This is a genomic window from Bifidobacterium amazonense, assembly GCF_018555435.2.
In the GTDB taxonomy this organism is placed as follows: Bacteria; Actinomycetota; Actinomycetes; order Actinomycetales; family Bifidobacteriaceae; genus Bifidobacterium; species Bifidobacterium amazonense.
The window spans coordinates 1-55892 of sequence record NZ_JAFEJT020000006.1; the positions used below are offsets into that span (position 1 = coordinate 1).

General features: G+C 65.3%; 58 protein-coding genes, 1 tRNA gene and 1 pseudogene (1 of these 60 running past the window's edge). 14 read left to right on the forward strand and 46 right to left on the reverse strand.

From position 1 onward, the window contains the following. Positions 1-506 (forward strand): annotated as a pseudogene (locus JS533_RS02420) (phosphoglucomutase, alpha-D-glucose phosphate-specific); the annotation flags it as partial. A 640-nt stretch (positions 507-1146) separates the two neighbouring features. Here the strand turns inward: JS533_RS02420 and JS533_RS02425 are convergent. Both JS533_RS02425 and JS533_RS02430 read right to left on the reverse strand, forming a co-directional pair. Further along, positions 1147-2100, reverse strand: coding sequence for a type IV toxin-antitoxin system AbiEi family antitoxin domain-containing protein (locus JS533_RS02425; RefSeq protein WP_241512962.1), 954 nt, complete (start codon positions 2098-2100; stop codon positions 1147-1149). 380 nt (positions 2101-2480) lie between these two features. Continuing rightward, entirely contained in the window at positions 2481-2759 is a 279-nt protein-coding gene (locus JS533_RS02430) for a hypothetical protein (protein ID WP_241512963.1), read from the reverse strand. Between the two features lie 215 nt (positions 2760-2974). Between JS533_RS02430 and JS533_RS02435 the strand changes: the two genes are divergently transcribed. Together JS533_RS02435 and rpiA are read left to right on the forward strand one after the other, a co-directional pair. Beyond that, positions 2975-4072: a ribonuclease H family protein gene (locus JS533_RS02435; RefSeq protein WP_241512964.1), complete on the forward strand. Its 1098-nt coding sequence runs from the start codon at positions 2975-2977 to the stop codon at positions 4070-4072. 126 nt (positions 4073-4198) lie between these two features. Continuing rightward, positions 4199-4897 (forward strand): ribose-5-phosphate isomerase RpiA, encoded by a 699-nt coding sequence (gene rpiA / locus JS533_RS02440; RefSeq protein ID WP_241512965.1) that lies wholly within the window; start codon positions 4199-4201, stop codon positions 4895-4897. Between the two features lie 93 nt (positions 4898-4990). On the opposite strand, the gene JS533_RS02445 is transcribed toward rpiA, so the two are convergent. Together JS533_RS02445 and JS533_RS02450 are read right to left on the reverse strand one after the other, a co-directional pair. After that, on the reverse strand, positions 4991-5080 hold the full coding sequence (locus tag JS533_RS02445) for a 30S ribosomal protein bS22 (protein ID WP_004268639.1): 90 nt from the start codon (positions 5078-5080) through the stop codon (positions 4991-4993). Between the two features lie 222 nt (positions 5081-5302). After that, positions 5303-5965: a hypothetical protein gene (locus tag JS533_RS02450; RefSeq protein ID WP_241512966.1), complete on the reverse strand. Its 663-nt coding sequence runs from the start codon at positions 5963-5965 to the stop codon at positions 5303-5305. A gap of 239 nt (positions 5966-6204) precedes the next feature. On the opposite strand from JS533_RS02450, the gene JS533_RS02455 reads away from it, so the two are divergent. The 7 genes from JS533_RS02455 to JS533_RS02485 all read left to right on the forward strand — a co-directional run bounded on the left by JS533_RS02455 (position 6205) and on the right by JS533_RS02485 (position 14937). Beyond that, on the forward strand, positions 6205-7731 hold the full coding sequence (locus JS533_RS02455; RefSeq protein ID WP_241512967.1) for a DNA repair protein RadA: 1527 nt from the start codon (positions 6205-6207) through the stop codon (positions 7729-7731). A 258-nt stretch (positions 7732-7989) separates the two neighbouring features. Further along, a complete protein-coding gene (locus JS533_RS02460; protein ID WP_241512968.1) occupies positions 7990-9585 on the forward strand; it encodes an adenosylhomocysteinase in 1596 nt (531 codons plus the stop codon). Between the two features lie 151 nt (positions 9586-9736). Next, complete coding sequence (locus JS533_RS02465) at positions 9737-11134, forward strand: amidohydrolase family protein (RefSeq protein ID WP_241512969.1); 1398 nt, start codon at positions 9737-9739, stop codon at positions 11132-11134. A 310-nt stretch (positions 11135-11444) separates the two neighbouring features. Then, entirely contained in the window at positions 11445-11993 is a 549-nt protein-coding gene (locus JS533_RS02470) for a cupin domain-containing protein (RefSeq protein WP_241512970.1), read from the forward strand. A 209-nt stretch (positions 11994-12202) separates the two neighbouring features. After that, entirely contained in the window at positions 12203-13075 is an 873-nt protein-coding gene (locus tag JS533_RS02475) for an ABC transporter substrate-binding protein (protein WP_241512971.1), read from the forward strand. A 138-nt stretch (positions 13076-13213) separates the two neighbouring features. Further along, positions 13214-14104, forward strand: a complete 891-nt coding sequence (locus tag JS533_RS02480; protein WP_241512972.1) for an amino acid ABC transporter permease — start codon at positions 13214-13216, stop codon at positions 14102-14104. After that, positions 14101-14937 carry an amino acid ABC transporter ATP-binding protein gene (locus JS533_RS02485; protein ID WP_241512973.1) on the forward strand — a complete coding sequence of 279 codons (837 nt, stop codon included), beginning with the start codon at positions 14101-14103 and terminating at the stop codon, positions 14935-14937. Before JS533_RS02480 ends, JS533_RS02485 begins: the two co-directional genes overlap by 4 nt. A 283-nt stretch (positions 14938-15220) precedes the next feature. Here JS533_RS02485 and ribF read toward each other — a convergent pair whose 3' ends face one another. From ribF to nusA, 5 genes are all read right to left on the reverse strand, one after another. Next, entirely contained in the window at positions 15221-16501 is a 1281-nt protein-coding gene (ribF, locus tag JS533_RS02490) for a bifunctional riboflavin kinase/FMN adenylyltransferase (RefSeq protein ID WP_241512974.1), read from the reverse strand. Between the two features lie 418 nt (positions 16502-16919). Next, positions 16920-18041 carry a tRNA pseudouridine(55) synthase TruB gene (truB, locus tag JS533_RS02495; RefSeq protein ID WP_241512975.1) on the reverse strand — a complete coding sequence of 374 codons (1122 nt, stop codon included), beginning with the start codon at positions 18039-18041 and terminating at the stop codon, positions 16920-16922. 83 nt (positions 18042-18124) lie between these two features. Then, positions 18125-18676 (reverse strand): 30S ribosome-binding factor RbfA, encoded by a 552-nt coding sequence (rbfA, locus tag JS533_RS02500; RefSeq protein WP_241512976.1) that lies wholly within the window; start codon positions 18674-18676, stop codon positions 18125-18127. Between the two features lie 121 nt (positions 18677-18797). Then, positions 18798-21818, reverse strand: a complete 3021-nt coding sequence (gene infB, locus JS533_RS02505) for a translation initiation factor IF-2 (RefSeq protein WP_241512977.1) — start codon at positions 21816-21818, stop codon at positions 18798-18800. Positions 21819-22082: 264 nt separating this feature from the next. Next, entirely contained in the window at positions 22083-23108 is a 1026-nt protein-coding gene (nusA, locus tag JS533_RS02510) for a transcription termination factor NusA (protein ID WP_241512978.1), read from the reverse strand. Between the two features lie 77 nt (positions 23109-23185). Here nusA and JS533_RS02515 point away from each other — a divergent pair, with 77 nt between their 5' ends. Continuing rightward, positions 23186-24226 (forward strand): hypothetical protein, encoded by a 1041-nt coding sequence (locus JS533_RS02515; protein ID WP_241512979.1) that lies wholly within the window; start codon positions 23186-23188, stop codon positions 24224-24226. Between the two features lie 7 nt (positions 24227-24233). On the opposite strand, the gene arfA is transcribed toward JS533_RS02515, so the two are convergent. The 36 genes from arfA to JS533_RS02695 form a co-directional block, all read right to left on the reverse strand. Continuing rightward, the gene (gene arfA, locus JS533_RS02520) at positions 24234-25784 is read right to left on the reverse strand and encodes an arabinosylfuranosidase ArfA (RefSeq protein WP_241512980.1); all 1551 of its coding nucleotides are present in this window, start codon (positions 25782-25784) and stop codon (positions 24234-24236) included. A 295-nt stretch (positions 25785-26079) separates the two neighbouring features. Further along, a tRNA-Ser gene (locus tag JS533_RS02525) sits at positions 26080-26164 on the reverse strand. 230 nt (positions 26165-26394) lie between these two features. Then, positions 26395-27195 carry a transglutaminase family protein gene (locus JS533_RS02530; protein WP_241512981.1) on the reverse strand — a complete coding sequence of 267 codons (801 nt, stop codon included), beginning with the start codon at positions 27193-27195 and terminating at the stop codon, positions 26395-26397. Between the two features lie 107 nt (positions 27196-27302). Next, positions 27303-29495 carry a circularly permuted type 2 ATP-grasp protein gene (locus JS533_RS02535; RefSeq protein ID WP_241512982.1) on the reverse strand — a complete coding sequence of 731 codons (2193 nt, stop codon included), beginning with the start codon at positions 29493-29495 and terminating at the stop codon, positions 27303-27305. Positions 29496-29685: 190 nt separating this feature from the next. Further along, positions 29686-30609 carry a tRNA pseudouridine(38-40) synthase TruA gene (gene truA / locus JS533_RS02540; RefSeq protein WP_241512983.1) on the reverse strand — a complete coding sequence of 308 codons (924 nt, stop codon included), beginning with the start codon at positions 30607-30609 and terminating at the stop codon, positions 29686-29688. A 179-nt stretch (positions 30610-30788) separates the two neighbouring features. Next, positions 30789-31265 (reverse strand): 50S ribosomal protein L17, encoded by a 477-nt coding sequence (gene rplQ, locus JS533_RS02545; protein WP_241512984.1) that lies wholly within the window; start codon positions 31263-31265, stop codon positions 30789-30791. Positions 31266-31352: 87 nt separating this feature from the next. After that, positions 31353-32348 carry a DNA-directed RNA polymerase subunit alpha gene (locus tag JS533_RS02550; RefSeq protein ID WP_219059227.1) on the reverse strand — a complete coding sequence of 332 codons (996 nt, stop codon included), beginning with the start codon at positions 32346-32348 and terminating at the stop codon, positions 31353-31355. An 84-nt stretch (positions 32349-32432) separates the two neighbouring features. Beyond that, positions 32433-32834 (reverse strand): 30S ribosomal protein S11, encoded by a 402-nt coding sequence (gene rpsK, locus JS533_RS02555; protein WP_033493949.1) that lies wholly within the window; start codon positions 32832-32834, stop codon positions 32433-32435. An 88-nt stretch (positions 32835-32922) separates the two neighbouring features. After that, positions 32923-33300, reverse strand: coding sequence for a 30S ribosomal protein S13 (gene rpsM / locus JS533_RS02560; RefSeq protein ID WP_094730286.1), 378 nt, complete (start codon positions 33298-33300; stop codon positions 32923-32925). Between the two features lie 149 nt (positions 33301-33449). Then, the gene (gene rpmJ, locus JS533_RS02565; protein WP_003814578.1) at positions 33450-33563 is read right to left on the reverse strand and encodes a 50S ribosomal protein L36; all 114 of its coding nucleotides are present in this window, start codon (positions 33561-33563) and stop codon (positions 33450-33452) included. Positions 33564-33584: 21 nt separating this feature from the next. Continuing rightward, the gene (infA, locus tag JS533_RS02570) at positions 33585-33803 is read right to left on the reverse strand and encodes a translation initiation factor IF-1 (protein ID WP_006295254.1); all 219 of its coding nucleotides are present in this window, start codon (positions 33801-33803) and stop codon (positions 33585-33587) included. Positions 33804-33959: 156 nt separating this feature from the next. Beyond that, the gene (locus tag JS533_RS02575; protein ID WP_241512985.1) at positions 33960-34523 is read right to left on the reverse strand and encodes an adenylate kinase; all 564 of its coding nucleotides are present in this window, start codon (positions 34521-34523) and stop codon (positions 33960-33962) included. Positions 34524-34713: 190 nt separating this feature from the next. Further along, on the reverse strand, positions 34714-36051 hold the full coding sequence (gene secY / locus JS533_RS02580) for a preprotein translocase subunit SecY (protein WP_241512986.1): 1338 nt from the start codon (positions 36049-36051) through the stop codon (positions 34714-34716). Between the two features lie 278 nt (positions 36052-36329). Further along, on the reverse strand, positions 36330-36788 hold the full coding sequence (gene rplO / locus JS533_RS02585; RefSeq protein WP_241512987.1) for a 50S ribosomal protein L15: 459 nt from the start codon (positions 36786-36788) through the stop codon (positions 36330-36332). A gap of 2 nt (positions 36789-36790) precedes the next feature. Then, complete coding sequence (gene rpmD, locus JS533_RS02590) at positions 36791-36973, reverse strand: 50S ribosomal protein L30 (protein WP_033493939.1); 183 nt, start codon at positions 36971-36973, stop codon at positions 36791-36793. Positions 36974-36976: 3 nt separating this feature from the next. After that, positions 36977-37711: a 30S ribosomal protein S5 gene (gene rpsE, locus JS533_RS02595; protein ID WP_241512988.1), complete on the reverse strand. Its 735-nt coding sequence runs from the start codon at positions 37709-37711 to the stop codon at positions 36977-36979. Continuing rightward, positions 37708-38079, reverse strand: coding sequence for a 50S ribosomal protein L18 (gene rplR, locus JS533_RS02600; RefSeq protein WP_241512989.1), 372 nt, complete (start codon positions 38077-38079; stop codon positions 37708-37710). Before rplR ends, rpsE begins: the two co-directional genes overlap by 4 nt. A gap of 1 nt (position 38080) precedes the next feature. Then, complete coding sequence (gene rplF / locus JS533_RS02605) at positions 38081-38620, reverse strand: 50S ribosomal protein L6 (protein ID WP_033493932.1); 540 nt, start codon at positions 38618-38620, stop codon at positions 38081-38083. Positions 38621-38637: 17 nt separating this feature from the next. After that, complete coding sequence (rpsH, locus tag JS533_RS02610; protein ID WP_241512990.1) at positions 38638-39036, reverse strand: 30S ribosomal protein S8; 399 nt, start codon at positions 39034-39036, stop codon at positions 38638-38640. Between the two features lie 90 nt (positions 39037-39126). Continuing rightward, positions 39127-39312 carry a type Z 30S ribosomal protein S14 gene (locus JS533_RS02615; protein WP_004114370.1) on the reverse strand — a complete coding sequence of 62 codons (186 nt, stop codon included), beginning with the start codon at positions 39310-39312 and terminating at the stop codon, positions 39127-39129. Between the two features lies 1 nt (position 39313). Beyond that, entirely contained in the window at positions 39314-39886 is a 573-nt protein-coding gene (rplE, locus tag JS533_RS02620) for a 50S ribosomal protein L5 (RefSeq protein ID WP_033493927.1), read from the reverse strand. Then, on the reverse strand, positions 39883-40218 hold the full coding sequence (gene rplX / locus JS533_RS02625; RefSeq protein ID WP_219059234.1) for a 50S ribosomal protein L24: 336 nt from the start codon (positions 40216-40218) through the stop codon (positions 39883-39885). The genes rplE and rplX overlap by 4 nt, the downstream gene beginning before the upstream one ends. A 1-nt stretch (position 40219) precedes the next feature. Next, positions 40220-40588, reverse strand: coding sequence for a 50S ribosomal protein L14 (rplN, locus tag JS533_RS02630; RefSeq protein WP_219059235.1), 369 nt, complete (start codon positions 40586-40588; stop codon positions 40220-40222). Positions 40589-40679: 91 nt separating this feature from the next. Then, complete coding sequence (gene rpsQ, locus JS533_RS02635; protein WP_033493921.1) at positions 40680-40940, reverse strand: 30S ribosomal protein S17; 261 nt, start codon at positions 40938-40940, stop codon at positions 40680-40682. Further along, on the reverse strand, positions 40940-41197 hold the full coding sequence (gene rpmC / locus JS533_RS02640) for a 50S ribosomal protein L29 (RefSeq protein WP_033493919.1): 258 nt from the start codon (positions 41195-41197) through the stop codon (positions 40940-40942). Before rpmC ends, rpsQ begins: the two co-directional genes overlap by 1 nt. Next, on the reverse strand, positions 41197-41616 hold the full coding sequence (gene rplP / locus JS533_RS02645) for a 50S ribosomal protein L16 (protein WP_033493917.1): 420 nt from the start codon (positions 41614-41616) through the stop codon (positions 41197-41199). Before rplP ends, rpmC begins: the two co-directional genes overlap by 1 nt. A gap of 4 nt (positions 41617-41620) precedes the next feature. Then, positions 41621-42430, reverse strand: coding sequence for a 30S ribosomal protein S3 (rpsC, locus tag JS533_RS02650; protein ID WP_241512991.1), 810 nt, complete (start codon positions 42428-42430; stop codon positions 41621-41623). A 2-nt stretch (positions 42431-42432) separates the two neighbouring features. Continuing rightward, a complete protein-coding gene (gene rplV, locus JS533_RS02655) occupies positions 42433-42792 on the reverse strand; it encodes a 50S ribosomal protein L22 (protein WP_033493913.1) in 360 nt (119 codons plus the stop codon). 17 nt (positions 42793-42809) lie between these two features. Then, a complete protein-coding gene (gene rpsS, locus JS533_RS02660) occupies positions 42810-43088 on the reverse strand; it encodes a 30S ribosomal protein S19 (RefSeq protein WP_003814508.1) in 279 nt (92 codons plus the stop codon). 15 nt (positions 43089-43103) lie between these two features. Beyond that, positions 43104-43934, reverse strand: a complete 831-nt coding sequence (gene rplB / locus JS533_RS02665) for a 50S ribosomal protein L2 (protein ID WP_241512992.1) — start codon at positions 43932-43934, stop codon at positions 43104-43106. A 36-nt stretch (positions 43935-43970) separates the two neighbouring features. Further along, positions 43971-44267 (reverse strand): 50S ribosomal protein L23, encoded by a 297-nt coding sequence (gene rplW, locus JS533_RS02670; protein WP_241512993.1) that lies wholly within the window; start codon positions 44265-44267, stop codon positions 43971-43973. Positions 44268-44272: 5 nt separating this feature from the next. After that, positions 44273-44938, reverse strand: coding sequence for a 50S ribosomal protein L4 (gene rplD / locus JS533_RS02675; RefSeq protein WP_241512994.1), 666 nt, complete (start codon positions 44936-44938; stop codon positions 44273-44275). A 14-nt stretch (positions 44939-44952) separates the two neighbouring features. Further along, the gene (gene rplC / locus JS533_RS02680; RefSeq protein WP_241512995.1) at positions 44953-45600 is read right to left on the reverse strand and encodes a 50S ribosomal protein L3; all 648 of its coding nucleotides are present in this window, start codon (positions 45598-45600) and stop codon (positions 44953-44955) included. Between the two features lie 17 nt (positions 45601-45617). Beyond that, positions 45618-45926 (reverse strand): 30S ribosomal protein S10, encoded by a 309-nt coding sequence (rpsJ, locus tag JS533_RS02685; protein WP_003808013.1) that lies wholly within the window; start codon positions 45924-45926, stop codon positions 45618-45620. 406 nt (positions 45927-46332) lie between these two features. Continuing rightward, positions 46333-47100, reverse strand: a complete 768-nt coding sequence (gene budA / locus JS533_RS02690; protein ID WP_241512996.1) for an acetolactate decarboxylase — start codon at positions 47098-47100, stop codon at positions 46333-46335. Between the two features lie 261 nt (positions 47101-47361). Beyond that, entirely contained in the window at positions 47362-48381 is a 1020-nt protein-coding gene (locus JS533_RS02695) for a YwiC-like family protein (RefSeq protein WP_241512997.1), read from the reverse strand. 256 nt (positions 48382-48637) lie between these two features. Here JS533_RS02695 and JS533_RS02700 point away from each other — a divergent pair, with 256 nt between their 5' ends. Next, entirely contained in the window at positions 48638-49621 is a 984-nt protein-coding gene (locus tag JS533_RS02700; RefSeq protein WP_241512998.1) for a type IV toxin-antitoxin system AbiEi family antitoxin domain-containing protein, read from the forward strand. Positions 49622-50512: 891 nt separating this feature from the next. Here the strand turns inward: JS533_RS02700 and adhE are convergent. Then, positions 50513-53245 carry a bifunctional acetaldehyde-CoA/alcohol dehydrogenase gene (gene adhE, locus JS533_RS02705; RefSeq protein ID WP_241512999.1) on the reverse strand — a complete coding sequence of 911 codons (2733 nt, stop codon included), beginning with the start codon at positions 53243-53245 and terminating at the stop codon, positions 50513-50515. Positions 53246-53658: 413 nt separating this feature from the next. Here adhE and JS533_RS02710 point away from each other — a divergent pair, with 413 nt between their 5' ends. After that, positions 53659-54966, forward strand: a complete 1308-nt coding sequence (locus JS533_RS02710; RefSeq protein ID WP_241513000.1) for an ROK family transcriptional regulator — start codon at positions 53659-53661, stop codon at positions 54964-54966. Positions 54967-55114: 148 nt separating this feature from the next. After that, positions 55115-55892, forward strand: the 5' end (the start) of a protein-coding gene (gene glgX, locus JS533_RS02715) for a glycogen debranching protein GlgX (RefSeq protein WP_241513001.1). The gene runs 1871 nt beyond the window's last position; the window shows 778 of its 2649 coding nt (coding positions 1-778); the start codon lies at positions 55115-55117; its stop codon lies off the right edge, out of view.

Below are 55892 nucleotides of genomic sequence, written 5' to 3' on the forward strand. Positions count from 1 at the left end.
ACCCGCTGTTCAGCGGCGAGGTCGCGTTCGGCGGCGAGGAGAGCTCCGGCATGAGCTTCCTGCGCCGCGACGGCCGCGTGTGGACCACCGACAAGGACGGCCTGATCCCCGACCTGCTGGCCGCCGAGATCACCGCCAAGACCGGCAAGAACCCGGCCCAGCTGCATCAGGAGCAGGTCGAGCGCTTCGGCGAAAGCTGGTACAAGCGCGTCGACACGCCGACCACGCTCGAGCAGAAGCAGAAGTTCGCCAAGCTGTCCGGCGACGACGTGACCGCCACCCAGCTCGCCGGCGAGGACATCACCGCCAAGCTGACCGAGGCGCCGGGCAACCACGCCAAGATCGGCGGCCTGAAGGTCACCACCAAGGACAACTGGTTCGCGGCCCGCCCGTCCGGCACCGAGAACATCTACAAGGTGTACGCCGAGTCCTTCGAGTCCCCCGAGGCGCTCGACAAGGTGCTCGCCGAGGCCACCGAGGTCGTCGACAAGGCCCTGTCCGAGTGATATGGCGTGTCATCGGCCCAAGTGACGAAGTCAGGCCGATGACACGTCTCGGGTGACGCGGCCGTGTCCCGGAACATAGATCATGTCTCGGAACACGGCCTTATCATCACCTCATCACCGGCGCATATCCGTACACATAACGACACGATCCCCGTCACCGCATCCCACGGTGGCGGGGATCATCGTATTCTCCGGGTGTCCAACATTCATAAGGCCTCGACCGACACCCGACCGCCCATCCAAAGCCCCAATCCGGTTGTGGGCATAGACCTACCATGAACGGACCTTCCGGAGGCTCTACATGACCGGTCTATGCCCACAACGTCCGTAATCACCCACGATCCAACGAACGTTATATACCGTTCATACCCACAATCCGGTGAATTATCCGGATTCTTCGGACTCTACACCGCCAGCAGCATCCGCAAAGGTCCCGTCTATACCCACAACGTCAAATCCCGTCCCCCTTCCGCCGTTCCTCTCCACACCTATCGTGGGCATAACCCGTACATTTCAGGTATTTCGGCAGATTCCAGGACATCCCACAAAGACATTCCACAAGACACTTCACGGCACAACCCGTATCCGGCCTGTCACAGGCATCGGCCTGTCACAGGCATCCGTCACCAGCAACCAATCATCAACAACCCCGCGGAACCCGGGCCTTGTCCATCTTCCTCAGCAGCGGATCACGACGCAGCGCATCACCGAACGAAAACCGGAACATGTCATCGGCAACCAGCCGAATCCTCTCCTCACGCTGCTTCTCCGCAATGACCGTATCAGGAAGGCTGCCGTTACGATACATCGCGGGATCACGGTATTTCACCTGTCCGTCAAGCTCGCCGACGATAAGACGTCCGTCCTCGGTACGCCAAGCAAAATCCACCCGGTATACGCGAGACAGGTCGCACTGATCGATGATCTCCTCCTGCAGAAGAGGCACCATATACCGTTCCTCAATCATCACGCCCAGCGAATACGCCTCGCCACCGTTCTCCGTCCTTCCGGATGCGTATCGAAGCACCTTCCGAGCCGCGGCACGACGATATCCGAGCATTGAAGCGAACGACTCCTCCAGATCGGGTTTTCCGCGCAGGCCAAGACGCAATACGGCTTCAATCACGGCGAGACCATCCGGGAACGGCAGCCTACGCGCACAGTCGAACGCACTGCGCTCCAGTGGCGTGACGCGCACACCATCGGCCAACTCGTACGCATCGTCCTTGACATAGTGATGCCGTACTTGACCATAGTCGTGAACATGCCGCTCCCGGCTCGTAACGATATGCACCGTGTCCAGGTGCCTTGTCGAATCACTGATGCCCTGCATCACCGCGGCCGTCATATCGCAAAAGACCCAATTCGGATGCATGACGGCCAACGAACGGACGATGCGCCGATACCGTTCCACACGGTCAAGGGCATTCCATTGATCGGCCCGAGCGAAGCAACGGCCGAACACCCGAACCAGCTCCCCGGCCTCCGACCGCCGACGAAGCATACGCCGATCGGCGTCGTTCGCGGCCCATATGCAAAGCCGTTGGCGTTCCGCGGCCTTGCAACGATCATTCAGCGCAATGCTCCGTTTCATAGCGATGATCATAATGAATATCCCGTCGCCGATGGGCATTATTCGACCCCTGTGGTCGAACACTCCGCGACGGTGCCTCGCACGCCTTGATTTTCTTGGGAAACGCGGCGTTCGGCGATGTCACCGTCCATGACACGATTGTGGATAACTCGGCCATCATCGGGGCCATGTCGATCAGACCATGTTGATCCGGCCATGTCGATCCGGCCACGCCAATCAGGCCACGCCATCCACATCGATCAAACCACGCCGCCCACGCCGCCCACGCCGATCAGTAACCACCCCATCACGGTCCATCATCGTCGGCCCGCCGCCGATACGGCACCACCGGCCTGCCCGTTGTTGTGCGACCTCGGCGACCATCGACCATCGACCATCCGTCAACCGAGACGGCGCTCGAGCAGCTCCTGCTGGCGGCCTTCGGCGATCAGACGCTGGCAGGCCGGGCAGATCGCGCCGTAGTCGGCGGTGCGGGACAATGCGGCGAACCGGTGGCAGATCCGGCATTCACGCAGCGAACACAGGCCGACGACGATCGCGACGGCCGTCATCATCGCCGCCGCGGCGAAATGGGCGAACACGCACAGTACGGCCGCCGACGCAAGCAGTACGGTCCCGGCGATCACGCAACGGGAGCGGGATTGCAGTCTATTGCCCATGTTTCCACCCCTTTTCGCCCTCGAGCGTAGCGCGCCAGTCCTACACGGCCCCGCTCCCCGTGTCGTGAGCGCGCACATGCGGGCCTCAACCGTCGGCGGAGCCCCGTTCCGAACGTGCGCGGCAGCACGCACGGCGGCGCGCGCAACGGCACGCACGGCAACGTGACCGGCAGCATGACCGACCGGCATCCGGCAAGCCGGCTAAGGTGGGGCGCATGACCATCACAGTTTCCACGGACGGATCCGCACTCGGCAACCCGAACGGCCCGATGGGCTGGGCCTGGGCCGACCACGTGCCGCACGCGGGCGGACGCCCCGGCCACGAGCACGGCAGCGACTGCGACGCGGGCGGCGCCACGAACGGCACGAACCAGATCGGCGAGCTGTGCGCGGTGCTCGAGGCGCTGCGCGCGCACCCCGGCTCCGAGCCGCTGGTGATCGAGACCGATTCGCAGTACGCGATCAACTGCTCGACCAAGTGGGTGCACGGCTGGAAGAAGAACGGCTGGAAGAACTCGCAGAAGAAGCCGGTGAAGAACGCGGCGCTCATCAAGGCGATCGACGCGGAGCTGTCCGCCCGCGCCGGTTCGGTGCGGTTCGTGTGGGTCAAGGGCCATGCGGGCAACGCCGGCAACGAGAAGGTCGACGAGCTGGCGCGCACGTATGCGGGCGACTGCCGTTCGCATGTGCGCGACGGCTACCTGCCGAAGGAGGGCTGGGAGTCGCTGCTCGCGTCCGAGTACGCGAAGGGCACGGACGTGCCGGCCGATGCGCGGATGCTGATGGACGGGCTGATCTCCGCGAAGGACTATCACCTGGCCCGCGGCGAGGAGTCCGGATACGACGACGCGGACGAACCGCGCACGTCGCTGGCCGATCGCCTGTCCGAACCGGAGGGCGTGCCGGACGATCTGGCCGACTTCGACGCGGCGACGACCGAGTTCTCCCGTACGGACGACGCGTCGGACGGCACGACGTCGTCCTCCGCCGAACGGCACGACGATCCCGAACGCGACGCGTCGACGGTACCGGATGACGGATCGGCGCAAGACGTAACACGCGGATCGTCCCGTCCGATCCGGCCGACGCAGCCGGGCCGGACGGCCCAGTCGCCGGCCGTCACGCAGCCCGCGCCACGGCCGTCGGGACTGACCGTGTCGGGCGAGCTGCGGTTCTCTCCCCCGCCGTCGTCGAGCCCGACGTTCGACGGGCGTCCACGGCTCATCCGCGGCAGCATCGTCGTCGAGGGCTGGGTGGACGGCGACGGCAATCTCACGCTCACGGACGCGCCGTTCGTCATCCGGCAATCATGAACACCGTGAAACTCTCCATGAAACATCGCATGGACACACCCGGGCAGCCGGCCGCATCTCGGATAGTATAGGAGTCGAGCTTGGCGCGACGAGCGCGAAGCGACGTTTCCGTGGAAGGAGAGCCATATGGATAAGGCACAGCAGGATGCACTGAAGAAGGCGGCCGGCATCGAGGCCGCCAAGCTGGTCACCGACGGCATGATCGCGGGTCTGGGCACCGGTTCGACCGTGCGGTTCCTGGTCGACGAGCTCGGCCGCCGCGTCAAGGAGGAGGGCCTGCAGTTCACCGGCGTGACCACCTCCCGCCGCACGCAGGAGCAGGCCGAGGGCTACGGCATCAAGATCGTCGACATCGACGACGTGGACCACATCGACGTGACCATCGACGGCGCGGACGAGGTCGACAAGAACTTCAACGGCATCAAGGGCGGCGGCGCGGCCCTCCTGTGGGAGAAGATCGTGGCCACCAACTCCAACCAGATCGTGTGGATCGTCGACGAGTCCAAGGTCGTCGACACCATCGGCAAGTTCCCGCTGCCGGTCGAGGTCATCCCGTTCGGCGCCGGCCATGTCATCAAGAAGTTCGAGGACAAGGGCTACAAGCCGGTGCTGCGTCTCGACGCCGAAGGCAAGCCGGTGCGCACCGACGAGAACAACTACGTCGTCGACCTGCACCTCGAGCGCATCGACCACCCGCAGGATCTGGCCGAGGACCTCATCACCACGGTCGGCGTGGTGGAGCACGGCCTGTTCCTCAACATGGTCGACAAGGTCATCGTCGGCGACCCGAACGGCCCGCGCGTCATGACCAACGGCAACAAGTGATCTGATTCCCGGACGCATTCCGGAACACGTAAAAGCCCCTTGCGGAACGATCCGTAAGGGGCTTTCGTGTTGCTCACCGAGTGAGCGAGAAGACTACTTGCGCTGGTGGCGAGTCTTACGCAGCAGTTTGCGGTGCTTCTTCTTGCTCATCCGCTTGCGGCGCTTCTTGATGACCGAACCCATCTCAGCCTCCGTTCCTAAAGTATCGAAAAGATGTCAACTTGCCCAATAGTACACGCATTCGCAGACGAATGGTACCGGCGTTCCTCACACGGGCCGTCAGCGGGCTCCCGTGCGGGTCCCGACGGGGTGCGGGGAGGGGCGTCGCACGACCCCATGCACGTGTCGCCGCACAGGTCGCGGCACTCGGCACGCCGGCCGTCGCCGCCGCGCCGCACCGCCGGATCACAGCGGGAACTTCGGGTAGAACCGCTCCACGCCGGCCTTCACGCCGGTCGCCTGGAAGACCACCGTATCGTTGCGCCACACCGCGACGGCCTTGGTGTCGTCGTTCGCATCGGTCTTGGCCACGTAGTTGCCGGTCGCCTGACCGGACACCTTCACGGTGCCGCTACCCAGTTCGGTGCCGGTGAGCGCGCCGGAGAGCGCATCGTACTGCTTCTTGGCGCTGTCGGCGGTGGACCACTGCGCGACGATCAGCGTCACGTCCTTGGCCTCGTCGCCGGTCGAATACGTGAGCGTGTACTCCTCAAGCGGCGACGCGGCGGTCCACGTGGTGCTCGCGGCGGCCGCGGTGCGCGCGTAGTTGAGCACGCTGTCGGGCATCGCCTTGAGCAGCTCGCTCGCGTTGTCCGGCAGGGCCGTGGCCTTGATGCTCGGCGTGGTCGGCTCTTCCTCTTCCTTCTTCGAGTCCGTGCCCGACGACGAGGACTGCGAATTCGTGCCCGACGACTGCGCGGTCGACTGGCTTCCGCCCTTGTTCAACGCCCAACCCGGCCACACGAAGGCGGACAGCAGGGCGAGGACGATCACCAATGCGGCGGCCACCACCACGGCGATCAGCTTGCCGTGGGACGGCGAAACGGAAGATGTTTGAGTGTTCGACATGGTTCGCATTCTCTCACAGCCGCATGACTCGTTATCCGACTTGCCGCCTGATTCGACGCGGGACTCGTTACGCGATTCGCCTGATGCCGGTATCGCCGTCCCGCCGCAGTTCCATCGTCTCCAGTCCGCCGCCGGCTCGCCCCGCTCCCGGCTCGCTCTGTCTTATCGCCGGCTCGCCGCCCCCCGTCGCCGCTATCTCGCCACCCGTCTTGTCTCCGAAGCTCGATAGCGTCGAAGCCATGGCAAAGACGACCACGCAATACCTGTGCTCGGAATGCGGCTGGAGCGGCACGAAATGGTACGGCCGCTGCCCCGAATGCGGCCAATGGGGCACGATTGAGGAGTTCCGCGAGTCGAAGCCGGCCGTCTCGGCGCAGTCTCGCACCGCCGCGCCCGGCCACACCGCGCGCACCACGGCCGGCGACATCCCCGAACGCAGTCAGGCGCGGCCGATCACGCAGGTCGACACGGACGCCGTCACGCGCATGCCGACCGGCTTCGGCGAATTCGACCGCGTGCTCGGAGGCGGCATCGTCCCCGGCTCGGTCGTGCTGGTCGCCGGCGAACCGGGCGTCGGCAAGTCGACGCTGTTGCTGGAGACGGCCGGCAACATCGCGCGGCTCGTCGCGCACGGCATCCCAAACGACGGTTCCGTCGCGACCGGAGACCATGCTGCAAACGCGCGTTCGCACCAGAGCCCGGCGCGCATCGGTCTCACGCACGCCAATCCCGTCGTCCTCTACATCTCCGGCGAAGAGTCCTCCGCACAGGTACGTCTGCGCGCCGCGCGCATCAACGCGGTCGAAGACAACCTGCTGCTCGCCTCCACCACCGATCTGGCGACCGTGCTCGGGCTCATCGAACAGGAACGGCCGGCGCTGGCGATCGTCGATTCGGCGCAGACGATCGTCTCGCAGAACGTCGACGGCATCTCCGGCGGTTCCACGCAGGTGCGCGAGGTGGCGAGCGCCCTGATCGACTCGGCGAAGAGCCTCGACGTGCCGATCCTGCTGGTCGGCCATGTCACCAAGGACGGTTCGATCGCCGGCCCGCGCACGCTGGAGCATCTCGTGGACGTGGTCTGCCAGTTCGAGGGCGATCCGGACACGGCGCTGCGTATGCTGCGCGCGGTGAAGAACCGTTTCGGCCCCACCGATGAGGTGGGCTGCTTCGACATGAGCGGCGAGGGCATCGAGGAGGTGACCGACCCGTCGGGCCTGTTCCTGTCCGCGTCCGCGCCGGGCGGCGACACTGCCGACGCGCCGGTGGAGGGCACATGCGTCACGTTCACCGTGGACGGCCATCGCAGCCTGCCGATCGAGATCCAGTCGCTGGTCACCGCTTCGGTGCTGCCGACGCCGCGGCGCGCGGTCAACGGCGTGGATTCCAACCGCATCGCGATGCTGACGGCCGTGCTGTACCGGCACGGCAAGGTGAATCTGCTGGCGAACGACCTGTATGTGTCGACGATCGCGGGCGGGCTCGCCAAGGAGCCGGCGTGCGATCTGGCGATCGTGGCCGCGCTGACGAGCGCCGCGAAGTCGCGGCCGATCCCGCGTACGACGTGCGCGATCGGCGAGATCTCGCTCACCGGTCAGGTGCGGCCGGTGCCGAGGCTGGAATACCGGCTGCGCGAGGCGGCCCGGCTCGGGTTCACGACCGCCGTGTGCCCGTCGCCGCGCAGACCGGTCAACGTGCCCGGTCTGCGCCTGGTCGAGGTGTCCACGCTGGCCGATGCGATGGCCACGCTGGGGCTGGGCCGGTGAAGCATGGTACCGCAGGTTGTTTCGCTCGATGACGCAGCCGGTTTCGGCCTGTTGTCGGGCACATCTTGCAGTTCTAGGTCGTCACGGCGAGTATCGGCACCGCTGTGGAATTCGCAATCATTGGAAAATAGCGGTTTTGGGAATACCGAAAACGGGTTTTTCGACGTCGTATCCACGCAGACGACCTAGAACTGCAAGATACGTCTCGTACCATAAGGGTTTTCGACATGATCAGGACGACCTGAAGGAGGTTTGGGCATGACCGGGCATGATTGTGCGGGATTCGCCGAGTGGGCGGCATGGTATTCGCAGCGGACGAACCGATCGTTGGCCGGCATGACGGTCTCTGTGCCGAGCGTTCAGCCAACCGACGTGGCGGATGCGGCGGACGGTACGGTAGATAATGCTACGGCCGGTGCGGCGCACGGCACGGCCGACAATGCAATGCACGCTTCGGCGCAATCGTTGCGTTTCGCCGATGCGGCCGCGCAGTGGGGCATGATCGTCGCTCACGACGATATGGATGCCATCGGCAACGCGTCCGACGTGTCCGACGCGGACGACGCGGCCGGGACCCGTCCCATCCGCCCCGGCGACGACGTGCCGGACGCGCGCGAACTGAGCGGCGGGGATGCGATCGACTACGCCGAGTCGCATATGGCCGTGCTGCGCGCACTGATGTCGCAGCTGCGGCAAACCGTTGATTTCACTGGGATTCGCATCGCCGTATGCCTGGTGCTGGAGCCGAAGACCGCGGTGCTGCTGCGTACGCTGCGCGCGGCCGGCGCGACGGTCGGAGTGTTCGCGGACCCGTCGGAGACGGATCAGCGCGTCGCCGACCAGCTGCGCCGCGAAGGCATCGCCGTGGAGGCGGACGTCCGTTGGACGCCCGAGGAGACGCAGGCCGGTGCGCTACGGCTGTTGGATACGATCCGCCCGCAGATCATCATCGATGACGGTGCAAGCTTCGCTCGTCTGGCCGCGGATCGCCGCCCCGCACTGCTGGCCGACGATTTCATCGGCGTGGCCGAGGAGACGACGAGCGGCGTGCGCGCATTCCAGGCCATGCAGGACGCGGGGGCGCTCACGTTCCCGGTGATCGCGGTCAATGACAGCGTGCTCAAAACCGGGTTCGACAACGTGCACGGCACCGGCGAGACCTGCGTGACGACGATGCAGGAGCTGCTCGGCGCGCACTGTTTCGACGGTCGGCGCGTGGCCGTGGTCGGCTATGGTCCGGTGGGCCGCGGTTTCGCGATGCGTGTGCGCGCGCTCGGCGCGACGGTGACCGTATGCGACACGGATCCGGTGGCCGCGCTCAGAGCCGTGTTCGACGGATTCGCCGCGCGGGACATCGACGACGCCGTGGCCGCGGCGGACTTCGTCATATCGGCGACCGGCGTACGGCATACGATCGCGTTGGAGCATATGCGTCTGATGCGCGAGGGGACCGTGCTGTCGGTGATCGGCGGCATCGCGAACGAGATCGCGCTCGACGACATCCCCGACTTCCGTCACGACAACGCGCGCAGCATCGGCACGATCGCCGTGCCGGACGGTCCGACGCTCACCCTGCTGGCGGAGGGCGACGGCGTCAACTACACGGCCGGCGGCGGCAATCCGATCGAGATCATGGACTTGAGTTTTGCCGTGCAGGCGAGCGCGGTCGCCTATCTGCTCGCCCATCGCGGCATGGCGGTCGCCCCGCTCTCCCCCGGCCTGCACCGGCTCGATGCGGAATCCGATCGACGCATCGCGCGCATCGCGCTTGCGGTGCGCGGCCAGTCGGCCAGCCACGCCGTCGCGGACAACGGCTACGACTGGCGGCTCACCCGCTTCGCCGACGCCAACTGACACCGGATCCGAACCCAGCGTCTCCGCTCATACCGTGTCCAGCGCGCCCGGCAGGCCCATCAGGCCCGGCCGATCCTCGCCGAGAGCGCCCGCACGACACGGCCACGCCCCGCCATTCGAGACGGCCACCACCAACCGGTATAAAGGAACCATGACCACAACCGACGATTTCGACCCGCTGTATGCGGCCGCGCATCCGGCGCCATTGACCGAGGTGACGCTGTACAGCGCCCCGCTCATCATCCCCGTGACCGGCCCGGTGATCCTGGACGGCGCGATCGCCGTGTCCGGCAGCCGCGTGGTGCATGTCGGCACGCGACGCTGGGTGCTCGACACGCTCAGGCAGGACATGGCCGCGAACGCCCGCATTGAGGAGCATCACTGGCATGGCGTGATCACGCCCGGCCTGATCAATGCGCACACGCACCTGCAGTACACGAACATGTCCGAGGTGGGCCGCGGCACGTACCAGAGCTTCCGCGACTGGGAGCTCGGCTTCAACCCGGTGTACGAGCGGCTGTGCGAGGAGGGCGACTGGAAGGCGTCGGCCGAAGAGGGCGCGCGCATGATGGTCGAGGCGGGCACCACCGCCGCGGCCGACATCGTCACCGACCCGGAGGCGGCCGGCGCGCTCGCCTCGCAGGGCATGCACGGCGTGGCCTACTGGGAGGTGATGGACTGGCGCAACGACGAGTGGCGCAAGGTCGGCGTGCGCGAGCTCGTGCGTCACTTGGGCCGTATGCGCGCGGAGGACCTGCCGAGCGTGGGCATCAGCCCGCACGCGCCGTACACGCTGGAGACCGCGCCGTTCGTGGATCTGCCGGACATCGCGCGCCAGCTCGACATGCGTCTGCACATCCACTTGGCGGAAACGCCGATGGAGGCCGGCGCACACGGCGCGGAAGGCACGTTGTCCACGTATTCGGCGGCGTCGTGGCGCGACGAGAACTGGACCAGCTACCAGCAGCTCAAGGATGCGGGCCAGGGCGCGTCCGCGATCCAGTTCCTCGACCAGTTGGGTTCGCTCGGCCCGGACGTGCATATCGCGCACGGCGTGTGGGCCGACGCGGAGGATCGTCGCATCCTGCGCCAGCGCGGGGTCGGCGTCGCGCTGTGTCCGCGGTCGAATAGGATCACCGTGACCGGCCGCGATGCGCCGATCCGCGAGTATCTGGAGGAAGGCAATCTGCTGGCGGTCGGCACGGATTCGCTGTCGAGCTCGCCGAGCCTGGATGTGCTCGACGATGTGGCGATGCTGTACGATCTGGCCCGCGAGCAAGGGTATGCCGGCGACGATCTGTCGCACCGGCTGATCCGCATGATGACGCTCGGCGGCGCGCAGGAGCTCGGCATGCACGTCGGCGCGGGCCGTATCGGCCAGATCAACGCGGGCGCGATGGCCGACCTCGCGTTCTTCGACGTGCCCGTGTACGTGGCCACGCCGCGCGGCATCGAGGACACGCTCGAGGAGCTCGTCCGCCACGGCGCCGGCACCAACCGCGCCACCGTCATCTCCGGCCGCGTCGTCTACAACGACGGCGCGTTCTAGTGGCCGGTCGCACCATCCTCTGTTGGCCAGGAACCAACGCAAAATGTCACCATGGCGTTGGTTTCTGTCCAGTAACCCCGGCGGCTCTCCATAAACCAACGCTCATACGCCGCTTCGTGTTGGTTTATGGCCAGCAGCCCCGGCAAGCTCCCACGAACCAACGCTTATACGCCGTTTTGCGTTGGTTTCCGACCAGTAATGCCCGTACTCTCCACAGACAAACGCTTATACGCCGTTTCGTGTTGGTTTGTGGAGAGTACGGAGCCGTGGCGGTTTCGGCGGCTTCCATCAATCACAAGGAGTTTTCGATATGAGCATCGCATTGGAGAACATGAGCGAATACGCACGTTCCGTCGTGGAACGGCTCGGACTCGAGGCGCATCCGGAGGGCGGCTGGTACGTGCGCGACTGGCAGTCGCCGATCGGCGCGCCCGAGCCGGCCGCCGACCGTCCGCTCGCCTCGCTGATCTACTTCCTGCTGCCGGAGGGCGACGCAAGCGCCTGGCACAAGGTCGACGCGGACGAACTGTGGCTGTGGCACGGCCCGGCGACCGTCACGCTGGAACTCGGCGGCAGCGGCGACCAGCCGGCCGACGATCCGGCCGGAATCAAGACGATCGTGCTCGGTTCCGGTATCGCGGACGCCGGTGCGACTGATACAGCCGATCAGGCACACGATGATTCGGCTCATGCATCGGCCGACCTCGCTTCCGGCGGTCCGGTGCCGACCGCAACTCCGGTCGGTCACGAGGTCGTCCCCGCCGGCGTGTGGCAGCGCACCGTTCCCGGCCCCGGCGACGCGCTCGTCTCCTGCGTCGTCTCCCCCGGATTCACGTTCGCCGGCTTCACCCTGCAGTGACGCCGATCCGGCGCCGATCCGATAACGCGCCATAGCCAAAGGCGATGGCCTTCGGCGCGCGTCCGTAATGGGCTGGCCGTAGAATTGGCGCGATGCGCCAAACCGCAGGCCGCCGATTCCCATATGCCGTGCAGATCCCGCATAGTCGATCCCGCATGGTCAGGCCGCGAACGCGCAGATCAGATTCAGGAATAGAGAGGAAAACCATCATGTTCACCAAGAAGGGCCTTGTCCGCGCGGCCGTCGCCACGGTCAGCACCGTCGCGCTCGCGTTCTCCGCGGCGTGCGGTTCGTCCAACAACAACAGCGACGCCAACGCAAGCTCCAACGCCGACAGCTCCGATATCACGCAGCAGACCGTCACCCCGGGCAAGCTCACCATCGCCACCGGCGACCCGGCGTACGAGCCGTGGGTCATGAACGACAAGCCGGAGTCCGGCGAGGGCTTCGAGGCCGCGCTCGCGTACGACGTGGCCGAAAAGCTCGGCTTCGACAAGTCCGACGTCGTCTGGACGCGCACCACGTTCGACTCGGCCATCGCCCCGGGCGCCAAGGACTGGGATCTCAACATCCAGCAGTTCGGCATCACCGACGAGCGCAAGCAGGCCGTCGACTTCTCGTCCGGCTACTACAAGGACACGCAGTCGGTCGTCGTCAAGAAGGACGGCAAGTTCGCGTCCGCCACGTCGCTCGCCGATCTTAAGGATGCGGTGATCGGCGTCATGGTCGGCACGCAGGCGTACACGATCGTCAAGGACAAGATCAAGGACGACATCCAGACCTTCAACGACGACGCCTCGCTCGCGCAGGCGCTTGAGGCCGGCCAGATCGACGCGCTGGTGACCAACACGGTCGAGAGCGTGTACATGGTCCAGTCCGAGCAGGTCAAGGACGCCAAGGTGCTCGGCCGCATCGCCGGCTCCGAGGACAAGGACGGCCTGGGCATCGTGCTGCCGAAGGATTCCAAGCTCACGTCGGCCGTCACCAAGGCCGTGGACGATCTGAACGCGGACGGCACGCTCAAGCAGCTGCAGGACAAGTGGCTGGCCGAGTACACGACCGATCTGACCGAACTCAAGTAGTCGGCCGCATCCCGACATCCGATATACAGACGGCCGAACCGGCCCGGGTCGCTTCCGCGACGCACGTTCGCATTGTACGTTCGCATCGCGGAGGCGGCCGGGCGAACCGGTTCGGCCTTCGCAATAGAATCCTTGATTATGGTCGATTCGCAATCCACGCATGATCCCGCCGTCGCGGCCGCGCAGCCGCCGGTGAGCGAGGTCGAACTCTCCCGTCGTGCCTACCGGCGCACGCAACAGCTCAAGTCGGTGGTCACGAGTCTCGTCAGCACGATCGTGCTGGCCGTCATCATCGTCACCGGACTCCAGCTCTCCCCCGGCTGGCCGCGCGTCAAGCAGACGTTCTTCTCCGCCGAATACTTCGCGAAATCGTTCCCGGACGTGCTCGACGGCCTGTGGCTCAACATCAAGGTGCTCGTCATCGCGGTGATCGGCGTCGCGATCTTCGCCACGATCATCGCGCTCGTGCGCACCAGCAAAAGCCCGGTCATGTTCCCGCTGCGAGCGTTGGCGGCGCTGTACACGACCGTCATGCGCGGCATCCCGATGATCGTCATCCTGTATCTGATCGGCTTCGGCATCCCCGGACTCCAGCTCACCAAGCAGCGCATCGACCCGTCGCTGCTCGGCACGATCGCCGTGATCATGGGCTACAGCGCGTACGTGGCCGAGGTGCTGCGCGCCGGTTTCAACGACGTGCACCCGTCGCAGCGCGCGTCCGCGCGTTCGCTGGGACTTACGGCCGGGCAGACGACGTGGCTGGTGGTCGTGCCGCAGGCGCTGCGCAAGGTCGCGCCCGCGCTGATGAACGACTTCATCTCGATGCAGAAGGACGTCGGCCTCATCTCCGTGCTGGGCGCGGTGGATGCGGTGCGCGCGGCGCAGATCGAAGTGGCCAGCTCGTACAACTTCACGCCGTATGTGGTGGCGAGCCTGCTGTTCATTCTGATGAGCGTGCCGTTCATTCTGTTGAACGACTGGTATTCGGAGCGTCTGCGCAGGCGCGAACAGAGCGGAGGCACGGTATGAGCGGCATCGCGAACAACGGAGCGAACGGTACGAACGTCCAGGTGCGGAACGCCCGAAACGCCGCCGTCGAGCTCGGCGAGGGACTGGTCACCTCGGCCGAGCTGCCGGTGTTGCGTCTCGACAACATTCGCAAGTCCTTCGGTTCCACGCAGGTGCTGCGCGGCATCTCGTTCGAGGTCAGGCAGCATGAGGTCGTGGCGCTGCTCGGCCCGTCCGGTTCGGGCAAGTCCACGCTGATGAAGTGCGTGAACCTGCTCGAACAGGTCGACGACGGCCAGATCTGGCTCGGCGACACGGACATCACCGACCCGCGGGCGAATCAGGACAAGATCCGCGCGCGCATCGGCGTCGTGTTCCAGCAGTTCAACCTGTTCCCACACATGTCGGTGCTCAGGAACGTCACGCTCGCCGCGATCAAGGTGCATTACTGGAAGCGCGACCGCGCCGAGGCCCGTGCGCTGGAGCTGCTGGATCGTATCGGCATGCGCGCGAAGGCGAACTCGTATCCCGACCAGCTGTCCGGCGGCCAGCAGCAGCGTGTGGCGATCGCCCGCGCGCTGATGACCGACCCGGAACTGCTGCTGCTCGACGAGATCACGTCCGCGCTCGACCCGATGCTCGTCGGCGAGGTGCTCAACATGGTCGCCGAACTCAAGTCGCAGGGCACGACGATTCTGATGGCCACGCACGAGATGAGCTTCGCGCACGACGCGGCCGATCGCGTGGTGCTGATGCGTCACGGCGTCATCGCCGAGAACGGCACCCCGCAGCAGGTGATGGACGAATCCGAGGATCCGGAGACCCGCGAGTTCTTCGCCCACTTCCGCCACTAAGGAATCGCGCTTCGCGCGATACTGTTTATTGGCGGCGCATCCGCGCCGCGGAGCTCCCCCACCCGGCTCCGCCGGGAGCCCCCCTCAGTGAGGGGCCTGCGAGGCGTATCACGGCTGTCATGGCCTTCGTTAGCTCTAAGCTTAAATTGTTGGCATAGTGAAGCTGGCAGTAGCCTCGGCTCCCTCACTGAGGGAGCTGTCAGCCGCAGGCTGACTGAGGGAGCTCCGCGGCCGAAGGCCGCCAGTAACGCAGCATCGCGCTTCGCGCGATCCCTTTACTCCGTCACTCGGCGGTCAGCCGCTTGGTCTCCTCGACGTTGCGGCCGAGTTCGGCGACGAGGTCGTCGGCCGAATCGAACTTGACCTGCGGGCGCAGGAAGCCAGCGAATTCGACGCGCACGCGGTGGCCGTACAGTTCCAGCCAGTCGTCGGTGATCGCATACGATTCGACCACGCGCTCGTGCAGACCCGTCTTCTCACTGAACGTCGGCTTGGTGCCGATCGAAATCGCCGCCGGCCAACGCCACGGCGAGCCGTCCGCGATGCGCGCGCGATCGTCGGAGGCGACGCGGTCGGTCGCGGCATTGTCCGCACCGTTCGCGTCGGCGGTGCCGTTCGTGCCGCCGGTCCCGGCATCATCCCCGGCGGCAGCGGACGACTCCCCGGCCCCGGCCGGCCCCATGTCGACCAGCCATCCCGCGTACACGCCGTCCACCGGCAGATAGCCGACGATCGATCCTTCGTCCAGATTCGCGGTCGGGAAGCCGATCGTGCGGCCGCGTTCCTCGCCGTGCACCACGACGCCCTCCACCGCATGACGGTGGCCGAGGATCCCGTTCGCGTCCACAATGCGCCCCTGCGACAGCAGGTAGCGCACGTTCGTGGAACTCCAGATGCGGTGCAGCCTGGCCTGATGCTTCTTGCTCCACGCTCGCAGCTCCGCCTTCGTCAGACCGGCGAGCGGGTCGGCCGGCTCGCCCCATTCAACCGGCATGTGCGGCTGGGCGTCGACCGGAATGCGCACGTTGCCGGGACCGGCATCGTCGACGACCTCCAGTTCGAACACGCCTGTCGCGGCGGCGAGGTTGGCGATCGCCTTCACATCGCCGGCGCGGTCCTTGCCCATCGCCGCGTCGGAGCCGAGCACGAGCGCGCGCATGCCGAGCTTGCCGACCATCTGACCGAGGAAGAAACGGTAGGATTTCGCGGCGAACGCCATCGTGTAGCGCACCACCAGCACATGGTCGACGCCCATGTCGCGCATCATGCGGATGCGATCGTTCGCGCCGGTAAGCGCCTGCGTGTCCGGCGTGCCCTCCGGCACATCCATGCCGTCATGTTCGGCGGCGTACCGATGCGCCATGCCGGGGCGCGGGTCGAACAGCACCACCACGGAAAACGCGCCGAAACGCCGTGCGATCTCCACCGTACGCGCGATCACGGCCTGATGACCGCGGTGCATGCCGTCGAAGACGCCGATGGTGACCACGGACTTCTTGCTTGTGCTCAGCGTGGGCCAAGCGACCAGTCCGGTCGGATCGGGGGTAAGTCGAGTGATGTTCATGCCGTTCCTCGTATATCTTGTGTCGTGATTGTTCATGCGCGTATGGCAGCACGCATCCGATGCGATCCAATAACCGCGTCCACTCTAGCAGTTTTCACCGCTGCCGTCAGCGCCGGCTTGCTCCCCTCCTGGCAGGCATGCCCGCCATGCGGTTCCTCGCCGTCTGGCATGGTCATCCCATCGATGACCCACCCGCAACCATCGATCACCAATCAGAACGATTATCTCGCTTACGTGTAGCGGTTTTTCACCGCGCATAATGCTATCTGGCTTACGTGTAGCGGCTCAGCCGCATGAGACATGGTATCAACGCCGGATTTGTAACGTTCATACTCGGCCTTCGCCTCCCTGACCGCTACACGTAAGCCAGATAGATGCAGGCAGGAAGCAAAAACCGCTACACGTAAGCCAGATAGGCTCATGCCGAGGCGAACACGACCACCGGTGTGGCCTCGCCGCGTTTGGCGCGCCTGACGATCGCCGCCACATCGCCGCCACGGGGGTCGGAGCCGGCTCCGAAGCCGCCCGCAGCGGGCACGACGGCCGCGCTCACTTCACGGATGTCGTACGGGATGCGCCTGCCGAACCGCAGGTTCGTGGCATCCTCCTCGGTGATGTCGATCACCGGCATGGTCGCGCGCACCGCAGCTTCCATGCTCAACGTCCGCGCGAGCAGTTCGTCGCCGGTCTGGTCGAGTACGGCCCGGTTGCGCGTCACCGTTTCACCGGTGCGGTTGACGAACGTGCGCATTTCGACGTGCGCGGTCGCGACATGCGCCGCGACGTCCGGAGACGCGAGGTCGAACCGGCCGACGCGCGTGCGCCGCAGCCGGGTCAGGTAGCCGCCGCATCCGAGGATCATGCCGAGATCACGGCCGAGTGCACGGATGTACGTGCCGGCCGAACAGTTCACACGCACGTCGAGGTCGATCACCGGCACCGTTCCCGGTTCGGGCCCGGCAGCCGACAGTCCGCTGATCAGAGGCCCGTCGGTACGACCCGCGTCCGTGTATCCGGCGCGCATGTCGAGCACGTCGAACGAATCGACGGTGACCGGCCGAGCCTCGAGCGCGACCTCCTTGCCGTCGCGCGCGAGATCGTAGGCGCGTTGTCCGTTGATCTTGATCGCCGAATACGCGTTCGGCACCTGTTCGATCGTGCCGGTGAGCCGTTCGGCGATGGTGCGTTCGATGGTGTCGCGGTCCAGCGACGCGACGCGCGACGTGATCGTGTCCGCGGCCGAGGAGTCCGGCTCGATGAACGCGCCGTCCGCGTCGTCGGTTTCGGTGGCGCGGCCGAGCCGGATCGTCGCCTCGTACGTCTTGTCGTGGTCGACGATGTAGCTGAGCAGTTTCGTCGCGTTGCCGAAGCCGATGACGAGCACGCCGGTGGCCATCGGGTCGAGCGTGCCCGCATGGCCGACTTTTTTGGTGTGCAGACCGGCGCGCACGGCGGCGACCAGATCGTGGCTGGTCACGCCGCGCGGCTTGTCGACGACAAGCAGTCCGGACGGTTGGGCTTGCTGCGATTGCGCGGCCATGAATCACCTCGATGCTGGGTTGGGATCGGTTCCGGATTGTTCCGGATCGGGTTGTTGCGCGGGGAGACTTACGGATGGCCCGGTCAGGCTTCGGCGTCGCCGTCCTCGACCGTCACCTCGTCGTCATCCCCGAAATCCTCATCCTCGTCGTACTCGTCGTCGAAATCGTCGTCATCCGCGAAATCGTCCGCATCCTCACGCTCCTCGGGATGCTTGTACGGATCCGCGTCGCCCGCGTACTGCGCGGTTTCGCGCGCGCGGGCCAGCTCCTCGTCGCGCTTGCGCGCCACGGCGAGGATGTCCTCGATTTCGGTGGCCTCGCCGGGCACCTCGTCGAAGACGAACTGCAGCTGCGGGGTCAGGCGCAGGCCGGCCTTGGAGCCGACGAGCGAGCGCAGACGGCCCTTGGCCTGGTCGAGCGCCTGCTTGGCGCGCTTGCGTTCGCCGTCCTCCTTGCCTTCGTGGCCGAGCTGCGTCCAGTAGATCTTGGCGATCTGCAGATCGTTGGTGACGCGCACTTCGGTGATGGTCACGTTCGCGAGCCGCTTGTCGTGCAGCTGGGCCTCCATCGAGGAGGCGATGACGCGCTGGATGAGCGCGGCGATGCGTGCCGCGCGCGGATTCGTTCCTGCCATGGGACAGTCCTTTCCTATGCCGATTCCCTAATGCTGATGCACATACCGGTCCGATGCCGGTGCCAAACGCAAACGGCCCCCTCGGCTGAGGGCTGAGGGGGCCGGATGATATGGGGTTGCGCTACTTGCGCTCGACCTCGCGCATTTCGAAGGTCTCGATGATGTCGCCCACTTCGATGTCGTTGAAGGAGCCGAGGTTGATGCCGGCCTCGTAGCCTTCCGCCACCGAGTTGACGTCGTCCTTGAAGCGACGCAGCGAGGAGATCTCGAGATCGTTGACCGTGGCGACGCCGTTGCGCAGGATACGGCACTTCGTGCCGCGCTTGACCTCGCCGTCCTGCACCATGACGCCGGCGATGTTGCCGAACTTGGAGGAGCGGAAGATCTCGCGGATCTCGGAGTGGGAGGTGACGACCTCCTCGTATTCCGGCTTGAGCATGCCCTTGAGCGCGGCCTCGATGTCCTCGATCGCCTTGTAGATGATCGAGTAGTACTTGATCTCGACGCCCTCGCGGTCGGCCAGATCCTGCACCTGACGGTTCGGGCGCACGTTGAAGCCGATGATGACGGCCTTGTCGACCGTGGCGAGGTTGACGTCGTTCTGCGTGATCGCGCCGACGCCGCGGTGGATGACCTGGATGCCGACCTCGTCGGAGACCTCGATCTTCATCAGGGAGTCCTCCAGCGCCTCGACGGAGCCGGACGAATCGCCCTTGATGACGATGTTGAGCATGTCCACCTCGGACTTGGCGAACTGCTCCTTGAGGGATTCGAGCGAGACGATCTTGCGGCGCTTGGCGAGCTGCGCGGCGCGTTCGGTGGCCTGGCGCTTCTCGGCGATCTGGCGGGCCGTGCGGTCGTCCGGGGCGACGAGGAACAGGTCGCCTGCGGTCGGCACGGAGGTCAGGCCGAGCACCTGCACCGGCGTGGACGGGCCGGCTTCCTTCATGTGGTTGCCGTTCTCGTCGAGCATCGCGCGGACGCGACCGTACGACGTGCCGGCGACGATCGCGTCGCCGATGTGCAGCGTACCCTGCTGGACGAGCACGGTCGCCACCGCACCGCGGCCCTTGTCGAGTCGCGCTTCGATGGTCGCGCCGCGGGCGTCCATGTTCGGGTTCGCACGCAGGTCGAGGTCGGCGTCGGCGGTGAGCAGCACCGCTTCGAGCAGCTTGTCGACGTTCGTGCCCTGCTTGGCCGAGATGTCGACGAACATGGTGTCGCCGCCGTAGTCCTCGGCCACGAGACCGAACTCGGTGAGCTGGCCGCGCACCTTGTCGGGGTTCGCGCCCGGCTTGTCGATCTTGTTGACGGCCACGACGATCGGCACGTTGGCGGCCTTCGCGTGGTTGATGGCCTCGACGGTCTGCGGCATGACGCCGTCGTCCGCGGCCACGACGATGATCGCGACGTCGGTGATCTCCGCACCGCGGGCACGCATGGCGGTGAACGCCTCGTGGCCCGGGGTATCGAGGAACGTGATCTTGCGCTTCTCGCCGTCAAGGTCGACGGTCACCTGGTAGGCGCCGATGCGCTGCGTGATGCCGCCGGCCTCGCGCGCCACGACGTTGGTCTGGCGGATGCGGTCGAGCAGCTTGGTCTTACCGTGATCGACATGGCCCATGACGGTGACGACCGGCGGACGCGGCTGAAGATCCTCGTCCTCCTGCAGCTCTTCCTCGTCGAGGTCGATGTCGAACTGCTGGAGCAGCTCCTTGTCCTCTTCCTCGGCGGAGACGATCTTGATGTTCCAGCCGATCTCCTCGCCGAGGATCTGGAAGGTGGACTCGTCGAGCGACTGCGTGGCCGTGGCCATTTCGCCGAGGTGGAACAGCACGGTGACGAGGGCCGCCGGATTGACGTTGATCTTCTCCGCGAGATCGGCGAGGGACGCGCCCTGACGCAGACGGACGGTCTGTCCGTTGCCGGTCGGGATGCGCACGCCGCCGATGACCGGGGCCTTCATCTCCTGGAATTCCTGACGCTTCGCCAGACGGTTCTTACGCGCCTTCGAGGACTTGCCACCCTGACGGCCGAATGCGCCCGCGGCACCGCCGCGACCGCGGCCGCCGCCGCGGGACGGACCGCTGTTGCTCGGCGAGGAGCCGCCGCCCTGATAGCCGCCCTGGCCGCCGCCGAAACGGCTGCCGCCGGCGTTCTGGCCGGGACGCGGAGCGCCCTGCGCGCCGCCCTGACCCGGACGGTTGTGGCCCCACTGGCCCGGACGCGGAGCGCCCTGCGCGCCGCCCTGACCCGGACGACCGCCACGGAAGCCGCCACGGCCGCCGCCCTGGCCCGGACGGCCGCCGCGACCGCGGCCTTCGTTGTTGTTCGCGGTGGGACGCGCCATCGGATGCGGGCGCGGAATGTCGCCCGGCGTGGGCGTATGCATGCCCTGCTTGCGGCTGAACGGATTGTTGCCCGGACGCGGACCCGGAGTCGGGACGGCGCCGTTGGCCTGCGGCTGGCCGGCCGGACGCGGCGCATGCGGCGTCGGCGCGGCCGGACGTGCGCCGTTCGCGTTGCCGCGCGGCTGATGATTGCCGCCGTTCATACGCTGCTGGCCGTCGCGGCCATGACCGCCCTCGCGGCGGCCGTCACGGCCGTCACGGCGATCATCGCGACGTCCGTCGCGCTCGCGCATCGGACGACCGTCGCGGCCGCCGTCACGACGGGAGTCGCGGCGATCCTCACGGCCTTCGCCGGGACGTCCCGGACGGGCCGCGGACGGACCCGGCTTGTGGGCGCCCATCGCGCCCGGGGTCGGCATGCCCGGCCGGGGCGCGGCCGGGGCCGGCTTGGCGGTCTCGGCGTGCGGGGCCGGCACCGCGGCCGGAGCGGCCGGGGTCGCCGAAGCCGCGTGCGGGGCCGGGGACGGAACATGCGCATTGGAAGTATTGGAGGCCTGCGGCGCCTTGGGCGCGGGCTTGGCCGGGGACGGTGCGGACTTGGCCGCGCTGGCGGCCGGCGCCTTGGCGCCCGACTGCTCCTTGAACGCGGACCTCAGACGACGGACCACCGGCGCCTCGACGGTTGAAGATGCGGACTTGACGAATTCTCCCATGTCCTTGAGCTTTGCCAGGACATCCTTGCTTTCCACGCCAAGTTCCTTGGCCAAATCATACACGCGTGCTTTCGCCACTAAAATTTCTCCTATCCGAACCGCGCGTATGACGGCGCGGTCAATGTTTGGTTCTCGAGAGCCCACCCTGTTTCATCGTGCGACGTCTCATCGTGCGACCATGATCGTGCTACCTCGTTCTTCGCAATCAAGGCATGACCGTGCGGCACGACCATGCTTGGATTCCGTGACAAGCATACTCGCGCCGTTGGATGTGCGCGCATGTCGCGACACACCCGAAAGTTGCGGTGCCGCACCGACCGTCGCGGTGCGGCTCGACCCGTGTTACTCCGCGGACTGCTGCTTCTTGGCGTGCGCCTCGGCGGACTCGATGCCGATCTTCCAGCCGGTGAGCTTGGCGGCCAGACGCGCGTTCTGGCCCTCCTTGCCGATGGCCAGCGACAGCTGGTCGTCGTGGATGAACGCGATCGCCGTCTTGTTCTTCTCGCTGATCACCTGCACGCCGGTCGCCACGGCCGGGGACAGCGCGGAGGCGACGAACTTCGCCGGATCGGCGGACCAGTCGACGATGTCGATCTTCTCGGGGCCGAGGTTCTCCATGACCGCACGCACACGCGCGCCGCCGGGGCCGATCAGCGCGCCCTTCGGGTTGACGCCGTCGGTGTTGGCGCGCACCGCGATCTTGGTGCGGGCGCCGGCCTCGCGGGCGATCGCCATGATCGACACGGCGCCGGAGACCAGTTCCGGCACCTCGCGTTCGAACAGCTGACGCACGAGCTCCGGATGGGAGCGGGAGACGACGATCTCCGGCCCCTTGAGTCCGCGGGCCACGTTCACGACGTACACGCGCAGACGCTCGCCGTGACGGTAGCGCTCGCCCGGCACCTGCTCGCGACGGGGCAGGATCGCCTCGACGTCGCCGATGGCGATGTGCACGTTGGTCGGATCCTTGACGTCCTGCTGGACGATGCCGGTGACCAGCTTGCCCTTCTGGCCGGAGAACGCGCCGAAGACGCGGTCGTCCTCGGCCTTGCGGAACAGCTGGGTGAACACCTGGCGCGCGGTGGCGGCGGCCAGTCGGCCGAAGTCGCGCGGGGTGTCGTCGTATTCCTCGCCGAGCGTCGGGGCGGGATGCGGGTTCTCTTCGGTGGGCTCGCCGGGGATCTCGTCCTGGGCCCAGACGGTGAAGGTGCCGGCGCGGTTGTCGAGTGCCACTCGGGCGTGCTTGGCGGCGTGGGGGGTTTTCATGTATGCGAGGCGCAGCGCCTCGGACAACGCCTCATCCAGCGCTTCGGGATCGATTCCCTGCTCTGCGGCGAGTTGATGCATTCCTGACAGGTCAAGTTCCATGGTTCAAGACCTCCTATATGAAGTTATTCCGAGCGCAGGGGCCCTATGGTCACAGTCAGATATTAGTGTAAGGGCTTATGCAGACACGTCAGGAGGATCGTTTGGCCTGTTCGCCGCTCGTTGCGCGCCTTGTCGCGACGGCCGTCACGCTTGCGGCGACGTTGTCGCTGTCCTCCTGCGCAGCCCCGCGTTTCGTCGGACGCGCCGAATCCGAACAGGCTCCGAGCGCCTGCGAAAGCGCATATTACAGCGCCTCCGACGCGACCGCCGTATCCTCCGCCGGCAGCGGCTGGCCGGCGGTCCGGCGGTATCTGGCCGCGCGTTCGGCCGCCTCCGCATGGATCGAGGTCGCCGCGCAGTGCACGGAACGCTTCTCCGAGGGCGTGATCCGCGCCGCGCAGTCGCAGCATACGGCCGCCGTGCTCGGCGATCGGCTCGGTCTGGACGACGGCGGGACGAGTGAGACGCATACGGACGACGCGCAGGCGGACGATACGGTACAGTCCGACGACGATGCCGGCGTCACGTCGGCCGATCTCGCACCGGCCGACATCACGTCGACCGCCGCGAACGCCGCGCATGACCTGACCGGCGTCGACGATCTGTCCGTCGACGCGTCCGTGCTGTCGTCGATGGCGCTGGCCGAGGACCGCGCCGGTTTCGTCGTCGAGATACTGACGGCCCGCGGCAACGACGACGACGCGACGCTCGCGCTGTCGTCGATGCACAAGTCCGCCGGCGAACGTCTCGTCTCGCTGTCCGGCGTCGCGCCGGCCGACGATCCACGGCAGAAGACGTACGACGTCAGCCAGCTGGTCGCGCATCCCGACGGCATCGCCGATCCGGCGACCGGCCTGGCCGCGCCGACGCTGGCCGTGGCCGAGATCAACTGCGCGCGCGAGGAGCTGGCCGCCCTCTCCCCCGGCGGCGTTGCGGGAACGTCCGCGTCGTCATCGGCCTCATCGAGCGCGTCTGGAGCGTCCGCGTCCTCGTCCCTCAACGGCGAAGCGCGCGAACAGACCGCATCGCTGCGTCTGCTCGCGCGCTTCGTCGCATCCCGCGCCGCCCGCGCCTTCTCGTACGGCTATCCCGCCTTCGATCAGGCCCTGTTCGGCTGAGATCGCGTCACTTGACGCGGATCGCGGTCCAGGAGACCGGCGGCAGGGTCACGCGCACGGTGCCGGCGGCCGCGTCGAACGCGACGGAATCGTTGGCGTGCAGGGTGACGCGGTTCTGATCGTCGAGCGTGTTCTTCGCGTCGATGTCGTCCTCGTGCAGCGTCTGAGCCTCGGCCGCCGCGTACGATGCGCCCTTCGGCAGCGCGATCTCGAACTCGTTGGACTCGTCGAGCGAACGGTTGACGACGAACACGTTGATCGAGCCGTCCGCGCCGCGCACGGCCACGGAGTTGACGGTCGGCACCTCGCCGTACTTGGCGGTCTCGTAGGTGCCGGAGGCGAGCTTCGGCTCGAGCACGGTGCCGCCCTTGGCGAGCTTGGCGGTGAGCGAGAACGGGTAGAACGTGGTCTGGCGCCAGGCCGGGCCGCCCGGTTCGGTCATGATCGGCGCGATCACGTTGACGAGCTGCGCGAGGCTGGCGGCGTGCACGCGGTCGGCGTTCTTGAGCAGCGTGATCATGAGGTCGCCGAAGACGACGGCGTCGGCCGCGGAGTAGATGTCCTCGAGCAGGCGCGGGGCGACCGGCCAGTTGCCGATGCCGGCGGGGTTCCTGCTCTGCTCCTCCTGCTGGTACCACACGTTCCACTCGTCGAAGGAGATGTACACCTCGTGCTTGCTCTTCAGGCGCGCCTTGGTGGCGTCGATCGCGGCGGCGACGTCCTTGATGAAGCCGTCCATGTCGACGCCGGAGGCGAGGAAGCTGGCCATGTCGCGCGTGCCGTCTGCCTTGCGGCCGGGGAAGTAGTAGGCGTGGCAGGAGACGAAGTTGACGTTGTCGTACGTCTTCTGCAGCACGGTCTCCTCCCACGTGCCGAAGGTCGGCATGGAGTGGGCGGAGGAGCCGCACACGACGAGTTCGACGTCCGGGTCCATCTGACGCATGCCGGCGGCGACGGACGCGGCGAGCGTGCCGTAGTCCTCGGCGGTCTTGTGGCCGAGCTGCCACGGGCCGTCCATCTCGTTGCCGAGGCACCACATGCGGATGTCGAACGGCTTGTCGGCGCCGTTCGCGCGGCGCTCCTCGGACAGCTTGGTGCCGCCGGGGATGTTCGCGTATTCGAGCAGGTCGAGGGCCTCCTCGAGGCCGCGCGTGCCGAGGTTCACGGCTTCCATCAGCTCGTTGCCGCCGGTCTTCTCGAGCCACGAGGCCATCTCGTGCAGACCGAACTGGTTGGTTTCGGTGGAGTGCCAGGCCAGGTCGAGGCGACGCGGACGCTCCTCCTTCGGGCCGACGCCGTCCTCCCAGCGGTAGCCGGAGACGAAGTTGCCGCCCGGGTAGCGGATGGTGGTCGCGCCGAGCTCCTTGACCAGGTCGATGACGTCCTGGCGGAAGCCGTCCTGATCGGCCGTGGGATGGCCGGGCTCGTAGATGCCGGTGTAGACGCAACGTCCGAGATGTTCGACGAACGAGCCGAAGATGCGGTCGCTGACGGGGGCGACTTCGAAGTCGTTGTCGACGACGAGGCGGGATTCGCCCGCCGATGCCTGCTGGGTCATGCTGCTCCTTTGCCTGTGCCGCCCACGTGCTGGCACGCCGGCGCGGCTGGTTGTTCCTTATCGGCATATCGCCGCACTGCACCCCGTCGGCAATATGTACCGATACATATTCTATAGCGGCCAACACCACGACACACGGCGTTTTTACAACGATGTACCGGTCATGTCGGCAAGCACTGCAGACGCATCCGACTCACACGAATCGCACTGGCAGAAACCGCCACGAAGGACCCCGGCCGAGCCCATGGCCACGGAGACGAAAAAGGCCCGGAACCGAAGTTCCGGGCCTCAAGGGCGGATAGGGCGAGATTCGAACTCGCGGAGGGGTTAGCCTCACACGCTTTCGAGGCGTGCTCCTTAGACCGCTCGGACACCTATCCATTCGCTGCATAAGCAACTTGTCTATTATAAGGCGATTCGCCATTTACGCAAACGCAACCGGCCGCCGGGCGTGTCGGGCAAATCGCAGCAATCGTACCGCCGGCTTCGCGCCCACCGTCACCGCATCGCACCGCGCGCAATCGCACTGCGGTCATCATCACAGCACGCATCAGGCACCGCGGCCGTCGACGTGTACGTTAACGCGCCCCCGCCGCGAGCCCGTCCATCGTCACAGCCGCTGCTCGTGCACCGAGGCGTTCACCCACTGGCTCTGCTTGACGTTGTATCCGGAGAAGATGCCGATGTCGAGCATGCAGTCGCGGTAGTCGCGACCGTGCGCGATCGTGATGTAGTTGTCGTCGACCATGCGGTTGTGCGTCGGATCAAGGCCGATCCAACGGCTGTCGTGGTAGATCTCGACCCACGCGTGCGTCGCGCCCTCGCCGCCGAGCAGGCCGGCGATGTAGCGCGCGGTGAGTCCCACGTGACGGCACACCGAGAGCATCACATGCGCGTAGTCCTGGCACACGCCCTTGCGCTGGGCGAGCGCCTCCTCGGCCGTGGTGCGGATCGTGGTGGAGGCCGGCGTATACGTGAACGCGTGGAACACCTCGTCCATCACCTCGCGCGCCTGGTCGATCGGCGTCGCGTCGATCGGCAGCGCGGACAGGCGGATCCGGCACATCTCGATCATCTTCTCGATGCACGGGCCGGGGATCGTCAGCGCGGAGTTGAACCGGTACAGCGGCTTGTAGATCTCCGGCTTGATGTGCTCGTTGTCGACGAATGCGATGCCTTTGACGGAATAGCTGAACAGGTCATGCGGTTCGGGGATGAACCCGGTCATCACCACGGAGTCGAAGGAGTCGATGGTGGTCTCCAGTTCGATCTCCGGCTCGATCTTCACCTCCACGTCGACGACCTGCTGGCGCGGGCCGGTGGCGGGGATGCAGCGGAGCTGGAATCGGTGGTCGGTGACCGGCGAGCTGAACGACAGTTTCATCTCGTAGTCGAACACCAGTTTCTTCATGAATACACGACTCCTCACATGGACGCCTCAAACGGACGAGCTTGCCTCTGCTCACAAAGTCCACTCCAGTCTAGCAGAGGCAAGCCGTTTACGCCGGGCGCCCGCCGTCACGGCCGCTTCGCGTCCATGTTCATCGAGCTGAGCGCGTTCGTGTCCTTGAGTTCGCCGGTTGCGGCGCGCTCGTTGAAGTCGTCGAGGAACGCCTGCAGACGCGCGGTGAGTTCCGGGTAGCCGCGGTCGGGCAGCTGGCCGAGCAGCCAGCTGATGCCCGAGCCGAAGCACTGCGGCAGCGGCATCCCGTCGAGCGCCTTGGAATACGTCTCCAGCTTGGCCAGCGGCGCCTCGAGCTCGTCGGAGGACAGGTGGAAGCGCGTGTACAGGTCGATGCGTTCGAGGTACTTGCCGATGAAGATGAACGCCTTGAGCGTGATGTCGACGGTCGAGTTCTCGACGCCGCCCCAGAACGCGAGCATGTCGTCGGCGATGTCGCGCTGCGAGTAGATGTCCTCCGCGCTGTCGAACTGTTCCGACGCCTCGGTGATGTTGGTCACGGCGAGCTCGATGTACTGCAGCAGGCGCGACGTGAGTTCCGGCCGCAGCACCACCGCGTTGTTGAACGCGGCGACGATCGCGCTGCGCACGGAGTCCGGGTTCGTGCCGTCGTACAGGAACGAGTGGATGAAGCCGTCGAAGTCCTCGAAGTCCTCGGGCAGGTCGAGCGCCTTGGCGAACGGACGGAACGCGTCCACATCGGTGTCCATCACGCGGTCGTAGAACGGGAAGAACTGGACGAGCGTGGTGAACGCACGTTCGGTGTAGCGGCCGAGCCAGTACAGGTTGTCGGCCTTCGATGCGGTGACGAGCGAGAGCGTGTGCTTGCGCGAGTGCGGGATCAGGTTCACCGAGGCGACCGACTCGCTGCGCTGCACGGTATGCGCGTGCGATTCGCTGCCGTTCTCGGGCGCGAGCACCCACGTGTCCTTGAAGCCGCCGCCCTGCGACGAGTTGACGATCATCTGGCCGGGCACCGACGAGTAGCGGGTGAGGCCCGAATACCACACGTGCGTGTTCTGGCCGGTCACGACGAACGCGCGCAGGTCGGCCTTGCGCGGGCTCGCCTCGCCGGTCTTCGGGTCGATCACGTCGATGTCGCGGAACTGGATGACCTCCTGCGCGATGAACCGGCGCGGCTCGGCCTTGATCCGGTCGGCCAGCTCCTCGCGGGCGGCGTGGTCGAGCGAGGAGCCGAACACGACGCCGTAGCCGCCGGCCTCGGCCACGTCCTTGATGACCAGTTCGCCGATGCGGTCGAGCACCTCCTTGCGATCCTTCTCGAACATCGGCATGTACGTGGGCGCGTTGTGCAGGATCGGCTCCTCGCCGAGATAGTACTTGATCATCTGCGGCACGAAGTAGTAGATCGCCTTGTCGTCGGCCGCGCCGTTGCCGGGCGCGTTGATGATCGCGACGTTGCCGGAGCGGTACGCGCTCAGCAGTCCGGGCACGCCGATCACCGAGTCCGGATTGAACGCGAACGGGTCGAGATACTCGTCCGACAGCCTGCGGTAGACCGCGCCGACGCGATGCTTGCGGCCGGCGTAGTCGAGGAAGTACAGCTTGTTGTCGACGACCTCGAGATCCTCGGGGAACGCCAGCGCCGCGCCGGTCTTCTCGGCCAGGTACGCATGCTCGAAGAACGCCGAGTTGTAGCGGCCCGGGGTGAGCACCACGGCGATGCCCTCGGTGGAGACGAAATCCATCGCCTTGCGCAGCAGGCGCGGATAGTCGCGGTTGTCGCGCACGTGCACCTCGCGGAACAGCTTCGGGTTGGTGCGGCGTTCGATGTCGCGGGCGAACAGCGGGTAGCTCGCGCCGGACGGGATGCGCAGGTTGTCCTCGAGCACCCACCAGCGGCCGTCCTCGCCCTGCACGAGGTCCTCGCCGGCGATGTGCGCGAAGATGCCGCCGGGAGGGGTCACGCCGTTGACCTGCGGGAAGTAGCCGGCCGACGTGTACACGTATTCCTCGGGGATGACGCCGTCGTGGATGATGCGCTTGTCGGAGTAGATGTCCTTGAGATACGCGTTGAGCGCGTTGACGCGCTGCTTGAGGCCCGCTTCGAGCCGGTCGAATTCGTCGGATTCGATGATGCGCGGAATCGGGTCGTACGGGAACAGGCGGTCGTGGTATTCGCCGTTCTTGTACACGCCGAACCGCACGCCGTTGCGGCTCAGCTCGCGGTTGATCGCCTCGCGCCGGTTGACCAGTTCGCCCGCCAGTTGTAACGCCGATTCGACCATGTCGCACTCCTCGTCTCGTCCGTCCGTTCCCGGGCCGCTCGCCGCGGCACGGGTCGGCGGCAGGCCGTTTCTCGTTGCAAGCGCGCGCTTGCGCCACGGCTGCCGCCATTCATAGGGGTTACGGTAACCCCGCGCGGTTACCGTCCGAAAGCGGGATTGTTACGGCTGTGTTTTATCCAGCGGATGATGCCTACAGCGTGCGTTTGGCGCGGATGGCCTCGGCCCGGGCGGCGAGTTGGTCGTCGGCGGGATATTCGATGTGCTCGAGCGTGAGCCCCTGCGGGGCGATCGGTCCGGTGGAGCCTTCGCGCAACGGCGTCGCCATCTTGCCGGCGAACCAGTCGAGCGAACGTTTGCCGGTGCCGACCTGCACGCAGCCGCCGACCAGCGACCGCACCATGTTGCGGGCGAACGCGTCGGCCACGATCGTGAAGCACAGCAGTCCCGACTCGACGGCCGGCGTGCGGTACCGCTCCCCCATCGCCGCGTCGTCGCCGATGAGCGGACGCGACGGAACGCGACGCCAGTACGCGGTCTTGACCTCGCGGATCGTCGTGCCGCCCGGGTTGGGGGTGGCGAACGAACCGAAGTCGTGCAGACCGATCGTCGTCGCGGCGGCCGCGTTCATCGCGTCGACGTCGAGATCGTCGTCGATGTGCAGCACGAAACCGCGCGTGCGCGGGTCGACTTCGCTCCCGCGGTCGGCGATGCGGTAGACGTACGTGCGTTCCAGCGCGGAGAAGCGCGCGTCGAATCCGTCCGGCGCGGGCGCGATCGAGCGGATCGCGATGTCCGCGGGCAGCAGCCGCTGCAGACGGCGGGTGAGCGCGACGGTCGGCGGCACGTCCATGTGGCCGACCGCGCGTTCCAGGATCTCCGGCGACACGTCGACGTGACAGACCTGATGGCTGGCGTGCACGCCGGTGTCGGTGCGACCGGCGACGACCAGCCGCAGTGGTTCGGCCTGAGCTTCGGGCGCGGACGGGTCGTCGGGCACGCGCAGGATCTTGTGCAGAGCGGCCTCGATCTCCCCCTGCACGGTGCGCAGTGCGGGCTGCTTCGCCCAGCCGTAGAATCCGCCGCCGTCGTATGCCAAGTCAATCCGCAGTCTCATGAGGCACCATCATACATAATGGGCACTTTGCATTTTGGCGTATATGCGGCCGTCGTTGGCGTGTCCGTGCAGTCCCGGAATCGCGCCGCTGCGAGTTTTCCAGGTCCTCATACGACGAGGGGTCGGGAACCCTTGCGGATTCCCGACCCCTCGTATCGTGGTCTAGCGGAACGCTAAGCTCACTCGGCGTTCTCGGCCGGAGCCTCGGTGGCCTCGGCGGCGGCCTCAACCGGCGCGGCGGTCTCCTCGGCAACCTTGGTCGCGGCTTCGGCTTCCTTCACGACGGCCTTCTTGGCGACCGGCTCGGTGACGAGCTCGATGATCGCGGCCGGAGCGGAATCGCCCTTGCGCGGGGCGATCTTCACGATGCGGGTGTAGCCGCCCTCGCGCTGCTCCATCTGCTCGGCGATCTGCGTGAACAGCACGTGCACGACGGACTTGTTGCGGATGACGCGCATCACGCGACGGCGGGAGTGCAGATCACCGCGCTTCGCGAAGGTGATCAGGCGCTCGGCCAGCGGACGGAGGCGCTTGGCCTTCGGCAGCGTGGTGACGATGCGGCCGTTCTGGAACAGGCTGGTGGCCATGTTCGCGAGCATCAGGCGCTCGTGAGCCGGGCTGGACGCCAGACGCGGGCCCTTCTTGGGTGTAGGCATGTTAACTCCTTGATTGCTTTGCCGGACTCAGGTGGGCATCGGCCCGAACGTCCGGGTCCGGCAAGGCGGTTGGTCAAAAAACGGCGATCACTCGTCTTCGGGCGAGTAGAAGGTGCCGCCTTCGAGGTTGGTGGTGTCGAAGCCCAGCGGGGAGGCCTTGAGCGACAGACCCAGGGCCTGCAGCTTCTCCTTGACCTCGTCGATCGACTTCATACCGAAATTGCGGATGTCGAGCAGATCCTGCTCGGTGTGGTTGACCAGTTCGCCGATGGTGTGGATGCCCTCGCGCTTGAGGCAGTTGTAGCTGCGCTGCGTGAGGTTGAGATCCTCGATCGGCACGGCCATCTCGGGGTTGCTCTCCTCGGCGACGGGCGCCGGGCCAACCTCGACGCCTTCGGCCTGCGTGTTGAGCTCGCGGCACAGGCCGAAGAGCTCCACGAGGGTCGAACCGGCGGAAGCCACCGCGTCACGCGGCGAGATGGCGGGCTTGGTCTCCACGTCCAGGATGAGCTTGTCGAAGTCCGTGCGCTGTTCCACACGGGTGGCCTCGACCTTGTAGCTCACCTTGAGCACCGGGGAGTAGATCGAATCAACCGGGATACGGCCGATTTCGCCGTTGTCCTGCTTGTTCATCTGCGCGGTGACGTAGCCGCGGCCGCGTTCGACCGTGAACTCGATCTCGAGTTCGCCGTCCTCGGCCAGGGTCGCGATGTGCAGATCCGGGTTGGCGATGGTCACGCCGGCAGGCGGGGTGATGTCACCCGCGACTGCTTCTCCTTCGCCGCTCTTGCGCAGATACATGACGACCGGCTCATCGTACTCGCTGGTGAGCACGATGCCCTTGATGTTGAGCAGGATCTCGGTGACGTCCTCCACGACGCCCGGCAGAGTGGTGAACTCATGCAGGGCACCGGAGATGCGCACCGAGGTCACGGCTGCGCCCGGGATCGAGCTCAGGAGCGTGCGGCGCAGGGAGTTGCCCAGCGTGTAGCCGAAACCAGGCTCAAGAGGCTCGATCGTGAAACGGGAGCGCTGCGGGTTGATGACTTCCTCAGTCAGTGTCGGACGCTGTGCGATAAGCACTATGTTATCCTTTCAGCTTCTGGTCGGTGGTGCACTCACCGACCGAGCAAGCGACTTTGGATTGGTTGCTTCGCCTGACTGGAATCAGACGCGGCGGCGCTTCGGAGGACGAACGCCGTTGTGAGCCTGCGGGGTGACGTCGGTGATGGAACCGACCTCGAGACCGGCGGACTGCAGGGAGCGGATGGCGGTTTCACGACCGGAACCCGGGCCCTTGACGAACACGTCGACCTTCTTCAGACCGTGCTCCATCGCCTTGCGGGCGGCGGACTCAGCGGCCATGCCAGCGGCGTACGGCGTGGACTTACGGGAGCCCTTGAAGCCGACATCGCCACCGGACGCCCAGGACACGACGGCGCCGGACGGGTCGGTGATCGAGATGATCGTGTTGTTGAAAGTGGACTTGATGTGAGCCTGGCCAACCGGGATCGACTTGCGGTCGCGGCGACGGACAGGCTTACGAGCGGCTTGCTTTGCAGCTGCCATTGATCCTCGTTTCCTAGTACGAACTTGTTTGACAGCCCGGACGATGGGGCCCGCGAGGGGCTCCCGTGGCCCGGGTCAAGCCACCCTATTACTTGGTGGCCTTCTTCTTTCCGGCAACCGTGCGCTTCGGGCCCTTGCGGGTGCGGGCGTTGGTCTTGGTGCGCTGGCCACGCACGGGCAGGCCACGGCGGTGGCGGATGCCCTGGTAGCAGTTGATCTGGATCTTGCGACGGATATCCGCATCGATTTCACGACGCAGATCGCCCTCGATCTTGTAGTTGCCCTCGAGATAGTCACGCAGCGTGATGAGCTGCTCATCCGTCAGATCCTTGACGCGGGTGTCCGGATTGATACCGGTCGCGGCAAGCGTTTCCTTCGCACGGGTGCGACCCACACCGAAGATGTAGGTGAGGGCGATCTCGATGCGCTTCTCATTGGGGATGTCGACTCCGGCAAGACGTGCCATTGCGATTCCTTCTGTGTTCCGCAGGTCGTGCACCGAGTCGTCCGGTCTCCCGGCCCGGGCCTGCGTACCCGGGGTTCAGACGTTGTTCTCGGGAGAACATCGCCTGTGACTCAGCGCCTGTATTCCTTGTGTGCCGCTGGAATCTGCTCTCAGCCCTGACGCTGCTTGTGGCGCGGGTTCGTGCAGATCACCATGACGCGGCCGTGACGACGAATCACGCGGCAGTTTTCGCAGATTCGCTTGACACTAGGGCTGACCTTCATGGTTTTCCTTTGCTTGTACCTTTACTTGTAGCGGTACGTAATACGTCCGCGGTTCAGATCGTACGGGCTCATTTCGAGCACCACGCGATCCTGCGGCAGGATGCGGATGTAGTTCTTACGCATCTTGCCGGAAATCGTGGCGAGCACGATGTGCTTGTTCTCGAGCTGGACGCGAAACATCGCGTTCGGCAGCGCTTCCACTACCTGACCTTCGACTTCAATCACACCGTCTTTTGCCATGAGCCTCGTGATCCGTTCCTTGGGACAATTACCGTTGACGTGCCCGAAGGCACACCAACGATCAACTATACACGAAAACGGGAATCGCAACAATCGGCGTGTCGCAATCCCCGTTTTGGTGAGTCTATGCTATTTCGGCTATTGCGGCTATTCCGCTCAGGCCTCGAGCGCCTTGACGATGTTCGCCTGGATCACATCGATCTCGCCGACGCCGTCGATGGCGACCAGCTGGCCACGCTGCTTGTAGATGTCGAGCAGCGGGGCGGTCTCCTTCGCGTAGGTGGCGAGGCGCTTGGCGATGGCCTCCGGGGTGTCGTCGGAACGGCCCTGCTCCTGGGCGCGCTTGGCGATGCGCTCCATGAGCACGTCGTGGTCGGCGTCGAGGGCGACGACCTTGTCGAGCGGGGTGCCGAGCTCCTCGAGCATGGCGTCCAGCGCCTCGACCTGGGAGGCGTTGCGCGGGTAGCCGTCGAGGATCCAGCCGTTCTTGGCGTCGTCCATGGCCAGACGGTCCTTGACGATCTTGTTGGTCAGCTCGTCCGGGACCAGTTCGCCCTTGTCGGTGTACTTGAGCGCCTCGAGGCCGAGCTCGGTCTTGTTCTTGATGTTGTAGCGGAAGATGTCGCCGGTGGAGATCGCCGGAATGCCGAAGTGCTCGGCGAGCAGCGCGGCCTGGGTGCCCTTGCCGACGCCCTGCGGGCCCATGATGAGAAGACGCATGTCTTTGTTCCTTTCGTGATTGTCGGGTATGGGAACCCCCTCAGTCCGCTGCACGCTGACAGAGGGGGTTCAATGCAGATTGTTGGTAGGAAGTCGAAAACGGATGGCTCCGTCGTCGGACAGTCCAGTGGACTGTCCGACTCCTCGCGCGGCCGCCTGCCAAGCGGGCGGCCGCGAGCCGAAACAATCCTTACTTGCCTTCGACGTGATCCACGTTCTCGAGCAGGAAGCCGGTGTACTGGAACTGCTCGGTCTGGGCCTTGGCCTGACGCAGCGTGTCAAGGCCGACGCCCGCGATGATCAGGATCGTGGTGCCGCCGAACGGCAGCTTGGTGTTCAGCTCGAGCGCCATGATGAGCACGGTCGGGATGAGCGCCACGAACAGCAGGTAGACGGCGCCGACGGTGTTCAGACGGTTCATCACGTAGCTCAGGTAGCGGCTGGTGGCGCTGCCGGCGCGGATGCCCGGGATGAAGCCGCCGTACTGCTTCATGTTGTCGGCGGTCTCGTCCGGGTTGAACGTGATCTCCGTGTAGAAGAAGCAGAAGAACACGATCATCAGCGCGTACAGCGCGATGTACCACACGGACGTCGTGTTGGCGAGGTTGGAGTTGATCCACTTGACCCAGCTCTGGTCCGAGTTGCCGAACTGCGCGATCAGCGTCGGGATGGCGAGGATCGAAGAGGCGAAGATCGGCGGGATGACGCCGGACATGTTGATCTTGAGCGGCAGGTAGGTCGACGATCCGCCGTACATCTTGCGGCCGATCATGCGGCGCGTGTACTGGACCGGGATACGGCGCTGGCACAGCTCGACGAAGTCGACGAAGATCAGGATGACGAGCAGGACGCCGGCGACCACGCCGAACTTCCACCACTCGCCGTCGGTGCCGTTGGTGCCCCAGCCGATCTCCCACAGCTGCGGCAGGAAGCCGGAGCAGATGGACATGAAGATGAGGATGGACATGCCCTGACCGATGCCCTTGTCGGTGATGAGCTCGGCCATCCACATGATCAGGCCGGTGCCGCCGGTCATGATGAGCACCATGACGATGAGGTTCCACACGGAGCCGTCCGGGATGACCTGCGAGCACTGGTAGTTGAACAGCGCGCCGGAACGGGCGGTCACGAGGATCGTGGTGGACTGCAGCACGGCCAGGCCGATGGTCAGATAACGGGTGTACTGGGTCAGCTTGGCCTCGCCGGACTGGCCCTCCTTGTGCAGCGCCTCGAAGCGCGGGATGACGACGCGCAGCAGCTGCACGACGATGGATGCGGTGATGTACGGCATGACGCCCAGCGCGAAGATCGACAGCTGGAGCATGGCGCCGCCGGAGAACAGGTTCACCAGGCCGATGAAGTTTTCGGAAGCGGTCTGCATCTTGCCGACGCATTCCTGGACGACCGAGTACTTGACACCCGGGGTCGGAATGAACGAGCCGATGCGATAAATGATGATCATGCCGAGAACAAACAGGATTTTGTTCCTCAGCTCCTTGGTACGGAAGGCCTGGATTAACGTCCTCACCTGGGTTCCTTTCCTTGTGTGCGCTCCCTGCGCACCCATCCGGACAGACTCTAGTCGTCGAGTCTAGCGTACAGCGTCTACCTCGGCCCCATATCCGAGGGTCCGATGTCCATTATTGATCGTGATCGATCGTGAAATTCGCCGATTGCCGTGACGCTCCCCTGCGCGCCTCCCCGCGCGCGGCGTCGGAGCGTGGATACGAAAACGACCCTCGCCGCACAAGCGGTCGAGGGTCGTTTATCGTATCGCACTGCGGTCGTTTCCCTAGCGGGTAAGGACTACTCCTCGGAAACGGAACCGCCGGCGGCCTCGATCTTGGCCTTGGCGGAAGCCGAGGCCTTGACGCCCTTGATGGTCAGGGCGACGGACAGTTCGCCGTCACCGAGGACCTTGACGGGCTGGTTGGCGCGGACGGCACCCTTGGCGACCAGATCCGCGACGGTGATCTCGCCACCGTTCGGGAACAGCTCGCCGAGCGCGGCCACGTTCACAACCTGGAACTCCTTCTTGAAGGGGCTCTTGAAGCCGCGGAGCTTCGGCAGGCGCATGTACAGCGGCAGCTGGCCACCTTCGAAGCCCGGGCGAACCTGGTAGCGCTTCTTGGTGCCCTTGTCGCCACGGCCCGAGGTCTTACCCTTGGAGCCTTCACCGCGGCCGACGCGGATGCGGTCCTTCTTGGCGCCCGGAGCCGGACGCAGGTCGTGCATCTGCAGGACAGTGGTTTCTTCTTCAGCCATAATCAGTCGACCTCCTCGACGGTGACCAGGTGGCGCACCGTCAGGATCATGCCACGAGTGCTCTTGTTGTCCTCGAGGACAACGCTCTGGCCGATCTTGCGCAGACCGAGGGTCTGGGCGGTGGCGCGCTGCTTGGGCGTGCGGTTAACAAGACCGTGATGCAGGGTGATCTTCAGGTTAGCCATCTATCACTCACCATCCTTCTGCTGGGCCTGAGCGGCTGCGGCGGCTTCCTCGCGGGCCTTGCGGGCCTCGTCGATGCCGGCGGCGCGAGCGCGCAGGAGGGCGTCCGGAGCGACCTCGTTGAGGGACAGACCACGGCGGGCCGCGATCTCCTCCGGATCCTCGAGCTGCTTGAGGGCGGCCACGGTGGCGCGAACCATGTTCACGGCGGTGGCGGAGCCCATCGACTTGGTCAGGATGTCGGTGATGCCGGCGCACTCCATGACGGCGCGGACCGGGCCACCGGCGATAACGCCGGTACCGGGGGCGGCCGGACGCAGGAGCACGGTGCCGGCGGCGTCGTGGCCGATCACCGGGTGGGTGACGGTGCCGCGGACGCGCGGAACGGTGAACATGTGCTTCTTGGCATCCAGCTGGCCCTTGGCGATGGCGGCAGGAACCTCACGGGACTTGCCGTAGCCGACGCCGACGGTGCCGTTGCCGTCACCGACCACCACGAGGGCGGCGAAGCTGAACGTACGACCACCCTTGTGGGTCTTGGAGACACGGTTGATGGTCACCACGCGGTCGAGCAGCTCATCGCCCTGCTTCTCTTCGCGACGGTTGCGACGCTCGCCACGGCGGCCTTCGCCGCGCTGGCCACGACGGGACTTGCGGTCCTCGTTGTTGTTGGTCTCAGCCGCCTCAGTGTTCTGAGTTTCTTCAGCCACTTGGGTTTCCTTCTGAGTTTCGTCGCTCACAGTGCCAGACCTCCCTCGCGGGCGCCCTCAGCGACAGCTGCGACGCGACCAGTGTACTTGTTGCCACCACGATCGAAGACGACGGCCTCGATGCCCGCGGCCTTGGCCTTCTCGGCCACCAGCTCGCCGACCTTCTTGGCGGCTTCGGTCTTGGTGCCCTCGAAACCGGCGAAGTCGGCGGTCAGGGTCGAGGCGGACACGAGGGTGATGCCCTTCGTGTCGTCGACGATCTGCGCGACCATGTGACGGTTGGAGCGGGAGACAACGAGACGCGGCATTTCCGGGGTGCCGGAGATGCGCTTGCGGATGCGAGCGTGACGACGCTTGAGCGAGACCTTCTTGCCCTTACCGAGAATCTGAACGCTCATATCACTTACCAGCCTTTCCAGCCTTGCGCAGGATATGCTCGTCAGCGTACTTGATGCCCTTGCCCTTGTAGGGTTCCGGAGCACGCAGCTTGCGGATGTTAGCCGCAGCCTGGCCGACGGCCTGCTTGTCGGTGCCCTTGACGATCACCGTGTTCGCGTTCGGAACCTCGAACTCGATGCCTTCCGGCGGGTTGACGGTGATGGTGTGGGAGTAGCCGAGCGCGAACTCGATGCTCTTGCCCTTGAGGGTGGCGCGGTAACCGGTGCCGACGATCTGCAGGGTCTTGGCGTAGCCTTCGTGCACGCCCTTGACGATGCTGGCGACGAGAGCGCGGCTCAGGCCGTGCTTCGCGCGGGTCGGACGCAGGTCATCGGCCGGGGTGAGAACAACCTCGTTGTTCTCGACGACGGCGGAGATGCCTTCCGGCATGACGAAGGAGTCGGTGCCCTTCGGGCCCTTGGCGGCCACGGTCTGGCCGTCGATCGTGACTTCCACGCCGGCCGGGATGGCGACGGGGAGCTTACCAATATGCGATGCCATGTGTCAGCTCTCCTTTCTCACCACACGTAGGCGACGATCTCGCCGCCGATGCCACGGTCGAGGCATTCCTTCTGGGTCATCAGTCCCGAGGAAGTCGAGATGATGGCGATGCCGAGGCCGCCGAGCGGCATCGGCAGGGCGTCGGACTTCGCGTAGCGACGCAGGCCCGGCTTGGAAATGCGCTTGATGCCCTGGATGGAACGCTCGCCGTTCGGGCCGTACTTGAGGGTGACCTCAAGAGTCTGGCCGACCTTGGCGTCCTTGGCGGCGAAGTCCTTGATGTAGCCTTCGCGCTTCAGGATCTCGGCGATGTTCTTCTTGAACTTGGAGTACGGCATATCCACGGTTTCGTGCTTAGCCGCGCTCGCGTTACGCAGACGGGTAAGCATGTCTGCGATAGGATCTGTCATTGTCATTTGGGCTTGTTGCCCTTTCTCGCTATGGTTTCCGCCGCCCTCACGCCTGCCGGAGCAGGCGATCGGGCCGCGGACCTTCAGCGTCGATGTTTACCAACTGGACTTCGTGACGCCGGGCAGCTCGCCGCGGTGCGCCTTCTCGCGAAGGCAGACACGGCACAGGCCGAACTTGCGGTAGACGGAGTGGGGACGACCACAAACCTGGCAGCGCGTGTAGGCGCGCACCTTGAACTTCGGCTTGGCGGCCGCCTTGTTCTTCAGAGCGGTTTTTGCCATATCAGTTCTCCTTGAAGGGGAAGCCGAGGTGCTTGAGGAGCACGGAAGCTTCCTTGTCGTCCTTGGTGGAGGTCACCACGGTGATGTCCATGCCGCGCTGGTGATCGATCGAATCCGGATCGATCTCGTGGAACATGGACTGCTCGGTGAGACCAAAGTTGTAGTTGCCCTGGCCGTCGAACTGCTTGCCGTTGATGCCGCGGAAATCGCGGATACGCGGCAGGGCGAGGGTCAGGAGGCGATCCAGGAACTCCCACATGCGGTCGCCACGCAGGGTGACGTACGCACCGATGGCCTGGCCCTCACGCAGGTGGAACTGCGCGACGGACTTCTTGGCCTTCGTGATCTTCGGCTTCTGGCCGGTGATCAGCGTGAGATCCTTGACAGCGCCCTCGATGAGCTTGGAGTCACGCGCAGCGGCGCCGACGCCCATGGAGACGACGACCTTCTCGATGCGGGCCACCTGCATCGGGTTGGAGTAGTTGAACTCCTTCTCGAGCTCGGGGATGATGACGTCCTTGTACTGCTGCTTCAAGCGCGGAGTTGCCGGCGCTTCGACGGTAGCATCGGTCATGCCAGCTCCTTTCCGGACTTCTTGGCGACGCGCACGCGCACGGTCTTCACCTTGCCGTCACGAGCCTCTTCCTTCACCACAATGCCGACGCGGGTCGGCTTCTTGGTCTCCGGGTCGATGACCATCACGTTGGAGCGATGGATCGGAGCCTCGACGGAGACGATGCCGGCCTGCTGGCCCTGCTGCGTGGCGCGAACGTGCTTCTTGACGATCTGCACGCCCTCGACGATCAGGCGATCGTCGGCCAGCACGCGGGTGACCTTGCCTTCCTTGCCCTTGTCCTTGCCGCGGATGACCTTGACCAGGTCGCCGCTCTTAATCTTGGCTGCCATGTCAGATCACCTCCGGGGCGAGGGACACGATGCGCATGAAGCGCTTGTCGCGCAGCTCACGAGCGATCGGTCCGAAGATACGAGTGCCCTTCGGTTCACGGCCGGAGCCGAGAATGACGGCGGCGTTCTCGTCGAACTTGATGTAGGAGCCGTCCACGCGACGGTTCTCCTTGACGGTGCGGACGACGACGGCCTTGACCACGTCACCCTTCTTGACCGACCCGCCAGGGATCGCATCCTTGACGGAGGCGACGATCACGTCGCCGAGGCCGGCATAGCGTCGCTTCGATCCGCCGAGCACTCGGATGCAGAGGAGTTCCTTCGCACCCGTGTTGTCGGCGACATGAAGCCGCGTTTCCTGCTGAATCATTGATTCTCCTTAGCCGAGCTGGTTCTCCCCAAGCACCCCGCCCACCTGTACGAGCATGGGCGGGGTGACTCGCGGAGCCTAGCCGAACTTGTTACTTGGCGCGCTCGATAATGCTCTCGAGACGCCAACGCTTGGTCTTGCTCAGGGGCCGAGTCTCCATAATACTCACGAGGTCGCCAACGTGCGCGTCGTTGTGTTCATCATGGGCCTTGACCTTCTTGGTGGAACGAACGACCTTGCCGTACAGCGGGTGGGTCGAACGCTGCTCGAGCTCGACGGTGATCGTCTTGTCCATAGCCTCGGACACGACGTAACCGCGACGAACCTTGCGGAAGTTACGCTCTTCAGCCATTACTTCTCCTCAGCTTTCGTATCGGATGCCTCGGGCGCCTGGCTGATGCCGAGCTCACGCTCGCGCAGGACGGTGTACATCCTGGCGATGTCGTGCTTGACCGCCTTGAGGCGGGCAGTGTTCTCGAGCTGACCAGTCGCGTGCTGGAAGCGCAGGTTGAACAGCTCTTCCTTGGACTTCTTGAGGAAACCTTCGATCTCCTCGTTGGTCTTCTCGTTCAGATTCTTGATTGCATAATCAGCGGTACCGACTGCCATCAGATATCACCACCTTCACGCGCAATAACGCGGCACTTCATCGGGAGCTTGTCGATGGCGCGGCGCAGGGCCTCGCGAGCGACATCCTCGGAGACGCCACCGATCTCGAACATCACGCGGCCGGGGCGAATGTTGGCGATCCAGAACTCCGGAGTACCCTTACCGGAACCCATTCGGGTGCCCAGCGGCTTCTTGGTCAGCGGGCGATCCGGGAAGATCGTGATCCACACACGGCCACCACGCTTGATGTAACGGGTCATGGCGATACGAGCCGCCTCGATCTGGCGGTTGGTGACGTAGGCCGGAGCCAGCGCCTGAATGCCGTAATCGCCGAAGGCGATCTCGTTGCCGCCCTTGGACATGCCAGAGCGGACCGGACGATGCTGCTTGCGGTACTTAGTCCTCTTCGGGATAAGCATCAGTTCACTCCTTCGTTTCCGTTGCGGCAGGAGCCTCGGCGGCGGCCTCGGCCTTCGGGGCCTCGGTAGCCTGCTGGGCGGCAGCACCACGGTTGCCACGGCGCGGGCGGCGATCGCCACCACGGCGGCCGGGACGGCTGTTGTTCTGCTGAGCCTGCTGCTCTTCGAACTCGCGCTCGGTCATATCGCCCTTGTAGATCCACACCTTGACGCCGATGCGGCCGTAGGTGGTCTTGGCCTCGAAGAAGCCGTAATCGATCAGGGCGCGGAGGGTCTGCAGCGGAACGCGGCCCTCGCGGTAGAACTCGGAACGGCTCATTTCCGCACCGCCGAGGCGGCCGGAGAGCTTGATGCGGATGCCCTTGGCGCCGGCGCGCATCGCGTCCTGCTGAGCCTTGCGCATCGCGCGACGGAAGGTCACGCGGTTGGTCAGCTGTTCGGCGATGCCCTGAGCGACGAGCTGGGCGTCCAGAGCGGCGTTCTTCACCTCGAAGATGTTGAGCTGGACCTGCTTGCCGGTGAGCTTCTCGAGCTTGGCGCGAACCTTCTCGGCTTCGGCGCCACGGCGGCCGATCACGATGCCCGGACGGGCGGTGTGGATGTCCACACGCACGCGGTCGCGGGTGCGCTCGATCACGATGCGGGACACGCCCGCACGCTCGAGGTCCTTGTTCATTTCCTTGCGGATCTTGTCGTCTTCGAGAACGAAGTCGCTGTAGCGTTCGCCGGGCTTGTTGGAATCAGAGAACCACTTGGAGCGGTGGCTCTCGGTGACGCCCAGACGGTAGCCAAAGGGATTGATCTTCTGACCCATCTTTAGCGGGCTCCTTCCTTGGTAGCAACGACGACCGTGATGTGGGAGGTGCGCTTGTTGATACGAGCGGCACGGCCCTGGGCGCGGGCGCGGAAACGCTTGAGCGTCACGCCTTCGTCCACGTAGGTCTCCTTGATGACCAGGTCGTTCTCGCGGAACGGCTCGCCGGCCTTGTCGGCCTTCACGCGAGCGTTCGCGATGGCGCTCTCGAGGACCTTGCGAACCGGCAGGGACGCGTCCTGGGGAGCGAACTTGAGGATGGTGACGGCTTCGGTCGCCTGCTTGCCGCGGATGAGGTCGACCATGCGGCGAGCCTTGCGCGGCGTCACGCGGACGTGACGAGCGATTGCTTTAGCTTCCATGTTCTATTCCTTATCCTTTAGCGGCGGGCCTTCTTGTCGTCCTTCACATGACCCTTGAAGGTCTTGGTCGGGGCGAACTCACCGAGCTTGTGACCGACCATGGCCTCGGTGACGAACACCGGGACATGCTTGCGGCCATCGTGAACAGCGAACGTGTGTCCGATGAAATCAGGGGTGATCATCGAACGGCGGGACCACGTCTTGATGACGTTCTTGGTGCCCTTCTCGTTCTGCTCGTCGACTTTCTTCTGCAGGTGGGCGTCGACGAAGGGGCCCTTCTTGATGCTACGAGTCATCTACTCGACACTCCCTTACTTGCGGTTCTTACCATTCGGACGACGACGAACAATCATCTTGTTCGAAGCCTTCTTCGGACGGCGAGTACGAACTTCGCCCTTGCCCCACGGAGAGACCGGCGGCTTGCCACCGCGGGTACGACCGCCGTGCGGGTGGTCGACCGGGTTCATGGATTCACCACGGGTCCACGGGCGCTTGCCGATCCAACGGGCGCGGCCGGCCTTGCCGAGCTGGATGTTGGCGTGGTCGGAGTTGCCGACCTCACCGACGGTCGCGCGGCAGCGGGCGTCCACGTTGCGGATTTCGCCGGACGGCATACGCAGCTGGGCGTAGGCGCCATCCTTGGCGACGAGCTGGACGGCGGCACCGGCGGAACGCGCGATCTTCGCGCCGCCGAGCGGCTTGAGCTCGATCGCGTGCACGATGGTACCGGTCGGGATGTTCTTGAGCGGCAGGTTGTTGCCCGGCTTGATATCGGCCTTCTCGCCGGTCTCGATGCGGTCGCCCTGCTTGACGCCTTCCGGAGCGATGATGTAGCGCTTCTCGCCGTCGGCGTAGTGCAGCAGCGCGATGCGGGCGGAACGGTTCGGGTCGTACTCGATGTGAGCGACCGTCGCCGGCACGCCGTCCTTGTCCCAACGCTTGAAGTCGATGAGACGGTAGGCGCGCTTGTGGCCGCCGCCGCGATGGCGGGAGGTCATACGGCCGTAGGAGTTACGACCGCCGGTCTTGGTGAGCTTGCGAACCAGCGACTTCTCAGGCGTGGAGCGCGTAAGATCGGAGAAATCCGACACAGACGCGTTGCGGCGGCCAGCAGTCGTCGGCTTATAAACGCGGATAGCCATAATATAGTTCTTCCTTTAACTTTTCTCGGCTAGCCTTCAGTTGCCGAAGATGTCGATCGTCTGGCCCTCGGCGACGGTCACGATCGCGCGCTTCTGGTTGACGCGCTGGCCGAAGCCGAAACGGGTGCGCTTGCGCTTGCCGTCGCGGTTGAGGGTGTTGACGTTCGTCACCTTCACCTTGAAGATCTCTTCGATAGCCTGCTTGATCTGCACCTTGTTCGCGTCCGAGGCCACCACGAAGGTGTACTGGCCGCGGTCGGACAGGGCGTAGCTCTTCTCGGAGACGACGGGCTTCAGGATGACGTCGTGTGCGGGCTTGTGAATAGCGACCATCTAAATCAGGCCTCCTTGGCGGTCGGCTCGGTCTTGCCGGCGAGGAAGGCGTCGAGGCCCTCCTTCGTGAAGACGACGTACTGAGCGGTGACCACATCGTAGGTGTTGAGCTGATCGGCGAAAATCGGGTGCACGGTCGGGATGTTGCGGACCGACAGCCACTCGTTGATGTTTTCGCGGGAGAACACGATCGTGGTGAACTTGTTCTCGGTGACCGGGGTCAGCGCGGCAACGGCGGCCTTGGTGGACGGGGTATCGGTGATGCCGAAGTCCACAACGGCGACGCGACCGGCGTTCGCGCGATCGGAAAGCACGTAGCGCAGGGCGGCGGCCTTCATCTTCTTCGGAGTGCGCTGCGAGTAGTCGCGCGGCTGCGGACCGAACACGGTGCCGCCGTGGTACCACTGCGGGGCGCGGATGGAGCCCTGGCGGGCACGACCGGTGCCCTTCTGCTTCCACGGCTTCTTGCCGCCACCGGACACCATGCCACGGGTCTTGGTGGCGTGGGTGCCGGAACGGGCGGCGGCGAGCTGAGCCACGACGACCTGGTGGATCAGCGGGACGCGGGACTGGACCTCTTCGGCGGTGTGGCCGAAGATCTCGCCCGGAACCTCGACGGTGCCGGTGGACTGGCCCTGGGCGTCAGACACGTTCAGAGTAACGTTTGCCATAATTCAGACTCCCCTTACTTCACGGCCGTGCGGACGAGAACGATGCCGCCCTTCGGGCCCGGAACGGCGCCCTTGATGGCGAGGATGCTGTTCTCGGCATCCGCGGAGACGACGGTCAGGCCCTGCACGGTGGCGGTCACATGACCCATGCGGCCGGCCATGCGCTTGCCCTTGAGGATGCGGCTCGGCGTGGCGCACGCGCCGACGGAACCGGGGCGACGCTCGTTCTTGTGAGAGCCGTGGGAACGACGGTAGGACTTGAAGCCCCAGCGCTTGATGGTGCCGGCGAAGCCCTTGCCCTTGGTGGTGCCGGTGACGTCGACCTCGGAACCCTCCGGGAAGAAGTCGATGGACAGCTCCTGGCCCGGCTCGTACTCGGCGGCGTCCTCGGTGCGCACCTCGACGAGGTGGCGGCGCGGGGTGACGCCGGCCTTGGCGAAGTGGCCGGCGAGCGGCTTGGTCACCTTGGTCGGATCGATCTGGCCGTAGCCGATCTGGACGGCCTTGTAGCCGTCGGATTCCTCGGACTTGACGGCGGTCACCACGTTGGTGGACACGTCAACGAGGGTGACGGGGACAAAGAAACCGTTCTCGTCCCAGACCTGAGTCATGCCGAGCTTCTTGCCCAGCAGAGCCTTGTGGCTACCTCTCTGCGAAGTCATAGTGGTTCCCTCCTCCCTTACAGCTTGATCTCGATGTTGACATCCGCGGGCAGATCAATGTGCATCAGGGAGTCCACGGCCTTGGGGGTCGGGTCCACGATGTCGATGAGGCGCTTATGAGTGCGCATCTCGAAGTGCTCGCGAGAATCCTTGTACTTGTGAGGAGAACGAATAACAACAAAGACGTTCTTCTCGGTCGGGAGCGGAACCGGGCCAACCACAGTTGCGCCCGCGTTCGTCACCGTTTCGACGATCTTCTTCGCCGATTGGTCGATGACCTCATGGTCATAGGACTTAAGCCTGATGCGGATTTTCTGTCCCGCCATTGCCGTCCGCCCTTTCTAGCGATTCGTGTACTGTTTACCAGCCTGCTTCCAAGGGCACCGGCGGACCTGACCGCAACGGGACACACCCCTTACGAGGCATACCCGTGGTCAAACCACATCAGTGCGCGGCATACGGCTTCTCACTCGCGTGATTCCCCGTTCCGCGCTCGCTTTTTTGATTCCAATTTGCGAGCCCTAAATCAGGCAACTTGACAATTAAAGCACTAGGCATGGCCTAAAAGAGTTCGGGCGTGTCGCGCTTTGCGCGACACGCCCTCACACGATTTCCTACCTCACTCCTGCCGTCGCTCGGCGTCGCCTACAAACAGTCCACCGGACTGTTTGCTTCACGGCTCCGCAGGCGTGTCGCGCTACGAGCCGCACTTCGCACGACACGCACGGACCGTCAGTCGTCCGCCCGGTCGCCTTCGGCGGCGGTGATGGCCTCGGCTATCGGATCATGGGAGAAGTCGTGGTTGCGGTATTCGGGATCGTCCACCGGCAGATGCTGCACCAACGTGTCGAACACCTGGCTGTAGATCCTGCCATGGTCCAGCACCGCATCGAGCACGTGGCCGCCGAACGTACGGTCGTCCGACAGAAAATGCTCATGGAATCCGGCCACTGCCGCACCGTGGAACATCACCGGCGAAAAATAGCCGAGCAGCGTGCCCTTCACATCGTGCCGCAGGAACGTCGCCTGCCGGTCGGCGACCTCCACGAGCGTCGGGTACGGGGCCTGCTGCTTGATCACCGCCCGCGTCTTCATGAAGCTGAACGTGCCGCGCACGATCACCGAAAAGAACGTGTTCGCCCGGCCGTTCGCCTCGACGATGCGCCTGTTCAGCTCCTCGAGGCCGATGTCCGCACGCTCGCACTGATACTGGAACGCGGCATGATGCACGTTCGCGAACGGCATCGTGAAATCGTCCGGCACACGCTCGGCCACGCCGCTGGACCCCACCTTGTAGGCCACGCCGTCGAGGATGATGAGCTCGCCGTCGAGTCCCTCCCCCGTGCCGATGCCGGTGTCGCCGTGCGTCAGCAGCTCGCCGATCGTCGTCGTGCCCTCCAGCAGGCCGGGCACGAGCAGCGCGAGCGTGCCGTGCTGGTACAGCTGGTTCGCATGATGTTCGGTGATGGGTTTGATCTGGGATCCGCGCGATTGTGTCACATTACGTACGATAAAAGGCCGTCCTCCGCAATCGCAACCGATATATGCGGCAGCCGGACGTGACCCGCGTCACAGCGGACGCCGCGTCCGCATACGGACCTGCGCGCATCGGCGTTCGTCGGCGCACGTCGCGCCGTGACATCGGCGTCCGTCATCGTACGAATCGTCCGTGCGAATCGTCACGCGGACCGTCCGCGCGAATCATCGTGCGGATTGCCGCGGAGTTCCGTACGACGATCCGTACGACGATCCACACGCCGGTCAGAACGCGACGCTCGTCGCGAAGACCAGCAGGCTGGACGTCAGCTCGGTCATACCGACGGCGATCGGCTTGAGCACGCGGTTGCGTGCGATGATCGGCAGCACGATCGCACGTAGCAGCAGGCAGGCCGCGACGATCGTCGTCATGCAGCCCCTCCAGTCGAACGACGACGGGTCCGACCAGCCGCCGCGCAGCCACGCGAGCCGGCCCGACGGATCGGAGAACAGCCACGCGGCCGCGCACAGGGCCAGCAGCATGCCGTGCCACCCCCACGACGCGCGCAGATACCGGCGGTTGCCACGTTCGCGGATCATCGTCTTGACGAACAGCACCGAACCGAACTGGGTGAGCGCGAACAGCAGCGACGTGACCAGGCCGGCGGACGGCAGCGCGTACGTCGACCACCAGGTGTCCCACGTCGGCAACTGGCCGCGGAACAACGCGGCGCCATGTTCGACGTACCGCACGCAGTCGGCGTGCGAGATCAGGCCGTTCGCGATGGCCGTCGGCACGGCGCATCCGTCGGACAGCCTGGACGGATCGCCGAACGAGGCGATGACCGTGGGCATCGACGACGAGGCGAGCACCGCCGCGCCGTTGCCCCACAGCGACCGTTCGCGGCGCAGGTACGCGGCGGCGAACGAGACGGCGGCCAACACGGCGAAATACGGGGCCCACCGGAGCACGCCCGGGTTGACGGCGAGGAACGGGATGCCGACCGCGGCCAACGACGCCATATATATAAGGACCTGCGGCAGGTATCGGCGGGAGAAACGGGACTTGAGCCAGCGCGCGGCCGTGAACTGGACGCAGTAGCACAGCGTCCATGCGGCCAGCAGCCACAGCGTGTTCGCGGTGACGCCGCCGATCGCCACGCCGGAGATGGCCGGCAGCAGCGCCATCGCCCATGCGCCGGGCTGGTCGGGGATCCAGTCGCGCACGCTCGCGCGGCGGCGGCCACGGCGAGAACCGGCATGCGCACCGGTGCGGAAGGTTGAAGTTCGTGAGGTTTTCGGCATTCCCCCACCGTAAATCATCCATCCCTGACCCGCCAGCATCCGCCGCGGCGAGTTGCACGGCAGGACGTGGCGCGTCGGCCTATCGGCACGACGGCACGAAGGCGGCACGGCGGCGTTCTCGCTGACCATTTGTCTTCCGAATCGCCCTGATGTGGACAACCCGTTGTGGATGATCCGTTGTGGATAACTCCGTACCATTCGACCACATCCCCCGAAACAGACACGGCGTTGCGGAACAATCCGCTACGGTGCACATATGAGAACGAATCCCGCACTGACCGCACGTTGCGAAGAGTCCGAAAGCCAACGGCTCTGCATATGGGGACGCACCCGATCCGAGCAGCAGGTGCTGTCGCGCAGGACGGCAACCGGGGAGATGACCCGCGTGGCGGACGGCTGTTATGCACGTGCCGATCAGTGGAGCAGGCTGGATCCGGTGGAACGGTATCGCAGGATCGTCCGGACGATGGCGGCGCTGCATCCCGATTGGATATTCGGGGACATGACGGCGGCCGCAATGCATGGCATCAACGATTCGATCCGATATCTGGATGAAATACACCTGATGACCGACCGGAGAAGACATTCCCGCGATCACGGTCGGCTTCGATACCATCTGCTGCCGGATGACGAACTCCACGGTTATCAGGTGGTGGATGGGGTACGGACCACCCCGATCGGCAGAACGGTATTCGATTGCGCGCGACGATTGGATTTCCCGGACGGATTGTCCGTCGCGGAAGCCGCGCTCCGGCAAGGACTGATGACGCGGGAGCGCATGATGGATCTATGCCGCGAACTGCCCGGCTATCGGCGGGACAAGGCTCTGCGCGCCGTGCGTCTCGCGCCTGCCGGTACGGAAAACGGCGGCGAAGCATACTCGTATGCGGTGATGCTCGACGAAGGATTCGTTCCGCCGCTGGTCCAGGAGGAGATCATCGATCCGCTCGATCTCAGCCGGCGGTATCGGGTCGACTTCTCGTGGCATACCGAGGATGGAAGATTCATCGTGGCGGAATTGGACGGCCGTGCCAAATACACGGATCCCGAGATGTTCAGGAACGGCAGCCTGTCGGAAACCATCATCGCGGAAAAGGAACGGGAGGAGCGCATTCGGCTGGTGGCGGACGAGGTGGTTCGCTTCTCCTTTTCCGAGGCGTATCGCAGACACGTGCTGGTGGCCAAGCTGGAGGCGGCCCGGGTTCCGCGGGTTCAGGCTTCGTGGACCCGCGATTCATAGGGGCTTGGAGGCCTTGAAAGTTCCGAAAGTCGGTGTTGCCGGCGTATTGTCTCCATTCCCCGCATTTCCCTACGACCGACTTGGAGGGACGTCGACAGGACGGGACAGGACGCCGGCTGGGCGAATAATGGGGCGAATACGGGGGCTAATGTCTGAATTTCCCCACATTCCTGTCCGGTTGGCCCGTCGGCCCGCCGTTGGAGGCCGGGGTGGCGGCGGATGTGGGGAAACAGGCAGCATGAACAGGCCTTGGCGGAACCACGGACATGGCCCGATGACGAAAGTGGGGAAATGGACAGCATCAAGCCCGCCGATGACGGGCGTTCATACTGCCTGTTTCCCCACTTTCGGCTCAATATCCTGAATGTGGGGAACCAAGCAGTACGAACGGGACCGGAAACCGGCGTGTCGCGTCGCAATTTCCCCACTTTCGGATACGGGCGTGCGTAAAAGTCTCATTTTCCCCACATTCGGACGTCACACGCTCATGGACCCGTCAATGGACACCTATCGTCCCCTCGTCAGGAGGGTTGTCGCGGAATGACCACAGGATAGTCACACCCGTCAAGTTAAGACCGACAAAGTGCCGCCAGCGGACATCTGCCCGGCGGCTGGTGCAAACCCCTTCGAATGTGATCCCACCCGCACCGGCCCCAATACGAAAGTGGATGGTTGCCTGCCGTGGAACAACCCGAAACGGGTTTTCACGGTGGGCAGCCACCCACTTATAACCGACGATCGGCCAACCGATCAGGCCAACCGATCAGGCCGACCGATCAGTACAGCCGACCGACTGGCCAATCTGGCCAACAATCAGGCCGACGATCAGGCCGACGATCGGTCAACCGATCAGGCCAACTGACCAACCAGTCAATCAATCGGCAATGAGGCTCAGACGCGCTCGGAGGCTTCCTCCGTGGCAGCCTCGCCTTCGCGCTCGACGCGCAGACGGTGGCCTTCGGCCTGCGGCACGCCGTAGTAGGCGGCGATGGCGATGTCCTTCATGTCCTCGATCTGCGGGATGCGCGGGTTCGCGGGGGCGCACTGGTCCTCGTAGGCGCGCATGCCGATCTGGTCGAGCACGCTCCAGAAGTAGTCTTCGTCCACGCCGCAGTCCTGGAAGCTCTTGTTCATGCCGAGCTTGTTGTCGCGGTAGTCCTCGACGGCCTTCGCCAGGTTCTCGACGGCGTCGGCCGGGGTCTTGCCCGGGTCGATGCCGAGGTTGACGGCGATGTCGCGGTAGCGCTCGTCGGCGATGTACTTGTTGTACTTCGGCCACGAGGTCGGCTCCTCCGGCACCTGGCCGTTGTAGCGGATCACGTACGGCAGCAGGATGGAGTTGGTGCGGCCGTGGGCGACGTGGCACAGCGCGCCGATGGTGTGCGCCATGCCGTGGCACATGCCGAGGAACGCGGAGCCGAACGCCATGCCGGCCATGGTGGCGGCGTTGTGCATCTTCTCCTGCGCCTTGGTCTTCTCCAGGCCCGGCTCGCCGTTGACGGACTCGGCCAGGTTGTCCCAGATGAGCTTGGCCGCGTGCAGCGCCATGCCGTCGGTGAAGTCGTTCGCGTAGACGGACACGTACGCCTCGAACGAGTGGGTCAGCGCGTCGAAGCCGGCGTCGGAGGCGAGCTTGCGCGGCTGGGTGCGGGCGAGCACCGGGTCGACGATGGCGACGGACGGGGTGAGCGCGTAGTCGGTGATCGGGTACTTGTAGCCGGTCTTGTGGTCGGTGATGACAGCGAACGGCGTCACCTCAGAACCGGTGCCGGACGAGGTCGGGATGCACACGAGCTTGGCCTTCTTGCCCAGCGGCGGGATCTTGAAGGCGCGCTTGCGGATGTCGAAGAACTTCTCGCGCACGTCGGAGAAGGCGATTTCCGGGTGCTCGTAGAGCAGCCACATGATCTTGGCCGCGTCCATCGGCGAGCCGCCGCCGACCGCGATGATCGTGTCCGGCTCGAACTCCTCGCGCATCATCTCGGCGCCGCGCTCGACGGTCTCGACGGACGGCTCCGGCTCGACGTAGTCGATGATGCGGAAGGTGACGCGGTTGGAACGGGCGCGCAACTGGTCGATGACCTTGTCGACGATGCCGAGCTGCTCCATGACCTTGTCGCACACGATGACGGCCTTCTCGATGCCGTACATGTCGCGCAGGTACTTGATGGCGTTCGGCTCGAAGTAGGTCTTGGCCGGGATCTTGAACCACTGCATGTTGTTGTTCCTCCGAGCGATGCGCTTGATGTTGAGCAGGTTGACGGCCTGCACGTTGCCGGACACCGAGTTGCCGCCGTACGAGCCGCAGCCGAGGGTGAGCGACGGGGCGATGGCGTTGTAGATGTCGCCGACGCCGCCGAGCGAGCTCGGGGAGTTCCAGATGATGCGGCAGGCGTGCATGCGCAGGCCGTACTCGCGCACGAGCGCCTCGTTGTTGGTGTGGATGGCGGCGGTGTGGCCGGCGCCGAGCTTGAGCATGGCCTCGCACATCTCGAACGCCTGCTCCTTGGAATCGGCCTTGAGCACGGCGTGGACCGGGGCGAGCTTCTCGTGGGTGAGCGGCTCGTTGTCGGAGACCTCGGAGCATTCGGCGGCGAGGATGGTCGCGTCGGCCGGGATCTCGAAGCCGGCGGCCTTGGCGATGTACTGCGGGGACTTGCCCGGCACGACGGAGTTGAGCTTCGGGGTGCCGCCGGAGAACGCGGTGCAGCCGAACATGTACTGCTCGAGCTTGGCCTTCTCCTCGTCGTTGACGAAGTAGGCCTTGCGGCGCTTGAGTTCCTTGACGAGCGACGCGTAGACGTCCTTGTGGGCGATGATGGCCTGCTCGGTGGCGCAGATCATGCCGTAGTCGAAGTGCTTGGACAGGATCAGGTCGTTCGCCGCGCGCACGACGTCGACGTCGGAGTCGACGTACGCCGGGGCGTTGCCCGCGCCGACGCCGAGGGCCGGCTTGCCGGAGGAGTACGCGGCCTTGACCATGCCCGGACCGCCGGTGGCGAGGATCGTCGCGATGCCGTCGTGCTTCATGAGCGCGCCGGTGGCCTCGATGGACGGGTGCTCGATCCACTGGATGCAGTCGGCCGGGGCGCCGGCCTCGATGGCCGCGTCGCGCACGATGCGGGCCGCCTCGGCGGAGCACTTCTGGGCGAACGGGTGGAAGCCGAAGATGATCGGGCAGCGGGTCTTCAGGGCGATGAGCGACTTGAAGATGGTGGTGGAGGTCGGGTTGGTGACCGGGGTGACGCCGGCGACCACGCCGACCGGCTCGGCGATCTCGTCGATGCCCATCACGTCGTCCTCGCGGATGATGCCGACGGTCTTCTGGCCGGCCAGATAGTTGGTGACGTGCTCGCAGGCGAAGATGTTCTTGGTGGCCTTGTCTTCCACGAGGCCACGGCCGGTCTCGTCGACGGCCATCTTCGCGAGCACGAGGTGCTTGTTGAGCGCGGCGATCGAAGCCTTGGCGACGATGCGGTCGACCTGCTTCTGATCGAGCTTCTCGAATTCCTCGAGGGCCTTGAGACCCTTCTTGACGAGGGCGTCGACCTCGGCCTGGGCCGCGGCGGCCTTCTCCTCGGGGGTCGGCTTGGTGGGGGCCTCAGCCTGCGTTGCTTCTGCCATGAATCCTCCTCGACTGTGCACTATCTATATGCCGGTTCCCGCCCGCGTGGGCGGCTGTCGTTGCGCCACAATACGGTGCCGGGGCGTTGCCGGAGCACTGCCGAAGCATCATTGTTTTGTGGCCTAGGTCACAATGTACCGGACGCAGCAAGCCTCTGCATACGCACAAAATCGACGGCGTTTCATGTTGTATTCTGATTTATTTTTGTGAGATATTGTTCGACTTAAGGAAGAATCTCGACCAAAATCCCTGATTTTGATACTTTTTGTTCGATTTATCGTCATTCCTCACACGTTTCAACGAATTTCATTCAAGCCACTTATAGAAATGCTTTTTCTAAAAGTTGCCCCACCATCCGATCTTCTATAAAATACTTTTTTAAAAGTCTCAGTCGTCAACGAGGACACCGCCCATGCACGCACCTTCGATCGCCCCCAACAGCCGGGATCGCAGCCGCATCGCCATCCTGCGGTACCTGTACCGCAACCGGCAGGCCACCAAACAGCAGCTCGCGCACAACCTCTCCCTCAGCTCGCCCACTGTCACGCAGCATCTGCGGGAACTGGCCGGCCTCGGCATCGTCGTCGCAGCCGAACCGCAGGCATCGACCGGCGGGCGCAAGGCCGTGCCGTACGCGTTCAATCCGAGGCATCGCATCGCGGTCGGCGTGTGCGCGGGCGCGACGGAAACGACCCTGATCGCGGTCGACCTGTACGGCGAGATCGTCGCACGGCTCGACCGCACGCTGCCGCGGCGCAACGATGCGGCCTACTATCAGCGCGTCGCCGGCATCGCCGACGAATTCGCGAACGGCGTGGAGCAGTCAGTCCGCGACGCCGCGGCGGGACGGTCCAGAGGCACCGGAACCAGCGCGGCCGGCGACGCGACGGGCGACGACCAACCCGGCAGCGTGACCGGCATCGCGATCTGCTCACGCAATATCATGCCGACCGACGTCACCGGCGGCGCGACCAAGGCGACCGGCCCGGATCACGACGCAGACGGCACCGGCAACGCCGACGGCGCGGACGATACGCCCGACGCCGCAACACGACCCCATCTCGCGTTCGCCGACGCGACCGGAACGCCCGGCTTCCCGGTGCAGGCGATGCGCCAGCTCATGCACCGCCCGATCACGCCGATGCGGGACGCGGACGCCGCCGCGGCCGCCGAACTCTGGTTCGACCATACGCTCCGCGACGCGGCGTGCGTCTATCTGGACCGCCGTCCATGCGGGGCGATCATCGCCGGCGGCCGGGTGCATCAGAACAGGACGTTCCGCAACGGCATGATCGAGCACATGTCGCTCGTGCCGGGCGGCCGGCCGTGCTACTGCGGCCAACGTGGATGCATGGACGTGTACTGTTCGCCGGAGACGCTGCCGGAGGACTACGAGAGCCTGCCGGGCTTCTTCAGCGTGCTCGAGCAGGGCGAGACGCATCATCGCGAGCGCATGAACGAGTGGATGGACCGCGTGGCGCAGGCGATCGTGAACATCCGCGCCGTGATCGCTGGCGACGTGATCGTCGGCGGCGAGGCGGCGCAGTATCTCGACGACGACGACATCGCCGACCTGAAGTCCCGCGTGGCGAAGCTCAGCCCGTTCGGCGGCGGCGACAATCTGCGGCTGCGACGCGGACTGTGCATGGACGGGCAGCCGGCGCTGGGCGCGGCGCTGAGCCTGATCGGGGACTGGCTGGACGACCACGGCTGCCGATAGCCGAAAGCGGCCATGCGACGGCGCGGACCGTGAGCTGACCACACACGAACGGCCTCCGAACGGACCCCCAAACGAGCCCCGAACACCCGGCGACCGCCCGTCGAACCGGTACGACACTCTCACAGGGCGCGCCGTTACAATGGGAGCCATGAAGAACGCTATACCCCAGCGGTATGCGATACCGCACCGATACGCGACGAGGCCGGGCCTGTACTTCACCGAGGACGGCGGCGCGGATGCCGTGGTGCGCTCGGAAACCGCCGATCAGGTATGGCTGTGCGTCTACGAGCCGGTCGACCAGCCGACCGCCTTCTTCAACGAGGCCGTGCGCATCTTCGAGGATTCGCCGTCCCCGTTCATCAACCAGATCCACTCGCACGCGGTGTGCACGCGCATCATCGAGTCGATGTACGTGCGCGAGACGCTGTTCCGCATGGAGGGGCCCAACTACGGCCTGTGGTACGTGCATCTGCCCAAGGCGTGGGACGGCATGCGCTACGCGTACCGCGTGGACGGCGTGTGGAACCCGAAGATCGGCCTGCGGTTCAATCCGTACAAGCTGCTGCTCGACCCGTACGGCAAGGGCATCGACGGCAAGATGCAGCTCGATCCCGCCGCGTTCTCCTACCGTTGCGAGATCGGCGCGGACGGCCACGTGCACGGCGACGCGTTCGGCGAGATGAGCACGGTGGACGCGCTCGGCAAGATGCCGGTGTCGGTGGCGATCGACGACCGCGACGAGACCAAGCACGACGACGATCCGGTGCATCCGCACGTGCCATGGAGCAAGACCGTGCTCTACGAGCTGCACGTCAAGGGCTTCACCGCGAACGCGCCGTGGCTGCCGGAGGAGCTGCGCGGCACGTACGCCGGACTCGCGCACCCGATCACGCTGGCGTATCTGCAGGGGCTCGGCGTCACGTCGA

What these genes read in the sequence shown, in the direction of transcription:
- rplF (WP_033493932.1), bottom strand. Translation starts at nt 38,620, where the DNA reads ATGGCATCGCATATTGGTAAGCTCCCCGTCGCCATCCCGGCCGGCGTG.
- truB (WP_241512975.1), bottom strand. Translation starts at nt 18,041, where the DNA reads ATGGCCGCGCAATCGCAGCAAGCCCAACCGTCCGGACTGCTTGTCGTC.
- rpsH (WP_241512990.1), bottom strand. Translation starts at nt 39,036, where the DNA reads ATGACAATGACAGATCCTATCGCAGACATGCTTACCCGTCTGCGTAAC.
- rpiA (WP_241512965.1), top strand. Translation starts at nt 4,199, where the DNA reads ATGGATAAGGCACAGCAGGATGCACTGAAGAAGGCGGCCGGCATCGAG.
- rplW (WP_241512993.1), bottom strand. Translation starts at nt 44,267, where the DNA reads ATGGTCGCTATTCACAAGCCCGCACACGACGTCATCCTGAAGCCCGTC.
- rpmD (WP_033493939.1), bottom strand. Translation starts at nt 36,973, where the DNA reads ATGGCTAACCTGAAGATCACCCTGCATCACGGTCTTGTTAACCGCACG.
- rplX (WP_219059234.1), bottom strand. Translation starts at nt 40,218, where the DNA reads ATGGCAGCCAAGATTAAGAGCGGCGACCTGGTCAAGGTCATCCGCGGC.
- JS533_RS02460 (WP_241512968.1), top strand. Translation starts at nt 7,990, where the DNA reads ATGACCGGGCATGATTGTGCGGGATTCGCCGAGTGGGCGGCATGGTAT.
- JS533_RS02700 (WP_241512998.1), top strand. Translation starts at nt 48,638, where the DNA reads ATGAGAACGAATCCCGCACTGACCGCACGTTGCGAAGAGTCCGAAAGC.
- JS533_RS02530 (WP_241512981.1), bottom strand. Translation starts at nt 27,195, where the DNA reads ATGAAGAAACTGGTGTTCGACTACGAGATGAAACTGTCGTTCAGCTCG.
- rpsS (WP_003814508.1), bottom strand. Translation starts at nt 43,088, where the DNA reads ATGACTCGTAGCATCAAGAAGGGCCCCTTCGTCGACGCCCACCTGCAG.
- rplB (WP_241512992.1), bottom strand. Translation starts at nt 43,934, where the DNA reads ATGGCTATCCGCGTTTATAAGCCGACGACTGCTGGCCGCCGCAACGCG.
- rplR (WP_241512989.1), bottom strand. Translation starts at nt 38,079, where the DNA reads ATGAGCGTTCAGATTCTCGGTAAGGGCAAGAAGGTCTCGCTCAAGCGT.
- rplD (WP_241512994.1), bottom strand. Translation starts at nt 44,938, where the DNA reads ATGGCAAACGTTACTCTGAACGTGTCTGACGCCCAGGGCCAGTCCACC.
- rpmC (WP_033493919.1), bottom strand. Translation starts at nt 41,197, where the DNA reads ATGGCAGTCGGTACCGCTGATTATGCAATCAAGAATCTGAACGAGAAG.
- JS533_RS02455 (WP_241512967.1), top strand. Translation starts at nt 6,205, where the DNA reads ATGGCAAAGACGACCACGCAATACCTGTGCTCGGAATGCGGCTGGAGC.
- adhE (WP_241512999.1), bottom strand. Translation starts at nt 53,245, where the DNA reads ATGGCAGAAGCAACGCAGGCTGAGGCCCCCACCAAGCCGACCCCCGAG.
- JS533_RS02425 (WP_241512962.1), bottom strand. Translation starts at nt 2,100, where the DNA reads ATGAAACGGAGCATTGCGCTGAATGATCGTTGCAAGGCCGCGGAACGC.
- JS533_RS02475 (WP_241512971.1), top strand. Translation starts at nt 12,203, where the DNA reads ATGTTCACCAAGAAGGGCCTTGTCCGCGCGGCCGTCGCCACGGTCAGC.
- JS533_RS02435 (WP_241512964.1), top strand. Translation starts at nt 2,975, where the DNA reads ATGACCATCACAGTTTCCACGGACGGATCCGCACTCGGCAACCCGAAC.
- rplC (WP_241512995.1), bottom strand. Translation starts at nt 45,600, where the DNA reads ATGACTTCGCAGAGAGGTAGCCACAAGGCTCTGCTGGGCAAGAAGCTC.
- rpsQ (WP_033493921.1), bottom strand. Translation starts at nt 40,940, where the DNA reads ATGGCTGAAGAGCGTAACTTCCGCAAGGTTCGTCGCGGTTACGTCGTG.
- JS533_RS02575 (WP_241512985.1), bottom strand. Translation starts at nt 34,523, where the DNA reads ATGCGTCTTCTCATCATGGGCCCGCAGGGCGTCGGCAAGGGCACCCAG.
- JS533_RS02710 (WP_241513000.1), top strand. Translation starts at nt 53,659, where the DNA reads ATGCACGCACCTTCGATCGCCCCCAACAGCCGGGATCGCAGCCGCATC.
- ribF (WP_241512974.1), bottom strand. Translation starts at nt 16,501, where the DNA reads ATGAACATCACTCGACTTACCCCCGATCCGACCGGACTGGTCGCTTGG.
- rpsJ (WP_003808013.1), bottom strand. Translation starts at nt 45,926, where the DNA reads ATGGCGGGACAGAAAATCCGCATCAGGCTTAAGTCCTATGACCATGAG.
- rpmJ (WP_003814578.1), bottom strand. Translation starts at nt 33,563, where the DNA reads ATGAAGGTCAGCCCTAGTGTCAAGCGAATCTGCGAAAACTGCCGCGTG.
- rplO (WP_241512987.1), bottom strand. Translation starts at nt 36,788, where the DNA reads ATGGCTGAAGAAGAAACCACTGTCCTGCAGATGCACGACCTGCGTCCG.
- rplE (WP_033493927.1), bottom strand. Translation starts at nt 39,886, where the DNA reads ATGACCGATGCTACCGTCGAAGCGCCGGCAACTCCGCGCTTGAAGCAG.
- rplQ (WP_241512984.1), bottom strand. Translation starts at nt 31,265, where the DNA reads ATGCCTACACCCAAGAAGGGCCCGCGTCTGGCGTCCAGCCCGGCTCAC.
- nusA (WP_241512978.1), bottom strand. Translation starts at nt 23,108, where the DNA reads ATGGAACTTGACCTGTCAGGAATGCATCAACTCGCCGCAGAGCAGGGA.
- infA (WP_006295254.1), bottom strand. Translation starts at nt 33,803, where the DNA reads ATGGCAAAAGACGGTGTGATTGAAGTCGAAGGTCAGGTAGTGGAAGCG.
- rplV (WP_033493913.1), bottom strand. Translation starts at nt 42,792, where the DNA reads ATGGAAGCTAAAGCAATCGCTCGTCACGTCCGCGTGACGCCGCGCAAG.
- JS533_RS02615 (WP_004114370.1), bottom strand. Translation starts at nt 39,312, where the DNA reads ATGGCAAAAACCGCTCTGAAGAACAAGGCGGCCGCCAAGCCGAAGTTC.
- JS533_RS02430 (WP_241512963.1), bottom strand. Translation starts at nt 2,759, where the DNA reads ATGGGCAATAGACTGCAATCCCGCTCCCGTTGCGTGATCGCCGGGACC.
- JS533_RS02480 (WP_241512972.1), top strand. Translation starts at nt 13,214, where the DNA reads ATGGTCGATTCGCAATCCACGCATGATCCCGCCGTCGCGGCCGCGCAG.
- arfA (WP_241512980.1), bottom strand. Translation starts at nt 25,784, where the DNA reads ATGACCCAGCAGGCATCGGCGGGCGAATCCCGCCTCGTCGTCGACAAC.
- JS533_RS02485 (WP_241512973.1), top strand. Translation starts at nt 14,101, where the DNA reads ATGAGCGGCATCGCGAACAACGGAGCGAACGGTACGAACGTCCAGGTG.
- rpsC (WP_241512991.1), bottom strand. Translation starts at nt 42,430, where the DNA reads ATGGGTCAGAAGATCAATCCCTTTGGCTACCGTCTGGGCGTCACCGAG.
- JS533_RS02695 (WP_241512997.1), bottom strand. Translation starts at nt 48,381, where the DNA reads ATGCCGAAAACCTCACGAACTTCAACCTTCCGCACCGGTGCGCATGCC.
- JS533_RS02470 (WP_241512970.1), top strand. Translation starts at nt 11,445, where the DNA reads ATGAGCATCGCATTGGAGAACATGAGCGAATACGCACGTTCCGTCGTG.
- JS533_RS02515 (WP_241512979.1), top strand. Translation starts at nt 23,186, where the DNA reads ATGCAGACACGTCAGGAGGATCGTTTGGCCTGTTCGCCGCTCGTTGCG.
- truA (WP_241512983.1), bottom strand. Translation starts at nt 30,609, where the DNA reads ATGAGACTGCGGATTGACTTGGCATACGACGGCGGCGGATTCTACGGC.
- rbfA (WP_241512976.1), bottom strand. Translation starts at nt 18,676, where the DNA reads ATGGCAGGAACGAATCCGCGCGCGGCACGCATCGCCGCGCTCATCCAG.
- JS533_RS02445 (WP_004268639.1), bottom strand. Translation starts at nt 5,080, where the DNA reads ATGGGTTCGGTCATCAAGAAGCGCCGCAAGCGGATGAGCAAGAAGAAG.
- JS533_RS02465 (WP_241512969.1), top strand. Translation starts at nt 9,737, where the DNA reads ATGACCACAACCGACGATTTCGACCCGCTGTATGCGGCCGCGCATCCG.
- rpsM (WP_094730286.1), bottom strand. Translation starts at nt 33,300, where the DNA reads ATGGCACGTCTTGCCGGAGTCGACATCCCCAATGAGAAGCGCATCGAG.
- rplP (WP_033493917.1), bottom strand. Translation starts at nt 41,616, where the DNA reads ATGCTTATCCCGAAGAGGACTAAGTACCGCAAGCAGCATCGTCCGGTC.
- rplN (WP_219059235.1), bottom strand. Translation starts at nt 40,588, where the DNA reads ATGATTCAGCAGGAAACGCGGCTTCATGTCGCCGACAACACGGGTGCG.
- JS533_RS02450 (WP_241512966.1), bottom strand. Translation starts at nt 5,965, where the DNA reads ATGTCGAACACTCAAACATCTTCCGTTTCGCCGTCCCACGGCAAGCTG.
- JS533_RS02535 (WP_241512982.1), bottom strand. Translation starts at nt 29,495, where the DNA reads ATGGTCGAATCGGCGTTACAACTGGCGGGCGAACTGGTCAACCGGCGC.
- rpsK (WP_033493949.1), bottom strand. Translation starts at nt 32,834, where the DNA reads ATGGCAGCTGCAAAGCAAGCCGCTCGTAAGCCTGTCCGTCGCCGCGAC.